This is a genomic window from Lentimicrobium sp. S6 (assembly GCF_013166635.1).
GTDB lineage: Bacteria > Bacteroidota > Bacteroidia > Bacteroidales > UBA12170 > UBA12170.
The window spans coordinates 1-42,467 of sequence record NZ_JABKBZ010000047.1 but is presented as its reverse complement, the minus strand read 5'-3'; the positions used below and the strand labels follow the sequence as shown (position 1 = coordinate 42,467).

Here is a 42,467-nt window from a genome sequence, read left to right as displayed (position 1 = left end):
ATTTATTATGACCTCAAACAAAAGGTCATTTCATCATTGGTATAAATCATCAATTACAACAGATTTCTCAGTCGCAGCCAATGCTTCTCCTTCGAAATGACCTCATTTTCGGTGATACAAAAAAGGCGCACAAACCCATTAAATACTATATTTACGTTTGTGCGCCTTTTCTCTCCACCCGGGTTTGCAGGGTCATTTCGACAGAGTGTAGCGATGGAGAAATCTCCATTAAAGTGAAATCCCAAACAAGGAACAATAAATCCCCTCCGAAAAGAGGTCATTGCGATCTTGACATAGGAAAGCACGGCAAGCTCACCAAATAAGAGTAACCATTTATTATTACCTCAAACAAAAGGTCATTTCATCATTGGTATAAATCATCAATTACAACAGATTTCTCAGTCGCAGCCAATGCTTCTCCTTCGAAATGACCTCATTTTCGGTGATACAAAAAAGGCGCACAAACCCATTAAATACTATATTTACGTTTGTGCGCCTTTTCTCTCCACCCGGGTTTGCAGGGTCATTTCGACAGAGTGTAGCGATGGAGAAATCTCCATTAAAGTGAAATCCCAAACAAGGAACAATAAATCCCCTCCGAAAAGAGGTCATTGCGATCTTGACATAGGAAAGCACGGCAAGCTCACCAAATAAGAGTAACCATTTATTATTACCTCAAACAAAATCACTCCAATAGGCCAGTAGTAAAAGTAATTTCTCAGACCAATCCTCTGGCCGGCCCAAATTGCAAATCATCAATCTAGGAAAATCTCGATACCGAAAGGACCGACCTCAGCTGGAGAACCAAAAAACAAGCTATATTTTCGTTATGAAATGCTTCTGTCTGAGGTTTTTATTGCTAAATAAAAAGCGAGTTTGAAGTATTTTAGAAAATCTAGTGTAGCTTTTTTGAGAGAAGCAGGTGTAGTCTTGATTTTTTGTTTCGTTTTGTATCAAGACAAAATGAAAATTGGTCAATAGAAAGGATGATAGATTAATAAAAGAAGTAGAACTAAGAATTATGATTATTCTTAGCTCTACTTCTTAGGCCATAGGATTTCAGGAGAAAGCAGAATTTACTGTTTCACAAATTTTCTCGTCAACTCCATTTTACCATTCTTACCCATCAACTGAAGGAAATAAAATCCCGGAGGAAGGTGCTGAATAGAGATCTCAATATTATAATTGGACTCCTCTAATAATTGCCCATGGAGGCTATAAATTCTATAGGTTTCAAAATCCTTGTTCTCTGTTTGGATATACAGCGTTGTACGAGCAGGGTTAGGATATATCGAAACCTCTGCTGCAGTTTTCTCCATTTGCTCATTAATTCCTGTAAAACTTCCTCCACCTGGAACAGAATCATTTTGGTAGCATTCTAATAAATCTGCCACACTATTTAATGCCCCATCAATGGATTCTCCATAGCCACTTTCTGGATGATAATAAAACTGAATGGCATATTCAAATGTCATACTTTCTCCACTAGATAAAATATGAGAACCACTAACTCCAAGCATTTGCGCATCAGAATCTGAATAACAAATATTCTGATTACTTAAGGAATTATCAGCTCCAAAATCCAATGGATGATCTGGATATACATAATCTATAGGCGCATTAAGCGACCAACATGGATAAGGATGATTTAAATTCTCATCCCAAGTCCCATTTAAATAATGATATCTTTTATTAGCACTATAGTTATCAGGCCACATCGAATGACCTGTGACCACCTCAGTAAACTTATCCAAATTTTGATTTAGTATAGAAAACAATGTGATTGGGGGCTTATTTGGCCAGTATGATTCACTTGGAGCAATATTTAATCCAGGATAAGAGTAAAAGGTATTTAGCTGTGTATCACAGGCAATAAATAGTTTATTACGTTCACTAGAGCCAATATTTCCATACTTATTCTTTGCATATAGACCTAGTTTAAAATCCTCATAATTAATGCTTGATTTATTAACTACTTTGTACTTAATAAAAAATGTATTATTAAAATATTCAGAATCTGGACGATTAAAGGCATATACTAAAGTATAAATATCAACACATAATGAATCCAAAGGAGGTCCATATTCACCATTTCTATATCTTCCATCATTAACAATATATAAAACAGCCTCATCTCCTCTTATTTTTGGATAATCTCCATTTTCGGGATCATAAAACCCATTTTCATTTACATCAATATATTCAGCTCCTTCATAGGAAACTCCATTATAAATCGTTTGTTGCGATGGCCAACTTAAAATACTTTCAGGGATTTGATAAACAGAATTACTCCAATTACTCATATGATATTGAATTTCTTCTTTTGACACTTTCCAAGTTCGATAATATTTCTCCTGATATTCAGCTGAATAGTCATCAGCCAAAGGACCAGAAACAAAATCAGCACCATCATAAACTGAAGCATTTCCTGACACCCTTTTGATCTCTTGATTGGTATAATCTGCCATCCATGGTTCTAGAATATATATTGGTTGCGTATAGGATTGATTTGGATACTTTATATTTCCATAATGGAATCCATTTGGGCTGATTGTTAAGTCAACATTATTTATTCCAAGTGTTGAATAAAAAGAAGGAGACACATAGTTTACATAAATATACTTCATTACCTTAATAGATTGATTACCATCAATAACATTAAAAATGATTTCAATCCTATCAGATAATTCATAATCATAATTATGATTCCACTCATTATTTATTAAGCCATCAAATTTATTTACATCAAATGAATAGGTGTTATTATACCAAACATATTTCCCAATTTCAGTATCGATTGTATAATGTATAGAATCTGGAAGATTAGTCCCTTCATAGGGGTTTATTTCTATCACATCACCCATTGTATAGTCGATATATTCATCTTGCACTTGAATACTATCAGGAGGCAATACATGAATATATATTTTGCTAAGCTTACTTATTAGGCCTGATACAGTATCTTTAGCTTGATAAGATTTATCAAACCAGCCTGTTTTATTAGAAAAATTAACGAATAAACTTTCCGTTCCAGTTTCATGTATGACTAAACCATTTCCTGAAGGATTAATATCATTTCCTAAAGGAAATACTTCAACATCATCAATAGTATAAACATACTCCACCGTGTCTATAACAGCAACAGGGATATCTACCATGGGCTGAATATCAACTATTACTTTCCCAGGCATTGATTGAAGTCCATTCTCTGTGTTTACTATATCATATCTAAAAGAAATTCTGCTGGGATAATTCTCAGGAAGATCAATTTTAATTTTTGAGTTTTCAATACTCAGAAACTCATTACCTGTTATGGAATGAATATCAATATTTTCTTGTGGGGTATCGTTTGAAAGAACGTCAAGGAAACTCACCTGTCCTGCTTGAACTTCAAAAGTATCTGCTCTAACAATAGGAGCATCCTCATTCTTACTTACAAATATAAAACCGCTACCAAAAGAAACATAATGATGCCCTCCCGCTTCTTCTACAACATAGGAAAATGAACTTGGTCCATTATAGGGATTAGAAACATATCTTACCGATTGGGAATCAGGTAAAATTTCAATATTTCCACCATAAAATGTGGATACAGAAGTTAGTTTCAAATTCTCATTCCCTAAATAAATATCATTTTCAATCAGATTCAATTCAATTGGCACTTGGTTTTCAACAAATATGGTGTCAGCTATGGGATGTACAGCATCTGCATGCTCTTCATAACTCACACTTATATAGGCTTTATCAGTTTTTCCATGGATATCTTTTATACGATATTTTATTCTCTGAGCATACAGATAATGACTAGTTACCGTAATAAACACCTGACTGCTGGAAAAAGATATTTCAAAACCTTCTTCATCATACACTTCATCAATATAAATAGAGTCCCCATCAGGATCATAATCATTATCGAGTACATTTACAGTATAAGTGCCCCAACTGTGAACAATCAAATCATCATCAACTGCCACTGGGTTCTCATTTTGGGCAAAAGAAACACTAATTTGAAAAAATAAAGAGCTTATCAGGAATAAGAAATAGTATGGTGTTTTCATCATGCGATATTTTTATGCTACCAAAACTAATCATTTTTTATTATACATAGCAAATGATAATGCAACAATTTATTATAAAGCTAGATATAAATTTTATCTAATGCAAAGAAACCATATTATTTCACAAAAGACTAATAGCTTACTGCTTCACAAACTTCCTCGTCAACTCCACTTTACCATTCTTACCCATCAACTGAAGGAAATAAAATCCCGGAGGAAGGTGCTGAATAGAGATTTCACTTTCAAATTTAGACTCCTCTAATAATTGTCCATGTAGGCTATAAATTCTATAAGTTTCAAAATCCTTGTTCTCTGTTTGAATATACAGAGTTGTACGAGCGGGGTTAGGATAAATTAAAACATCTGCCACAGTATTGTTCATTTGCTCATGAATACCTGTAAAGCTACCTCCACCTGGGATGGAATCATTTTGGTAGCATTCAACAAGCTGAGAAACTCGATCTAGGCCTTTATCCACTAATTCAAATAATCCATCCTGCTGGTTACAATAAACAGAATATGCAACTTCATAGTATTGTGTTTCTCCAGCATTTAACTGTAAAGCCTCAGCACTACCTATTCCATCTCCTGTTCCATTATCAATACTCCAACCCTTTTCATCAAATGCAAAAGCACTTGAGCCATAGGGGTCATCAATTTCAGATGGAAACACATAATTTAATGGGGACCAATTCATCCAAAGTGGTGGATTCTGAATAGGAAACTCACTATTATAAATCCCCATCATATTTGCATATTTATATCTCGGATCACTATCCACATCTCCATAAGTTAAAAATTTCCCCATTTCATGATTTAGAAATGTAGTCATTCCAACATATTGGTTTTCATTTCCAGCAACAGGATAAGAATAAAATGTATTTAGGATAGTATCGCATCCCATATGATTATACATATTATAATCATCGTGAAGCACCAATTGGGCAAACCTGAAATTTGGATAATCAATATCTGACTTATTGACAATTTTGTATTTCATAAAAAAGGTATTCTGAAATAAATCAGATTCAGGTCTATCAAAGGCATAAATTAAAGCATAAATATCAATATTTAAGGAATCGATGGCCCTATAATCTCCTAACCTACCATCATTAATTAAGTATAAAATAGCTTTATCCCCTGAAATTTTCGGAAAATCTCCATTCTCTGGGTTATAAACTCCATTTTGATCAAAATCAACATAGTCAGCTTGTTCATAATTCAAGCCATTAAAAGAAATGATATCTGCTGGCCAATTACTAATGATCTCTGGTATTTGATAATCTTCATCATTAAAATGGGCCATATGATAATCAATTTGTGACTTAGTGACCATCCAAGTTCTAAAATACTTAGAATCATACTCTGCATGATAAGCATCCTTAATCGGACCGTTTATGAAGTCAGTATTATTTGAACACCAAATATCCCCAGAAAATTGCACATCACCTATTCCATTATGATCATTTGCAATCCATGGCCTTATTTGCTCTAAAAAATTATTAGCCTTAATATACTTATGCGTAGGTTTAAATGTTTTATTAAAATGCAAACCAAATGGTGTTACGGGAATGGAGAAATTATTGATATCCAAATAAGAAACATTTTGATGAATATCGATTTTAATGGTAAAATATTGACTAATATATTGTGGTATCCCATTAAATTCAAAACCATAATCGCATCTTATTGTTTCGACTAATTCACCTATAAAATCAGATATATAGTAAGATGGTAAAACCTCTGGATCAATAGTAAATGAAACAATATCTCCATTAGCAGTTACTTCACCTAATTCCTCTATTGACACAGCCCATAGGCTTAAAGAATCAGGTAAATTTGTATATGATCGAGGATTGAAGTCCAAAGATTCTCCTAATCGTATATAAAAAATATCTTCTTCAACTTGGATACTATCGGGTGGTTTAATTCTATAATTGCAAATAACTTGTTCACTCAATAAATCAGAACCCTCATTTTTACATCTATATTCTCTGCTTGTCCATCGATTAAAATGCTGCATAGATGGTTCTGTGTAATAATATGTAAAAATGGTATCATTATTGTCATTCAATACCAAAGGAGTATTGGCATAATTATAATCATTATCCAAGGGACGAATAAAAACGGTATCAGCAAAATCATATTCCAAACTATCTACTATGGCCAATGGTCGACGATACTTATCAACTACTTGAATCATAACCCTAGTCTGCCAGGTGTAATATCCATTCTGCCCATCATAAGCCTGGTAATCAAAATTCAGATCATATGAAACTGCATCAGGGCATGTGATTTTCAATTTGTTATTTTCAATCTGAGCATAGGCTGGCAAACCAATAGTATCCAACACCAATGGATTTAGAGATTCATCATTGCCAAGCACATCAAAAGTCTTAGTCTCACCCATACTTATATTAAAGGTGTCTTTTATGCCGTATGGAGCTTCAGGATTTCCTCTGACATATGCAAAATTGTTCATCTTTTTTGAAACATATCCGTTACCACCCTGTTCTTTAACACGATAGCTGAATCCAGTTTTTCCACTTTTCAAACCTGCTGTATATTTAACACTTTGTGAGTCAGCTAATATTTCAACATTAGATGATGTGATATCCGTAATAATAAGATTCTCTGAACCTGTATATTCATCATTCTCAACTAAATTAATTATTTGGCTTTTTTGACATTCTAAGTCAAAAATATCTCGTACAGGAACCGGCACACTAGGATTATCCTCAAAATAAATATCAATATCTGCTCTATCGGTTTCTCCCGATTCATTTCTTATTCTATAATCTATACTCAAATATTCCCAATCATAGTAGATTAGTGCTTTGATAGTCACAATACTATCCTGAAAACTGATTTCAAAACCCTCCTCTTCGTCCAAATCATCAATATGAATAGCTTCCCCATTGGGATCGTAATCATTAGCCAATACATTTATATGTATGGTTCCATAATGCATCATTATTACTGAATCATCAACAGCCACTGGATCGTCAGCTCTTTGAGCATAAACTGTTGAAAAGCTAAAAATAAATAAGAAAATAATAAAGTAGAAATGTGTTTTCATAATCATTGAATTTTGAGACCCCTAAAATTAATAAAAATTACCATACCTCATTAAGGATAAAGAAACAATTTTTTATTTATTATACTTAACCTAAAAATAAAACCTCAAACACACAAAAAAGACGAGGAAAAATCCTCGCCTTTAACTATATAAATATAATGGCTGTTGTGCGGCAGACACAACAATACAGTCTACTTTTATTTAGGACTTACAATAAACAAAACATCATTCTTTGCAACGGCATCACCCGATTCAAAACATGCTTCAGTAATGACTCCATCCATTTTAGCTTCAAAGTTGTTCATCATTTTCATGGCTTCCACCACAACAACAACTTCTCCAGCTTTCACTTCGTCGCCTTTTTTCTTTCTATATTCTACTACCATTCCAGGAATTGGAGCTCTCATGGCACCTTCAGATTGTGTATTTTCAACAGCAGCTTTACGTTCTTTTTTCTTTCTACGAACTGGTGCTTTACCTGTTGGAATAGCTACTGTGAATTTATCACCATCCACATATACTTCCATTTCTTGCATATCAGAATCTACCTTTTTATCAGTCAACTGACCAGAAAGTGCTTTTGCAACGATGTCTTCCTCACGTTTCACTTCTTCCATGGTTTTTGGCTTCACGTCGGCTGGAATCTCTTCCTTACCATATTTCCATTTCAAGAAACGTTTACCTGTAACAGGATAAAGGGCTACAATCAACTCGTCATCTATATCTTTAGCTAAATCCTTAATGCCTTCTTGTACAGCTGGCATCTCATCTTCTAAAACACTACCAGGACGACACTCGATATGTTGCTCTCCTCTAGGATAATCTTTTAATGCTTTTTTTCTCAATTCTTCGTTGATAGGCTTAGTGGTTTTACCGTATAAACCATAGCATAAATCTTTAACCTGTTCAGTAATCCTAGAATATTCTCCTTCGTAAGTATCGAATAATACATTATTTACAGTCTGAACCCCAACAATCTGACTTGTAGGCGTTACCAAAGGAATCATACCTAAATCTTTTCTTACTTTTGGTAATTGTCTGAAAACCTCATCCAATTTATCTAAAGCATCCATTTGCTTCAATTGATTCACCAAATTAGATAGCATTCCACCAGGAGTTTGGTGCATAATCACATCAGTATCAATAATAGAATACTTTGGATTATTTGCTAAGTGCTTATATTTAGGAATTACTTTTTCCATTTCATTACTAATGGCAGAAAGTTTCTTGATATCAAAACCAGTATCACGGTTGGTTCCTAATAAAGAAATCACCAATGGCTCAAGAGCAGCATGTGAAGTGCGGTAGGCATATGGAGACATACAAGTATCTACAATATCAATTCCTGCTTCAATAGCTTTAAAGATGGCTAAATCACCCATACCAGATGTAAAGTGTGTATGAAGATTGATGGGAATATCAGTCATCTTTTTCAATTCAACTACTAGATTATAAATATCATAAGGAGCAACCAAACCAGCCATATCTTTTAAGCAGATAGAATCTACTCCAAAATCCATTAATTCTTTGGCTTTGTTCAAATAATACTCAATATTATAAACATCACCACCTAAACGAGGTTCTGTTAAAGTATAACAGATGGTTCCTTGGAAATGTCTGTTGTTTCTCTTCACTACTTTAGCCGCAGTTTCAAAGTTTCTATAATCGTTAAGGGCATCGAAACAACGGAAAATATCCATACCATTATCACAAGCTCTTTGCACAAAACTATCCACCACATCATCGGCATAGTTTCTATATCCTACCACATTCTGTCCACGAAGGAGCATAAAGAATGGAGTTTTAGGCATCACTTTTTTCAATGATCTTAAACGCTCCCATGGGTCTTCTCCCAAATAACGGTGCATGGTATCAAAAGTAGCTCCACCCCATGTTTCGATGGCATGAAAACCTACCTCATCCATCTCCTTTGCCATGGGAAGCATATCTTCTGTTCTTCCTCTAGTGGCAAATAAGGATTGGTGACCATCGCGGAAACTAAGGTCTTGAATTTTAATTGGATTACTAGCTTTTGGCCTGTCGGCATTATATTTTGTTTGGGTCATTTCTAAAACCCCGTGCTTATCAAATTTCATGATTGTATTTTTTAAAAAAAAGTTCTTTTATTTATTTCTGAGGGCCAGGATTTCTGCCTTTTCTTTGCATAAAATCTCTACCATCCATTATTCTTGCTTTACCCATTTGTCCCCATTGATTCTGAGGGTCAGTAGACTTATCACTCTCCTGTTGGAGGAAACATGCTACGGCAATGGCAGCGGCTTTTTTCTTTTTCTCTAATAAGGTCATAGTGCTGAATTATTGAGGAATATTACCGTGTTTTTTAGCAGGAACTAATTCTGTTTTTGAAGCCAGTGCATCAAGACCAGCAATCAAACGAGAACGAGTTTCGCTAGGAAGAATAACTTCATCGATATAACCACGCTGAGCAGCTAAATAAGGAATATTAAAAGCCTCTTCATATTCGCTGATTTTCTCTTGGGTTTTAGCCACCTTATCATCAGCTTCAGAAATTTCTTTTCTATATCCAGAAAGCACTTCAACAGCTCCTTTAGCTCCCATTACTGCAATTTCAGCAGTTGGCCATGCAAAAACCATATCAGCTCCTAAATGCTTAGAACTCATGGCTAAATAAGAACCACCATAATCTTTACGGCAAACTACAGTGAACTTTGGAACTGTAGCTTCAGAATAAGACCATAATAATTTAGCACCATGACGAATAATTCCATTCCACTCTTGGTTAACACCGGGTAAATAACCTGGTACATCCACAAAAGTAACCAATGGAATATTAAAAGCATCACAAGTTCTGATGAAACGACTGATTTTATCAGAAGCATCAATATCTAAACAACCTGCAGAAATCATGGGTTGGTTGGCAATGATTCCTATAGAACGATTATTCAATCGACCAAAACCAACAATGGCATTTTCGGCAAAGTGCTCATGAACTTCATAAAAATCATTATCATCAAGAACCTCTTCTATCACTTCCTTCATATTATAAGGTGTTTTAGGATCATCAGGTATGATGGTATCTAAAAGTTCACATTCTCTTTTTGGATCATCACCCATTTCTACAATTGGGGTATTCTCCATATTATTATTGGGAAGGTAATCTATCAAATCTCTAATTTGCTCGATAGTATCCTCATCGTTCTCGCAAGCAAAGTGAGCGTTTCCACTTTTCGCATTATGAACCATGGCTCCACCTAATTCCTCAAAACTAGTTTCTTCGCCTGTTACAGTTTTAATCACATAAGGACTAGTGATAAACATATGACTTGTTTTCTTCACCATAAATACAAAGTCTGTCATGGCAGGAGAATAAACAGCCCCACCGGCACAAGGGCCCATGATGGCAGAAATCTGAGGTATCACACCAGAAGCGCGTGAGTTTCTAAAAAAGATATCACCATATCCCTTTAGCGCATCCACTCCTTCTTCTACTCTTGCTCCACCTGAATCATTTAGTCCAACAATTGGAGCTCCAGCTTTCATGGCCAAATCCATTACTTTACAGATTTTAGCAGCATGCATTTCTCCGAGGGAACCTCCACGTGAAGTGAAATCCTGAGAAAAAGCAAAAACGGTTCTTCCATTGACTAATCCATGACCAACAATAACTCCATCTGACTCAATTTCAACTTTTTCCATTCCGAAATTGGTGGAGCGATGTCCGACAAAAGAATCTATTTCTTGAAAACTATCCTCATCGAATAATAAATCCAGACGCTCTCTGGCGGATAGTTTACCTTTGGCATGTTGCTTTTCTATACGGGCTTTGCCACCCATTTCAGCAACTTGTTCTCTTTTCTTTTTTAACAAAGAAATCTTATCAGCAACTTTCATATGCTTCGTATTAAATTTTTAGCGTAATAACAATCCAATATACTTATACATATACATATTTTGTTCACATAAGTATAATATCATAGAATTTCAAAAGGTATCTTTAAAACTCCTGTGTTATTACATTTTTTGGTTCTTGGCGGCGAAATTATAATAATTTTCAATAGAAAAAAGCTATTGTTAATTATTTAACAATAATTATTTTACATATAATACAGCTATGCTGTTTCATCACGCTTAACACCCTAGCCATGTGTAATAAACACATAATTAACTGATATATAAACGCTTTAAGACTTTGTTCATGAAATGATAATATCAATAATTTCAGCATTTAGAAATATTTTAAATTAAATTTTCTTTTTTAGTCTCGAACTATTATCAATAATTGCGACTATTAAACATCGTGATTTTTAATTTTCAGGTTGCCACTCTAGAAAAATTAAAAATATATTTATAATGATCAACATTTACAAAAATCATCAAAATAAAAAGAACAGCTAAGACATTCTATTAAAAGGATTAAATTCTATTATTTTGTAACTTGCTAAAAAGAAGGCGTCAAATATAAAAACAGATAAAGTGAGCATTATACTAGAAACAAAAGATTTAACAAAGCATTATGGCAAACTGGTTGCTGTGAACGAGTTAAATGTGACCATCAGAAAAGGAGAAGTATTTGGGGTTTTAGGGCCTAATGGAAGTGGTAAAACTACTACTTTAGGTATGATCTTAGGGGTCACACATCCAAAATCAGGAAGTTTTGAATGGTTTCAAGGAAAGCATGGTAAAAACACCAGGAAAAAAGTTGGAGCTATTATAGAATCTCCTATTTTCTACCCTTATATGACTGCCTTGGATAACTTAAAAATAGTGGCCAAAATCAAGAAACAAGATTATTCTGATATCGAAAGGGTTTTGAAATTAGTAGAGCTTTGGGACAGGAGAAAAAGTGCTTTCAAAACTTTTTCACTCGGAATGAAACAGCGATTAGCTATTGCTGCTGCTTTAGTTGGAAATCCAGATGCCTTAATTTTGGATGAACCAACCAATGGTCTGGATCCTCAAGGAATTGCTGAGATTAGAAACCTAATCAAGAAAATTTCTGGGGAGGGTGTTACTATTATTTTAGCCAGTCACTTATTAGATGAAGTACAGAAAGTTTGTACCCACGTTATGATTATGCAAAAGGGTAACAAGTTGGCAGCCGGACGAGTAGATGAAATCCTTAGTGACAAACATCTTCTCGAAGTAAAAGCTGAAGATATGGGAGTCTTAATACAAGCTTTAGCTGATGTCTCCATGGTAGAAGCTATTAAAGAAGATAGAGACAAACTCATTATAGAAATCAAAGCAGAGTCCAATGCTGATGAATTAAATAAAATCCTTGCCCATAAAGGGGTTTTCCTTTCTCATTTGCTCGCCAAAGAGAAGTCATTAGAAAAGTTTTTCCTAGAAATTACAAATAAGAATCATGTATAGACTATTACAAATTGAAATAAAAAAGGCATTGGGATTCCGTGCCATTTGGTGGTTAGGCTTATTGTATTTCGCTGTAATCGCTACCATGCTATTTGGTGTTGAGGCTTTTATTAACGAAGTAGTGACTGATGCTGGGAAAAACCTACCCATTTCCATTCCTGGCGTTTCCCTCTATTCTTTCCCTGGAGTTTGGCATAACCTCACTTACTTGGCCAGTTTCCTTAAAATTTTCATGGCCATCATTAGTATCATCCTTATCACCAATGAATTCTCCTATAAAACCATCAAACAACAGGTTCTTCATGGACTCAGTCGTTATGAATTGTTTTGGTCAAAAGTCATTCTCAATCTTACCATATCACTATTCGCAACCGCTGTGATTGCTATTATCATTCTGATATTAGGTTTTAGAAATACAGAAGAAATTACATGGGCCATGTTTACTGGTAAGTTTAGCTTCCTCATTGCTTACTTCTATGAAGTATTTGCCTATTTGAGCTTTGCTTTTATGATAGCCACCTTGGTACATCGTTCTGGTTTTGCCATAGGAATTTTAATGCTTTATGCTTTTATTATCGATCCTATTTTAGATTATAAAATCCCAAATGATTGGGGCGATTTCTTACCTATCACCGCAATAGGTCACATCATTCAGCTACCTAATAGCCAACTCATGAAGCTATTCGGAATCGAATTTCAAACCTTTGTTAACATCAGAGATGTCCTTATTTCTGGAGGATGGGTGGTGATATTCAACTCAGTAGTTTTCTGGTATTTGAAGAAAAGGGACTTGTAAACACTTCTCTTCTTTCATTTTTTTCTAACTTGCCAACAAATTGAAAAAAATGAGCACAAACAGACGATCTTTTATAAAAAAGGTGGGTGTTGCTGCGGCTGGAATTGGTCTAGCACCTCATCTCGTTTTTGGACAAGAAACCAAAGGCCAAAAACTTAAACTCGGTTTTATTGGAGTAGGACTCAGAGGAATGAACCATGTTTCTAATGCCCTATTCAGAAAAGATGTGGAAATCACAGCCATCTGCGATACCGACCCAGACATGCTAAAATTATGTTTAGCCATGTTCGATGAACAAGGTGTTAAACACCCTAAGTTATATACCTCCGGCCCTTATGATTATCGAAATCTTTTGGATGACAAAGAGGTAGAAGCTATCATTATTAGCACACCATGGCTATTACATACCCCAATGGCTGTGGATGCCATGAAAGCTGGCAAATATTGTGGTGTAGAAGTATCTGCAGCTACTACGCTCCCAGAATGTTGGGACTTGGTGAACACACACGAAGAAACAGGAACTCATTTAATGATTCTTGAAAATGTAAATTACCGCCGCGATGTTTTGGCTGTTATGAATATGCTCAGAGAAGGATTATTTGGAGAAATGCTCCATTATAGAGGAGGCTATCAACATGATTTACGTGAAGTAAAATTCAATGATGGTAAGCATTTTTATGGTCACGGAGTGGAGTTTGGTGAGAAAGCCATTAGCGAAGCACAGTGGAGAACCCAACACAGTTTAAAGCGTGATGCCGACCTCTATCCTACTCATGGCCTAGGACCACTAGCTGCTTATGCAGATATCAACAGAGGAAATAGATTTGAATCCTTGACTTCCCATTCCACCAAATCGCGAGGATTGCATAAATATATTGTTGACAAAGCTGGTGAAGACCACCCCAATGCCAAATTGAAATGGAAGCTAGGAGATATTGTCACCACAACTATTAGTACTGCTATGGGTGAAACTATGATTATTACTCATGATACCAATGTGGTTCGCCCTTATTCTCTTGGCTTTAGAGTTCAAGGAGTAAATGGCTTAACGGAGTTTGATTATTATGATAGCCGAGTTCATATTGATGGTATTTCTGAACCACATAGATGGGACGAAGCCAAAACATGGTTTGATAAATACGACCATCCTCTTTGGAAAAAATATGGAGAAGAAGCAGAAGGAAGCGGCCATGGAGGTATGGACTTCTTTGTTTTAAATGCTTTTGTGGAGTCTGCTAAACAAGATATTGCTCCTCCACTAGACGCTTACGATGCAGCAGCTTGGAGTGCAGTAACTCCTCTTTCTGAATTATCTATTGCCAATAATGGAGAGCCTCAAGACTTCCCTGATTTTACTCGTGGGAAATGGATCGCCCGTAAGCCTTATAACTGGATTAAGGACGATTTTTAGAGTAAAAAAAATTATAAAGGGATGTCATCGCTTGGAGCTATGACATCCCTTTCTTTTTTTTCTCATTTTTAGTTTACAATACCTATCTCAATTCCATTGAAGAAATAATTCCTTCAATACGAGCATCTAAGTTCTGATGAACAGCATCAAAGTTCTCTACTTTATCAAGAGGAGCTTTTACCCCAAAATAGTACTTAATCTTGGGCTCAGTTCCACTTGGACGAACGGATACTTTACTACCATCCTCTGTGAAGAATTGGAGCACATTCGATTTTGGTAAATCAATATCTCTTTCCGTTCCATTTATTACATCTTTACAAACAGACGATTGATAATCCTTAATCATAGAAACTTTACTTCCGTTGATTTCAACAGGAGGAGTAGTTCTATAATCTGCCATCATTTGTTGGATTTCCTCAGCACCAGCTTTTCCTTTCTTTACTACAGAAATTAAACGCTCCCAATAGAAATCGTATTCTACATATATTTCTTTAAGCAATTGGTAAAGATTCATGCCTTGTTCAGCAGCCCAAGCTGCAGTTTCAGCAACCATCACACAGGCACTTACGGCATCTTTATCACGAACAAAATCACCAATCAAGAAACCATAACTTTCTTCACCACCTCCAATAAAGGTTTTCTGACCTTCTAGTTGTCTGATGATATCAGCAATGAATTTGAAACCTGTAAGTACATCATGGCTTTCAATTTTATATTTATCGGCCATATCTATCAATAACTCACTGGTTACAATAGTTTTCACCATAAACTGTTTACCATCTAACTTACCGTTCTCGTCCCACTTCTTAAAAAGATAATAAGTGAGGAGGGCTGCCGTTTGATTACCATTGAGAATCACAAACTCGTTTTGCTCGTTTCTTACCGCTATTCCCACTCTATCGGCATCTGGGTCTGTTGCCATTACCAGATCGGCTCCTACTTCCATAGCTTTATCCATAGCCATTTTTAATGCAGCAGACTCCTCAGGATTTGGGGAATGTACCGTAGGGAAATCTCCACTAACCACATCTTGCTCTGGTACATTAAATACATTGGCGAAACCAAACTCTTTTAAAGCTCTCGGTACTAGTTCAACGCCTGTTCCATGAATTGGAGTATATACAATTTTAATGTCAGAATGCTTGGCAATAAGCTCTGGAGATAAGGTTAATCCTTTAATTCCATCCACATATTTCTTATCTAATTCCTCCCCTACAATCTCTTGTAATTCAGGATTTCCTTTAAAATTGACATCATCAATATTGACAATCTTTCTGGCTTCTGCTACCACATTTACATCATGAGGATTGATCAGCTGTCCGCCATCTTCCCAATATACTTTATAGCCATTATATTCCTTTGGATTGTGAGAAGCCGTAATAACAATACCTGCCTGACATCCTAATTCTCTAATAGCAAAAGATAATTCTGGAGTTGGTCTTAAAGCATCAAATTGATACACTTTAATGCCATTGGCAGAAAGTACATCAGCTGAAATTTGAGAGAATAAAGTATTGTTATTTCTACAATCGTAGGCAATCACAGCACTTAAATCTTTCCGATCAGGAAACATCATCTTCATGTAGTTGGCTAAACCTTGAGTAGCCATTCCAACAGTGTATTTATTCATTCTATTGGTTCCCACTCCCATAATGCCTCGCAAACCTCCTGTTCCAAATTCTAAATCTCTATAAAAAGATTCTGTTAATTCTTGCGGATTGTTCTCCATCATGTCTTTGATGGCAGCTTTGGTTTCTTCGTCGTAATTTCCATCAAGCCACACCTGTGCTTTCTCCATTACTTCTGTGCTAATTGTTTCTTTCATAATATCTTAATTATTTCATTTTTTGCATGATTCGTTCTTTCAAATTTCGTTAATTTCTATGAAAACTCAAAATTTTTCACTAAGTTTGTTTGAGAACAAATATTATGAAACCATCTGACCATCATACAGCATCACGATTCTGGTCAAAACTGACAAAAAGCTTGAGTCTAATCCCTAGATTAGATCATTTTAATATATTTGTCTATCTTTTCGATAATGAAGAGCTTATCCCTGTTTTCTCAAAACAAAAAAACCTCATCCAAGTTTTAATTTCTAATGATGAATTTCTCTATTGGTTAAATATTAAAACCCAAGAAAGTAATGAATTTCACAAACCAATATTTAATGATAAATATGCTGGTAGCATCTATACATTTGAGAATTCGATAAAAGCTAAAATTGTATTTTCAGAAGAAGATGACAGATACCATGTTTTAAAAGACTCGAGAAAATCTGAAAAAGCTATTGCAATAGAGATGATTAATCTATTTCTAAATGAGCAATTTGAAAAAGAAAAAAATCAAAAAATAAAATATAATAACCAATTAAATAATTACTATAAAACAGCTTTTGAACAAACCAATAACCCAATTGCATTAATAACTTCTGAGGGAGAATTATTTAGTTTTAATCATGCTTGGGCAGAAATGCATGGTTTCGAAAACAATGATTTAAAAACAGGAAATGACATAAAGATATTCCACAGTGAGGCACAAATGAAAAGAAGTGTATTGCCAAGCTTAGAACAAGCCCAATTGAGTGGTTCCTATTATGGAGAAGTAGAACACATTGATAAAAATGAAAATGAAATTAGGAGTTTGATGTCCATAGTAAATATCAAAAACTCGCAAGAAGAATCTATTGGTTTTTTAAAAGTGGTATTGAATTATAATAAATCCGAATCCTATGACAACCGATTGGTAACTATTTTGGAATCTGTTGATTTTGGAATTGTTATCATTGACCCAGAAACCTTCAAGATACTGGAACTAAACACTGGAGCGATAAGACATATTGGAAGTACGAAGGAAGAAATTGTAGGAAAAGAATGTCATCAATTTATTTGTCCAGCCGAAGAAGGTAGTTGCCCTATTATGGATTTAAAACAATCTGTAAACAATTCCGAAAGAATACTCATCAACGCGAGAGGAGAATCTATTCCCATCTTAAAAACAGCAAGACAGGTTATACTTGGTGATAAAAAAGTAATTATTGAAAGTTTCATAGATATTAGGGAGCTTAAAAAAGCACAAGCTGCAGCAGAAGAAAGTGCTAGGTTAAAAACTGCATTCCTTTCTAATATTAGTCATGAAATTAGGACTCCGTTAAATCACATCTTAGGATTTACGAGTTTGGTCCTTGAGGATGCTGATATTCCAGAAACCTATCTAGGATATCTGAAAATAGTGAAACGTAGCGGCAACCATCTCCTCAAGATAATTGAAGACATAGTCACCATTTCCAAAATTGAAGCTGGCCATCACGCTATTTCTGAGAGTGAATTCCAACTGAGTCATTTACTCTATGGTGTATTTTCAAAATACCAATCAGAATTAGTGAGGACTAAAAAACAAATCAGAATATTATTTGAAAATGCCTTAGAATCAGAAAAATGTTTCATTAAGGCCGATGAGATGAAGGTAAAACAAGTAGTTGAAAATTTGGTTAGTAATGCGGTAAAATACACAGCACATGGATACGTAAGTATGGCATGTGAAATTAAAGAAAAGCAGGTTCATATCACTATAGAAGACTCGGGAAAAGGAATCCCAGAAAACCAATTGCCACATATATTTGAAAGCTTCAGACAAGTTGCAGACAATGATAGAAAAATTTCTGAAGGAACAGGTGTTGGATTAACCATATGTAAATCCTTGAGCAATATGATGGGAGGAAATATTCTTGTAGAATCAGAAGAGGGAAAAGGTAGTAAATTTATCTTTTCATTCCCACATAAACTGGCACTTGGAAAAGATAAACCAAGCATGGATGAGGTCACTACACCTGACCTTACAGGAAAGACCATACTAATTGTAGAAGATGAAAAAATAAATTATCTCTACCTTAAAACCTTGTTACAAGCCACCCATGCTCACGTTATTTGGAAACAAAATGGAAAGGAAGCCGTGGATTATATGAACCAAGGTTATAAGATTGATTTGATAATGATGGATATGCAAATGCCTGAAATGGATGGCTATGAAGCGACTTTAAGAATCAGAAGAATGAATCCCAATGTCATTATTATTGCACTTACCGCCAATGTAATGGCCGACGATAAAGAAAAATGCCTGAACCTAGGCTGTAATGAATATACCACCAAGCCTATACAGCAAGATGTATTATATTGGCATATTGGTCATTTCTTGAAATAATTTGAACTCTCAAAAATCTTATTAACAATTGAATAAGTTTTGGCTCCCACGGAGACTTAGCTGCTCAATAATTCCCTACTTTTGCAGGCCAAACATTTAATATGGATTTACAAGCATTTATTCAAAAAGCCCCTAAAGCAGAGTTACACAGTCATATAGACGGAGGATTAAGAGTCCAAACCGTTCTAGAATTGGCTCAAAAACATCAGGTTGAGCTCCCAAGCTATCAATACGACGAATTGTTGAAAACCCTAACCATTGACAATTCTTGTACCAGTCTTTTGGATTATTTCAAACCATTTGAATATACTTTAAATGTACTTCAAACTGAGGATGCCTTAGAACGAGCCATGTATGAATATTTGGAAGACTCCTCTAAAGATCATATCAAATATATAGAAGCTAGATTTTCTCCTGCTCTACATCTTCAAAAACATCTTTCTCTTAAAAAAGTGATGGAAGCTATATTATCAGGAAAAAAACAAGCAGAGAAAGACTTCGATATCAAAAGTAATTTGATCATTTGTGGGTTGAGACAAAATAAGGTTCAAAAGAATATGGAACTTGCTCAATTGGCTGTTGATTATAAGAACAAAGGTGTGGTAGCTTTTGATTTAGCAGGAGAAGAATATGGACACCCTGCAAAAAACCATATGAAAGCATTTGAGATAGCCATCAAAAACAACCTTTGCCGCACTGTTCATGCAGGAGAAGCTGATGGCGCGCATTCTATTGCTGACTCTATTCACTATTTAGGTGCACAAAGGATTGGCCATGGAACCCATCTATTTGAGGATACAGGGCTATTGAATTATGTGGTAGACCGACAAATTGGCTTAGAGGTATGTTTAACTAGTAATATGCAAACAAAAAGCGTAAAAGACATAACCAAACACCCTATTCAAGATTATTTTAAGAAAAAGGTAGCGGTAACTATAAATACCGACAGTACTTTAATATCAGGAACTACTCTTTCTAAAGAATATGAATTGGCAGCTAAATTATTCCATTTCACCCAGGAAGATGTCAGCAAAATAATGTTCAATGGATTTCAGCAAGCTTTTCTTCCTTTTGATGAAAAACAGGATTTATTACAGAAAATGAAGCAGGAAATCTCGATATTATCCTAAATATCAACTAATTTGTAAATAATTATTCAAAATAAGCTGAAAATAAAAACTTTGTTATTGTTTATTTTCTCAGGCTGATTATTTTTGCATAAAAGCATATAAATATGGCAGATTCAACTATCCTTGAACTTATTTACGAATTAAAGAAGAAATGTATCCAAGGAGATGAAGCATTTTTTCATTCCCTCGATATTTCTCAAGCAGAATATAATATGTTCCTCTGTCTAAGAGATTGCACTCATTTTAATAGCTATAGTGTAGCAGAAAAAATGCAACTCTCCTTATCTCGTGTGAGCAGAATTATTGACAAAATGGTCAATAAAGAATATCTCACTCGCTCGACAAATAAAACAGACAGAAGAGCCATCGACATTAAAATGACTCCATTGGGCAAGGAGATTATGAATAAAATATTAGAATATCGACTCGATAGAGAAACCACTCTATGCGAAAAGATTGCCACAAAAGATGTGGAAACCATAAAATCGAGTCTTAACAAACTAATCGAAGCAGTATAATGTCAATATTTCAGGAACTTACTCAGCATAAAAACTTTTTTTTACTCGCTGGCCCTTGTGCCGTGGAGAATACAGAAATGCCTTTAGAAATTGCCCGTGAGGTGAAAGCCATTTGCGATAGGTTGGATATTCCCTATGTATTTAAAGCCAGTTATAGAAAAGCTAATCGTTCTAGACTAGATTCCTTCACTGGAATTGGGGATATCAAAGCATTAGAAGCTATTAAACGAGTTTCTGAGGAGTTGAATATTCCTACAGTTACCGATATTCATAGTGCCGAAGAAGCTGCCATAGCGGCACAATATGTAGATGTGCTGCAAATTCCCGCCTTCCTTTGTCGCCAAACCGATTTATTGGTAGCTGCTGCCAAAACCGGAAAAATCATCAATATTAAAAAGGGTCAATTCCTAAGTGCAGGTTCCATGAAGTTTGCGGTTCAAAAAGTGAGAGAATCTGGAAACGAAAATATCATGCTTACTGATAGGGGAAATATGTTTGGCTATCAAGATATGGTCATCGATTATAGAGGAATCCCCGAAATGCAAAAGAATAATGTTCCTGTTATTCTAGATATTACTCATAGTTTACAGCAACCCAACCAAGAAGGTGGAGTTACTGGAGGAAAACCAGAATTAATAGAAACCGTTGCTAAAGCAGGAATTGCCGTAGGTGCAGATGGTATTTTTATTGAAACACATCCCAATCCCGCTATCGCTCTTTCCGATGGAGCCAATATGCTGAAATTAGAATATTTGGAAGCGCTATTGGTGAAGCTTTTGAAAATTAGAGCTGCCATTCATAGCATTAATTAAATTCATTTAAATGAATTTAATTAATGCTATAGGAAACTTGAATTATTCAAATCAATTCTTATTCTAAATCAATGGCTTCTTAATAAGATTTTAAATTACTGACTTCGAATGGGAATGATAGATATTATAATAACTCCGACTTCCTTACAATCAGGTCTAACATACTGTCTTTCTGAACCCAAGAAAAGCAGCCATATAGAATGGCAGGGCAAACGCGTACTGTTATTTTTCTAATTATTTTTAACAAAGTATGCGTTTGCCCTGTACAGAATGGTCCTTCATTTGGTTCTTTGCATTCCTTTATGCTATATCATTGTAACTTACATTAATGGCTTTAGGCATATTTCCACCTACATTTGGTATAACACAAAGGGGCAGATAAATACTCAAAGCTCCACTAAGGACTATTCAGAGAAATCCTTTTTTAGGATATCAAATGTTTATTAACCTATAGGATTATTCTTATTGAATTCTTCTAGTCTATATTTCAAATCAGCAAATTGCTCTTCTTTCACCAAAGAAACACAAGCTCTAACGCCTTCATGACGCTCACTACCTGTGATACTTAAAGAAATAGCACTAATGCCATAGTATACCAATTCATTAAGTAATTCCACTCCGCTAAAGCCTTCATAGGCAAAAGTAAAGTAGAAACCATCGGCAATGGGTTCGCCCTCATCCTTATCGTAAACTATAGTGAAACCATTCTCTAAGAAAAGCTTCTTCATTACTTTGGCTTTTTCTCCGTAAATCATCACCTCATCACGGAAATTATAATCACCATCATTAACCGCTTTCAATATGCCATGAAGGCCATACTGAGTAGAATGAGAAGTCCCAGAACTCAAAGGATACATGGTACCAAATATCATAGAGTAACCAAATCCAGCATTAGGATAAAAGCGCAGTAAATCTTCATACTTTCGTTGATAAAGCCCATCAGAAATCACCATCATTCCAATTCTTTCTCCAGCATAGCTAAAGCTCTTAGAACTGGATATGAACAACATATAATTATCAGTATACTTAGCTACAGAAGGCTGGAAAGGAGCTTCTCCCAACACACTATAATCTTTACGGAAATCCATAGCGAAGTAAGCTAAATCTTCCATAATCACCACATCATACTTAGTAGCTAATTCACCGATAATCTGTAATTCTGTTTCGGTAAAACATATCCAACTTGGATTATTAGGGTTACTGTAAATAACTGAATGGATATTTCCTTTTGAGAAATACTCTTCTAATTTTTCTCTTAGCTTTTCGCCTCTATAATTATAAACATCAAAAGTATCGAATTTCAAACCCAATACTTTATGCTGCATTTTGTGAACAGGAAAACCTGGATCGATAAACAAAGTGGTGTCTTTTTTCTTATGAATACGAGAAAGCATCATAAAAGCAGCGAATCCACCTTGCATACTTCCTACTGTAGGAATACAACCTTCTGGAGCCACATCCACATCTAAAAAGTTCTTTACAAAACGACTGATTTCATTCTTCAAAGGAGGTATTCCCTGAATATCAGGATATATTGCTGCTACACCATCCTCTAAGGCTTTTATTTGGGCTTTCACTCCATATTGAGAAGCTGGAATTCCAGGAATCCCCATCTCCATTCTGATGAATTTATCCCCAGTTGCCTTTTCAATATTGTCAACAAGCTTTTTGATTTCTCTGATGGAAGCACTTCCCACTTGTGCCACTCCACTTTCTTTAACCTTCTGGCTAACGATGTCGTAATTGATTGGTGTATTTTTCATAATTTTATTTTAGTTAAAAGTGAACAGTTAACAGTGAATAGTAAGCCAAACCATAGCCTTCATACCCATTATTTGATCATTTTTAATTGATTCATTATTAAAAGAACTATTTCTTATTGTAAATAAAAGCTTTCTACTTTCCTTAACTAACTCTGTTGCAAACACTGTTAACTATTAACTGTTAGTTATTAACTGTTAACTCTCTTATTTCTTCTTCATCCCAGCCACAGCCAAAATCATTCCTAAGGCAATTCCTAATAACGCTGCAAAGAGTACTTGAAAATCTGGAGGCAACATAAAAGTAATGGTATGCGCCGGAATCCAGAAAAAAGGAATGGTCTTTTTAAAGACAAAACCCCACTGAACTGTCCAGTCCAAATTTACAAAATGTTCTTTGAATTTTATAGGTTTAAATAATCCTGCTATGCTTCCTCCATTTTGAATAATATGCATATCTGTAATTTTATGCAAAGTCATCATCACTGGAGCATATATTAAATTCATGGCAGCACTAATACTAAAAGCCACTAAAAGTTTATCGAAGGAAAAGGCTTCTTTCATTAATATGGGTGCATCTTTCATGCCTAAATAAGCCAAGAAAGCAGGAGTTCCCACAGCAAAAATCACAAAAGCCATTTTTATGGTTAATCCTAAAAAGCCCCAAACAATAGCGCGAGGAATTAAACCAAAACCTTTTTGATAATAGCTTCCTGTTCTGATTCTTAAACCAATGACTTCGCCTAAAGTAGCCAATAATCCGAACTTAATAAAGCTCATGATCATGCCATGTTCTGCATTGAAGTTGATATAAGAATCAAATACAAACTGACAGGTGAAAAAGGGAAGAAAAAACAGCGCAACCGCTGCCAATAATATAAAATCGGCTTTTTTCATTAAATCTTAATTTAATGGCAAAGGTCTGAAAAGTTTATTGGATAGTGTTTACGAGGATTACCGAAAATTTGATTGTCACACAGACTTCCTTCGACTATGCTCAGAGTAGGCAAAGACTAAGAGAAGCATATCCATAATTGAATTTATAGGCTACTAAGAATCTCTGCATATCCAGAGTGGCAAAGTATTGAAATCACCAAACATTGAATAAGGAAACTTCTGACTTCAAACTTCAAAAAATTTCACGCAAAGAAAACGCAAAGAAAATTCGCCAAGAGCGCATAAGAATTAAAAGGTAATTGATTAATCTGAAGGCCAACAAGGAATCTTGAACCTAAGTGAACCGACAGTATGCTCTGCGGCATCTTTTATTCACAACATCCTCTGTGTCGCAGTGCCTCTGCCTCTGTGGTATTTTTTTTTAATTCACCATAATCTCATCCACCATAAAAGCATTTCCACTTTCCTTTTTAGTCGTTTCTTGCTTTTTAATACTCACTTTCACATATCGAGCTTTTCTATCGAATGATTCTGTGGAATAAGTGCAGACCTCAAGATTCTTATTGGCATCCTCTATCATTTCTCCATTTATCTTTTCCCATGATTCTCCGTCTTTACTTAAGAAAACGTCAACGGAGGAGGGTAAATAATAATGCCCTGATAGTTGTTTGAGGAAATTGAGTTGAACGCGTTCAATGAGTTTGATATTCTCCAAATCCAGGATAAATTCTGCATCCTGATCATAAAATCCCATCCAATGGTCGTCGCCATAATTTTGAGTTCCGATATAGCCATCTGTTAATGCTGGCCATCCTCCTGCTGAGAACCAACCTGAATAACTAGCTTCACTAGTAACGGCTTTACCTTTTGCTTGATGTTCTACCTTTATCTTTTCTAGAAATGACTCATCACTAGGCTTCTCACAAAACTGTGATTTTATCAATGGTCGAATTTTATAAGCAGCTCCCAAATCATCTTTCTCGCTCAATGGACAAATACGATAAGCATAACAATAATCACCAGGATATAAAGTATACTGAGGATGTGCCCTACTCCACCAGCTATCGTCACCGGCCATACCTGACTGTGCAAAATCCATATCAACACTGATGAAGTCTCTTGGGCTAATATCAGATATATGCTTGTTTACCTTCTTATCAGCTTGGTCAAAATCTTCTAAAATATAATTCTGGGCACTAAATTCTATACTCGGGAATCCCCCTATTAAGACTCCTCTATGTTCCTTATTTCTTAAAGCAGCCCAACGTACATCAGTAAGATTCGAATTCTCTTGTGGACGGATATAAGGAGTATATTGTTCCTCGGTGGTGGAATGATAAATGCCTAGTTTATAGCCTGACTTTCTATCCCAATAATTCTCCTGCGGGCCACGACCATACCAATCCATTTGATTATACTCTGGTTTTAAATACATGGTCATTCCTAAGCGTGGCAACTCAGCCAACTCTTTTTTCTCATCCAAATCTAGAGTTTGCTGAACATATAGTTCGCCATCTCCTAAAATCACATACTGCAATATTAATTGTCCAGCATTATCCACTAATTGATAAGTACAGGTCAGTTTGATTTCTCTTTTAGAAATCACCTCATGTTTCATGCTTTTCAAAGTCATTTTCTCATGAACATTCTTCCAGTAAGCAGCACGCTTCTGCATTCCATTTCCAAAATCATTATCTGTCATTCCTCTCCAAAAAGAAGCTTGTGGGCCTTTTTTATCGTAGAGCATTTCTTCTCCATTATAATTTAGAGCAGTTAAATATCCCGATTTCTTATTAAAAATCATCTGAAAATCTTCATTGTGAAATTTCAGATCTGATTTGGCATCATCAATCAGTACTTCAGGGAATTTCTTTAATTTAGAATAAGAAAATCCCCTCATGGAAGGCAAGTCAAACTGCGCCCAAGCGACTTCATGTCCTGCTGGAACTATATCTGTAGAATCTTTTTCATGAACCGATAAACCAAGAATATATTCCACATTCTGCTCGTTTAAACTCTCGCTTTGAGGAATCTTAAAAATCACAGAATCACCAGGAGCTCCAGCAAAATTATTCAGCTGCCCTCCCATTATCTTTTTACCGTCTTGTAATATCTCCCATTCAAAAACAAACTCATTCAGGTTTCTATAATTATAGTGATTGAAAATCTCTACAGAATTCCCTGTTTTTTTAAACTTCAAATATTGATAGGTCTTCTTCACTTGCCAAATTCCAGGATGCACTTCTCTATCAGAACCAATTAATCCATTGGCCAAGAAATTATTATCACTTTGAATGGTATCGGTTCCATAATCACCACCATAAGCCCAAAATTCATTTCCATTTTCATCTGTTTCCAATAATCCTTGATCTATCCAATCCCAAATAAAACCGCCTTGCAAATGTGCTTCGGCTTCAATCACATCCCAATATTCTTGAAAGTTACCCGTTGAATTTCCCATGGCATGTGCATATTCACACATAATTAATGGACGATAATGATCGCGACTCACATATTCTTGTAAATGATTGATGGAAGGATACATGGGACAAACAATATCAGTAGCAGAATCCTCTCCTGCTCTCTCATAATGCACAGGACGATAAGGGTCTATTTTATGCATCAAGTCAGACGCTTTTTTGAAATTCACTCCAAATCCCGCTTCATTTCCCATGGACCAAATAATGATAGATGGATGGTTCTTATCACGCTTCATCATTCTTTCAATTCTATCTAAATGTGCCAATTCCCATTCCGGATTATTTCCTAAAGTCCTATCCAAATTATATCCCATACCATGACTTTCGATATTGGCTTCATCAACTACATAAATACCATATTTATCGCAGAGTTCATACCAATATGGGTCATTGGGATAATGAGAGGTTCTTACTGCATTGATATTGAATTGTTTCATCAGTTGAATGTCTTTCAACATGGTTTCTTTACTCACTACATGTCCCGTAATTTGATCATGCTCATGTCGATTTACTCCTTTAAGTAAAACAGCTTTTCCATTGACTAGCAATTGACTATCCTTTATCTCTACTTCTCTAAACCCAATATGTGTGCTCACCACCTCTTGGGTTTTACTTCCATATCTGAGCTCTAAAACCACCTCATACAAATTAGGTTTTTCTGCCGACCATAAATCAGGATAAGGAATTTTAAACTCTTTGTCCAACTGCTTTTTCTCTCCAGCAGCAAATCTCTTAGCACCCATAAATGATTTCTTTACTTGTTTGCCATTTCTGATCAGCCTTAATACTACTGTGGATTCATTGAAATTAAGCTCACTCCTATTTTCTAAATCAATTTTTACATGTAGAGTTCCTTCGGTAAAATCATCATTTAAACTGGGGCGAATCTCAAAATCTCTAAAATATAACTGCGTACGTGCCATCAAATACACATCACGCTCAATACCACTGATTCTCCAAAAATCTTGACATTCTAAATAGGACCCATCCGACCAACGATAGACTTCAGCTGCAATACTATTCTTTCCAGGTTTTAAATATTTGGTGATATCAAATTCAGCAGGCAATTTACTACCTTGGCTATAGCCTACTTTTTGCCCATTCACATAAAGATAGAATGCAGATTTTACTGCGCCAAAATGGACAAACACATTTTTCTGAGCCCAATTTTCTGGCAAATCAAACTCCCGATAATAAGAGCCTACTGGATTGTATTTTTTGGGCACTATGGGTGGAACTGGATTTCTCGTCCACTCGTAATTATGATTTACATAGATAGGAATATCATAGCCTTGAAGCTCCCAATTAGAAGGAACAGGAATGGTTTTCCACTCCCTTTTATCATAAGCCTCCTCAAAAAAGTTCTTTGGCCTTTCACTTGGATTTTCGCTCCAATTGAACTTCCAATCTCCATTTAGTGACAAATAGTTAGGAGAAGCTTCATCACTGAACTCTAATGCTTGAACTTTAGTTTCATAACTAAAAAAGCTAGCTCTTGAATCTTCTTTATTTTCAGAAATAAAATTTGGATTTTCCCAATTGTAGCTCTTATCTTGAGCCATCAATTGAAAAGCAATGAAAGTGACCAATATTAGAAAGAATCTTTTTCTCATGAGATGCTATTTTTTTTTGACATAAAAAACCCACTACAAGACAAAGCAATCGCCTTTCTTGTAATGGGCAATATTACAAATTTATCGCCTAAATGACCTCATATAATCATCTAATTCATCAATAGAAGATTCATATTCAAAAGCATCATTTACTTGATAATAATTACCATAATCTAATGTATAACCGAAAGCATATTTCGCTAATGTTAACTTATCGTCCTCAAAGTCAAAAAGCTCCATCATCTGTCTTACTTGTGAACTCAATAAACAATTGCTATCAATAATTTGCTGAGCTAGCTTTAACTTGCTATCGCTAAAATCTTTTGACGAAATACTTCTCTTGGCATTTTCAAAATCGTGTTGAGACATGGGATAAGGACATCCATAAGGGCCACTATAACCCGGCAATACATAATTACTTGTTGGCTCACTATGCATTCCACCATTTGTAGTGGTGGTGGTGGTAGAAGTCGTATAAGTTTCGGTAAAGGTAGAAGAACCGGTTTCCGTTGCATTCACGTTCACATTCATACTCACTCCGCCCATGTTCACATTCATATTAACGTTTTCGCCTGTTGGATGGCCATCACCATGAACTGAAGTAGTTGTAGTGGTATGTGTAACAGAAGTTGCTACAGCTGGAGTTGTGGTAAACATCACCACTTGTTGTTGAGGAGGACGAGGAGGGGCTTGAGCTAAAGGAACCGTATTGAACATTCTCAATACATAATTTCCTTTTTTATTGGTCTTCAATTTTAAAGTGACCTGAACATTAGGCTCATTCAAATAAATGGTTTTTGTTAACTCTGGAATTTGAGCATTCTCAAAAATGATTTTCGCTTGATAAGTGGGTGCGATTAATCCCTGAACCATCACATTGGTTTCTGGCTGTCCATTCTGTAAAATCCCATTCAATACCACTGAAAACCTTTCTCCATTTTCTGAGAAGATGATCAAATTGGAGCTTTGAGCAAATGAGAGAAGACTCACAAATAAAATACTAAAGAGTAGAATTGTTTTTTTCATATTGTTTTTGAATTGATGTAATAAAAAACTGTGCCAATTTAGAAATATGGAATAATGGGATGCCAAAAATAGAAAATATTTTAATAATAACAGATGTCCGAATACGGACAAAAACTAACTCTTTAGAAAAAGACAAAATAACAAAGAGATTTGAAGCTAAGCTATCATTGGAATGACAAAATTTTTACCTTTGACGCTTAAAATCAAACATAATAAATCATGAAGAACATCCTTCAAATATGTCTCGCCTTATTATTATCAGGCAGCTTAAGTGCACAAACACTGGTTAGAACAGAGGCTCCAAAAGCCAAAGAACTTAGCTTAGAAAAGATTTTTAAAGAATATCAATTCTATCCTCGCTCTGTTAGAGGAATACAAGCTATGAACGATGGGGAACATTATTGTAAAATCAGTAAAGAAGGAATTGAAGAGTATAGCTATGCTACCGGTGAGAAAACCAGAATGATCATTGAGAATAAAACACTAATCATCAATGATAGTGTAACGCTGAAATATGATAGTTATGAATTTAGCCCCAAGGAAGATTTAGTTTTACTTTCAACGGAAACAGAAGCCATTTATCGTCATTCTAGCAAATCCAATTTCTATATCTATTCCATAGAAGACAAGAGTTTGACCTTATTAAGCGACAATGGGAAACAAAGATTGGCTAGCTTCTCTCCTGACGCTACAAAAATAGCCTTTGTTCGTGAAAACAATCTTTTCATTGTGAATCTTGCCGATATGAGCGAGAAACAAATCACCACCGATGGTAAATTTGAATCTATTATTAATGGTACTACCGATTGGGTTTATGAAGAAGAATTTGCTTTTACCAAAGCTTTTTTCTGGTCGCCAAATGGAGATTATATCGCCTATTATAAATTTGATGAGTCCAAAGTAAAAGAATTTTGGATGACTTATTATGGAGAATTATACCCAAAACATGAAAAGTATAAATATCCTAAAGCTGGCGAGGACAATAGTGTGGTGAGTATTCATACTTATCAATTATCGACTGGTGAAACCAAAACCATGAATATTGGTGAAGAAACCGATATTTATATTCCTCGTATGAAGTGGACCCATGAAAGTGATAAATTGGTTATCTTTTGGATGAACCGTCTTCAGAATAACTTGAAGTTCCTATTAACAAATCCTACTACAGGTGAACATACTGAAATCTATAATGAAACCAATGAATACTATATTGAAATCACTGATAACTTTCACATTTTAGCCAATAAAAAAGGTGAAAATGCAGGTTTTATTTTAACATCTGAATTAGATGGTTTCAACCATGTTTATTATTATAACATGGAAGGTAAACTTCAAAAACAATTGACATCTGGAAATTGGGATGTAGACCATATTATTGGATACGACAGTAAAGAAAAAGTAGTTTATTATCAAGCTGCAAAATCTGCGCCCTATAATCGTGAAGTATTTGGCGTGAACTTAAAAGGAAAAGAAAATCCAATTGAAGTAAAAGAAGGATGGAACAGTGTAACCTTCTCTGCCAACTATAAATATTATAATGCTACATGGAGCGATGCCAACACTCCTCCAGTTTATTCTTTAAAGTCTATCAAAGGAGAAACCATTAAAGTATTGCAGGACAATCAAGCATTAAAAGACAGAATTGCAGAATATAATTATCAAAAAAAGACTTTTTATGATATCACCACTAGCGAAGATGTAAAATTAAGCACTTGGCAAATCCTTCCTCCTAATTTTGATGAATCAAAACAATATCCTGTTTTATTCACTATTTATGGTGGTCCTGGTTCTCAAACGGTGAAAAACTCTTGGGGATATCGCGATGCTTGGTATCAATATTTTGCGCAACAAGGCATTATAGTAGTAAGTGTAGACAATAGAGGAACTGGATTTAAAGGGGAGGCTTTTAAAAAGGTAACTTATCAAGAATTAGGGAAATACGAAACTATAGATCAGATAGAAGCAGCTCAGTATTTCGAGTCACTTCCTTACGTGGCCAAAGACAAAATCGGGATTTTTGGTTGGAGTTATGGTGGTTATATGAGTACCTTATGTATGACCAAAGGAGCTGAGCATTTCAATACAGGAATTGCAGTAGCACCAGTTACCAACTGGAGATATTATGATAATATTTACACCGAGCGTTATATGAGAACTCCTCAAACCAATGCAGCTGGTTACGACGACAACTCTCCTATCAATCACGTAGAAAAACTAAAAGGAAACTATATGCTGATTCACGGTATGGCCGATGATAATGTTCATCCTCATAATGCTTACGATTTAATTACGGCTTTGGTAGCTGCCGATAAAGAATTCGAATTGATGTTGTATCCAAACAGCAACCATGGAATATATACAGGAAAAAATACCACAATACATCTTTACAAGAAAATGACCAAGTTCTATTTGGAACATTTGAAATAAGGAGATTTAAAATATATTTATTTGAAACGCCAGCTGTTTAGTTGGCGTTTTTTATAGTCTTATTCTTCATTAAGGTTTTTATTATCCCGCCTAATTATCATAAAAAAACCTCACCTAAGTATATAGATGAGGTCATATTATCGTTTAAGAAATTCTATTTCTCTATTCTAATTCTAGCATCCACAGCAATGATTTTCTTTCCTGTAGCTAAAAGTGGATTTAGATCCAATTCTTTGATTTCTGGAGCCACTTCTAATAATGCAGAAAGACGTACCAAGATATCCGCAAAGATTTTTTCATCAATTCCTTTTTGTCCTCTAACACCCTCAATAATCTTATAGCTCTTCAGCCCCCTAATCATTCCTAAGGCTTCATTAGGGCAAATAGGACATAAGCCTTGTTTCACATCTTTTAAAACCTCAATGAAGATTCCTCCAAGGCCACATAAAATCATGTGACCAAATTTATCTTCATAATTGGCACCCACAAATAATTCTGTACCGCTTAACATGGGCTGTAATAGGATTCCTTTTGTTTCTGGAATCTTCATCATGCGGTTAAACTCCTTAACCAATTGCTCATCAGACTTCACATTTAAAACTACTCCACCTACATCTGATTTATGAACAGGACCAACTACCTTCATCACCATAGGATAACCTATTTTGGCGGCAGATTCTACCGCACCCTCCTTAGAATAAACGGTGGCTTCTTTAGCACGAGGAATACCTGCTCCATCTAATAAAGAACGGACAGCACTAGGTAATAAATATCCATTTTCATTACTATCGATAATCGCTCTAATATAGGCTTTGTCAATTTCAAAATTGCTTTTCTTGCGCTTGGCGATAGGCTTTTCTGTTGCAAAAACCTTAGTTAAGGCATTTCCGAATAAAACTTCATCAGGGAAATTAATTCTTCCTTTTGCTACGAAACTTTTCACTTCCTCATGAGCAGTATAGGTTGATGGTAAAACAGGAAAAATAGGCTTTTTAGCTGTTTTCATCTTTTCATCCAAAAGCTCATAAACATCGAATATCGGAGCCAAACCTGGAGTACCAAAAATGACCACCATACCATCGATATCATCAAATTTCTGATCGACATAATCGATAATATGGCCCAATTGCTCTGCGGTTCCAGTGGCTAAGAAATCGATAGGGTTGGCAACAGAGGAGCCTGGATATAAAAGACCTTTCAATTCTTCAGCAGCTTCGCCTTCGATATGAGGAACTTCCAATCCACCTTTTGACAAAGCATCTGTCAACATCACTGCTGGACCACCAGCATGGGTAATGATAGCGATATTCTTTCCTTGCAATTCTGGATGCATAAACACAGAAGCAACAGTAATCAATTCTTCTCTACCGTAGCAACGAACAATTCCAGCTTTCTTAAATAAAGCATCAACAGCAAAATCAGGACTAGCTAAAGCGCCGGTATGAGAAGAAGCCGCACGGCTACCTGCATCACTAGAACCCGCTTTTACAGCCGCAATCTTACATCCTTTTTCGATTAATGACTTGGCATGCTTTAATAACTTATCTGGCTTGTCGACATTCTCAATATAAAGAAGCTTTACCTTGCTACTGGTTTCCGAATCAAAGGTCTCATCTAAATATTCCAAGACCTCCTCTACTCCTATTTGAGCAGAGTTTCCAACAGCATAAACCGAAGAAAAGCTTAATCCTTTATCTATACCAGCTTCCATAATAAAACAAGCAGTAGCACCAGAACCAGAAATAAAATCACATCCTTGAGGATCTAATTTAGGAATAGGCTCTGTAAAAATGCTGTGGTGTTGAGTGGTTAAAATACCCGTACAATTAGGTCCAATTAAAGAACCACCATGCTTATTGATTTGATCAACAATTTTCTGCTCTAGAATAGCCCCTTCTTCGCTTTCCTCACTAAAACCTGCAGATATGATAATAAATGCTTTGGTGTTTTTATTCTCAGTAAGGAACTCAATAGTAGGTAAACTATATTTTGCTGCAATGGCAATAATAGCCAAATCTACATTAGGCAATTCTTTTAAATCACGATAAGATTTTATACCTTGTATTTCATCTTCTTTGGGATTTGAAACATATAAATTGCCCTGGTAATTACCATCTACCAAATTTTTAAGGATTTTTCCACCTGGCTTATGGATATCATTAGAACCTCCAATGACCACAATACTAGAGGGATTCACTAATTGCTGAACTATCATTTTATGCTGTTTTAAGTATTATTTTCTGTGAGCTAAATTAGAAAGAATCCGCTAAATTTCAATACGAGAGATGCCTATTTTAGTTAATAGTTAACAACTTACAGTGAACTATAATTAATTATAACAGACCTACTTTTTGAGACAAGGCTAAATAACGGTCAAGAATTAATCGCTAATAGAAAAATAAATAACAATGAGCAGGTTTGCATTTAACACATATTCTCTACCATGAACTGAACATAACTATCTCATCCAATATGTAAATTTATTATTGTCAAGGTATCGATTTGATCATTTAAAAAATAGTATTTCACACCACCAGAAAAACTTGTCTCATAATCTTCAATAAGAACTTTGTCAACAAACTCACCTTTATACTCTGCATAAAAACTATTATTCTTTAGTAAGAAAAAAGGAACTAATACATTATCAAGCTCCATTGTATCTGAATTTGAATTTTCAGCTAATCTATGTAACACATCTTTTAAGCCAACCTGTTTAGGGGGGATTGTATCTTCTATATTTGTCAAATCTAAAACCTTCATATTTTTTACTAGTGGCTCACCGCTAGAAACCTTTTCTTCTATAGTTCTCTTTAACTCATTCCTGTTGAAAGTCAAGATTAAACTATTGTATTTTACAAAAAACAAAGGTTGCTGAACCGAAATAGAATCAGAAAACAATTCTGTCCAAACTCTTCCATCCTCTACCTTACTCTCCTTCGGACTATTTTGTTTCACTTGAGCAATCAGAGGACCAACGACAAACAGTAGATATAGTAAAAAATTGAGTTTCATTTTGAATAAATTTAAAATAGCACATTTTTTTTGACAGTACTTCTTAATAGAAATTAACTTTCCAAGAGAACACATAATTACAAAGTTCAAGCTAAACTATTACACTATTTAGTGACAATGCGCTTCACCTCATAAGACCCACACTGTGGACACATTTCAATTTGATCAGTTCCGAAGCAGGTCTCAGTTTCATCGTACTCAAGTTCTGACTCTTTGCCTTCCCAATTACAATCTGAGCATTTGTACTTCTCGTCCATGGATTTTTTTTACAAAGATGAGGGAATTTCAGAAAATGACAATCTAAATATCTGAAAGAATCAAGCATACTATTATTCCATAAGACTCTTGTGAAACACTTTGAAACCACCTGTGAAAAAGCTATTCCACCAAACTTCACTAAGAAAACAAAAAGGTTATCAAATAAGGAAAAGCATATTATGAGAAAATACTCACCTATTTACATTTCACTACAAACCAATTGATTAAACGAATCAAATAGTCATTCCGCTTGTCCTTTATAGAGTATCGCCTATCAACCTACAAACTCCCTTCCATAGATTTCTCTAAACTTCTAGCTTTGGTGAGGAAGGTTTTCACATCCATCTCTTTATAATAGAGCATTCCATGACATCCTCTTAAGCGTGGATGCTCGTTTTCGTAAAAGTAATTTTTACCTAAAACCAATTGTATTTGTTTGAGTTGCTCTATCCAAATTTGCTGGGCCAGCTGACTAAATTTCCCGTCTAACATATAACTCGGAAAACTCGCTTCCACCTGACTCAAATAGCAATGACTAAAAGCATTCTCAACTGAAGAGAGTGAGTTTAACGAAACCGGGACCAAAACTTCTGATTCTGAAGGATGGAAACGATACCATACATTTCTATATCCCACAATTTTCAATTCGGAAACATCCTCTTCTTTTGACCAAAGACGAACCGCCTCGGCTACCGCTTGCAATACCTTATAATGGGTATCTGGCCCTGAGCCTTCTGGATCTAAAGCCAAACTGATTACCGTTGGTTTTGTTCTTTTGAATTCCTCTAAAATAGGCAATACATCGCGTTTGGACTCTGGTTGCTCTGTAAAAATATCTCCAGTATAAAAGCCCAATCGTAAATGTTTTACATTTTTGACCTGAACCCCAAAATGAGCCCAAACTAATTCCTCCTCAAACTCTCTAATTCTTCCTTTTAGCTTTTGGATATCGCTGGGATTTTTTTCACCATCGTAGCTATTACTCAATAATTCTATGATGAATTTAATTCGCAAGGTCAATTCCTTCACGCTGCTAAGCTGATAAATTTCAACCATATCACGTATCAAACGATGACAAAGCCCCCTCCTTCTTTGAATCAACTCCCCTGAAGCCACCTGATTCAAATAATGGTAAATATCTTTATCCCTCTTTAGCTTATATCCTGACTGGAAAAAATCAGGATATTTCAACATCTGAATCAATCCTTGCTCCATAAAAGAAAGCGCATCTTGGAGGATGTTAATGATAAAACTATTGGTAACCGCCGTAAATCCAGAAGTTAGAATAGAAAAAGTAAAGTTATTGCTAGCCTCTCGAAGCTCATGACTAATATGGGGAAAAATCCCAAGCATTATATCATCGTGATGAGGGCCGGTATGATAGTAATTTTGGTTTTGACTAGTTTCCATTCCCTTCTTAATCTTAGACTGAATGGATAAAATAACTTCATGCACTGTATTCAACGATAAATTAGGAATCAAAGTACACCATTCATCAGCTTGTAAGTCTTCCAAAGTAATATGATGCGCATAAATATCATTTTTCACACAAAGGTCGATAATAGCTTTCTCGGTTTTCTCGAAAGTCCATTCCCCTTCTTTATAGTATTTCTCTATGCTATCCTGCAATTTACTGGCTGCACTATTAGTGATATAAAATCTGGCATTCTTCATTTTATGCAAAGCACTGGCCGGAAACTCATTGGATGCTTTACATTCCAAGGAATTCTTCACCACTTGGGCTTTTGCTTCCCCAGCAGCAATAATAATAGTCACCGCATTGGGCTGATACGAAATAGTTTGCAAACCAATAGTGATGACCAATCTATTTTTTGAAATTTCTATTCCACCTAAATCTCCAGCCGCCACAGCTTGAGTTTCGAAGTTGGTTTCTGTTAATCGAGTAGTTGAGAAATGGTCGGAACCACGCGTATTAAAAGCAATATGACCATCGGGGCCGATGCCTCCAAGGAAAAAACCAATTCCTCCCAACTCCTGTATCTTTCTTTCATAGCCACTACACCAATCATCTATAAGCATGATGGATTCTTTTTGCAATCGCTCTATGTCGGATTTAGCTTCTCTGTATCGCAAAGTCAAATCGACCTTTAGCTCAGGAAATACCTTATCATACTTCAAACCTTCAGCCAAAGGAATCTCATTGGCATCAATAAGTAGCGCCAAATTGGGATTCAATCCAAAGCCTTTGATATAATACTCTTTCACATACCAAGAAAAACTATTATGTTGCTCTGGGTTGATGGGATAAAACTCGTCGATTTGAACAAAATGCAATTGGCTTAAATCAGGTTTTGTTTGTGTTGATAGTCCATATTCCTCACAAATGGCATTTACTTTATCATTGCCCCAGTTTTTGATGATATACTGTGTCCATTTAATAAAGTGTTCTGGAGTTTTTCCGGTAGGAAGACTAATAACACCTTTTGGGTTTTGCTGCACCCATTCTATAAATCTCAATGCCGTAAATTTTCCTAAATCAGGGAAATTATCAACGGTGATATAAGGCATTTGACTTTGCATTTGTGTTCTTTCAGATTTCTGAAGATATACTTTTTCAACTGGACTAAAATGAGACATGATTTTGTGTTTAATTATGGATTACAAATATAGGGAATGTTGTTGGAAAAAAGAGGACCGAGGACCGAGGACCGAGGACCGAGGACCGAGGACCGAGGACCGAGGACCGATGATAGATGACAGGTGACGGATGACCGATGATGGATGAAGAATGCATTATTAAGTTCATTTAGAAATTACTACCTCTTACTTCTCTCTTCTCTCTTCTCTCTTCTCTCTTCTCTCTTCTCTCTTCTCTCTTCTCTCTTCTCTCTTCTCTCTTCTCTCTTCTCTCTTCTCTCTTCTCTCTTCTCTCTTCTCTCTTCTCTCTTCTCTCTTCTACCCTATTTTCGCTGACAATTGTTGCATTTTAAAGGCGGCATCGTTATCCAAAACCAATTCTACATTCTGATGAGCTTGCAGAAAAGAAGCTGGAACATCGTGACTAAATGGCCTACAAAAAGACTCTTCCAAGATATCTGCTTTTTTAGCTCCCCAAGCCATTAAGAATATTTTCTTGGCGGAAAGAATGGTCTTCACTCCCATGGTTATGGCTTGTTTGGGCACAAACTCGGCTCCTCCAAAATCTTTGGCGGCATCGGAAATTGTAAGTTCATCCAAAACCACTCTTCTGGTGATGGAATCGAAACCAGAACCTGGCTCGTTAAACCCAATATGACCAGTTCTTCCAATTCCCAACACCTGAATATCTAACCCACCACAATTCTGAATTAAAGATTCATAGTCTTGACAAAACTGGTCAAGCTCCTCCTCTTTTAAAACCCCTGCTGGAATATGAATATTTTCCTTGGGGATGTTAATGTGATTAAAAAGATAGTGATTCATAAAATAATGATAACTGTTTTCATCATCTTTAACTAAATTGCAATATTCATCCAGATTGAAGGTAATGACATTATCAAAACTCAATCCTTCTTCTTTATGTAAACGAATGAGTTCTTTATAAACCAATATCGGACTAGAACCTGTTGCCAAGCCCAACACACAGTTTTGATTCAATAGCCGCTTCTCTCTAATTTCATCAGCAATTTTATGTGCCACATATTGAGAAGCCACAGACTTTTGTGGATGTTGAAAAGCAGCCATCTTTTGTTTGGTTATAATGGGGAAGCTTCTCAGGTTAAAATGGTTCTGTTTGGTTTGCATAATAATATTTGTTTTGTTTATAAAGACTCTTTTCTTAAAACATTATTCCGAGCATCAAAATATAAAGCTGCTGCACCTAATACCGCGATATGTTCATTTTCGCTGGCTTCTATCCTTAAATTCTGAACACTACGGGGATAAGTAAAAGTGTGGACCTTCTCCCACATGGCCTCTTTAAAATATTCGAAAGCTCTAGATATTGGGCCACCTAAAATAATTAATTCAGGGTCGATGGTATACATAATGGTTTTGATGGCATTCCCTAAATCAAAGCCATATTGCTCAAAAACCGCAAGGGCAATTTTATCTTTCTTGGCGGCTCTTTTGAGGAGGGTTTCCAGGTTTAATCCGTATTTTATTTCAAAATACGCCTCACTCAGGTAGTATTCTAAATCGTGGTGGCGGTATGGAACGTTTCCAAATTCACCAGCACCACAATTACTTCCAGAATACAAATGCTCGTTAAATACAATTCCAGCACCAACTCCAACTCCAAGAACCAAGGCCACCAAATTCTTACAAGATTGGCCTTTCCCAAAATATAGTTCTCCAGTAGCAAAGCAATTGGCATCATTATTTACATAAATTTGCAAGCCAAAGGCATCTTCTAAAATCTCTTTAATATGGACCTCTTTCCAAGATTTTATTTTCTGTACATTATAAACTATCCCTTGCTGAACATCAACTAAACTTGGTGCTCCAAAACCAATTCCAACAACCTCATCATCTATCAATTCCTTTACAGCCGAAACAATTTCCTTGATAATGCTATCCTCAGAATCTTTATTGTTTATCTTTTTTCTAAGGCCTTTAAGTACTTTTCCATTTTTTACTTTTCCTGCTAAAAGCACACCACCTCCTAAAGAAATCCCAATAACAGCTTTATCATTCATATTATTTATATCATTCATTATTTCTATTTCTAAAATGCATTATTTTTTTTCTGAACTCAATAACCCCTTCCAACTCATGGTTTTATTCGTCACCAATGGTTTGGCCCAAATTCCAATACTAAAAATATATCCCAAGCATAAAAACACTAACATCATTCCCATTTTCAGTGAAAATAAATCACTAAATACGCCTATTAATAATTGAATGATGGCACCACCTATAATTGCAGTCATTAAAATCCCTGCAAAGGAGCCATGGTTTTTCAAGAAAGAATTTAAAGCCAAAGAAATGATGATGGGATACATCACCGAGAGGAAGAATCCACAAGACTGAAAAGCTAAAACTGAAATATCTACTGATGCAAAAAGCGCTATTGCCAAACTTATGATAGATAGAAAAGTAAATCCTATTAAAATCTTTTTACTATCCAATAGTTTTAATAATACCAAGCCAATTAATCCACCAATGGTCATCAGTCCCCAAAAGTTAGCCACGGTAGAAGCACCGTCAAGCGCAGGATCTACACCATGATAAATTTGCAAAAACTTAGACATCCAATAAGAGATACCTTGCTCTGCTCCCACATAAGCGAATATGCCGAAGAAATAAAAAATCACAATCCGATTCTTAAACATTCCCAAATAAGAAGACATGCTTCCCACTTTTTCATCTTGCTTTAACTCTACTGAGGGGAAGTGAATGAAAGCTATAATAACAAACATCAATAACGCTAAAAAGACAAATACCCAGTACATAGAAACCCAAGACATAGCGAAGGGCACTATACCAGACATCAAATTAATAATTAGCGAAGTGCTTCCATTTGCCAAACCCAATACTAAATAAGAGTATACCCATGGACTCACGAAAGAAGCCAGTCCGAAAATCAATTGGGCCAATACAGAGAAAAAGGCATAATGCTCTTCACCACCACTCACTCGTAATAAAGGATTAATAACAACTTGAAGAATGGCCATTCCTACACCAATAGTAAATAAAGACAAAAGAAAAACAGGAAAACTCGGCAAAGCGGCAAACAAGAAAGAGCCAGCAAAAGCCATTATGAATGCAATCAGCATCATCTTTTTCTCACCAAGCTTTTCCACTAAAAAACCTGCAGGTATTGACATCACTCCATATGCGATAAAGAAAGAAAAAGGAAGAAAGCCAGCCATGGTCTCACTAAGTTTGAAACTCAATGAAACAGCTGGATTCAAAGCTCCAAGTATATTCGTTAAAAAGGAGATGACGAAAAAGCTCAGTAGAACTACAAAAACCAATATGAGATTTCTTTTTGCTTTCATTTTTAATTATTTAGCTGAATTATAAGGAAGAGCGATTAAATCTATGTTTTTCCCCTCTACCAAGCTCAATGGTATACGTGCTTCTAAAAACCTTTTCTCATGAGGTAGAAGAGAAACATAATTGTCTTCCCAATAAACGGGTAAAATAGTCTCCCCAGTTTCTTGATCCTTCATCATCATTTCTATAAAAAATGAAATATTGGAATTCAAATTCTTCAGCGTAATGTTATAAACCATTTCATTACCTTGAATTTCAGACACCATGCTTTGCTCCATTTTTGAGGAGGGTAAAGTATTGAGCAATAAGAAATCAGAATATTGCTTAGAGGGCGTATGATAATACCAATTGGGCACCTTGGCTTCATAGTCTAACAAGTCTTCTTGAGTGGAGAGCCAGTAGAAATTTTGAGCTATATCTTCATCTTCTCTTGAGACTCTCAGATCTACAAAATAGGTTCCTGTTTTTTCCTTTAAGCCACTCAGGTCATAAAGCTTCTGAGCGGAATTGGCATAAATATTAACTCCTAAAATTTCATGCAATATCAATTTAGATTCAATATTATAAACTCTGATATCCAAAACCATATTCGCTTCATCTTCCAGTTTATCATTCACCATATAAACACCTTCATCTTCATAATTATAGATGGCCTGAATGGGTTCTCCTGCTTTTTTTGTGGCAAAATAAGCTGCATTTGGTAATAAATAAGAATCGTATAACTGCCAATACATCTCTGGCCAAGCCGAATTGAGCATCCACTGAATCACACCAGTTGCTTCATAACGATTTACTGAAAAAGCTTCGAACATTGGGCGCATCAACTCATAATTAAGCAATTGGGCCTTTCGAGCATATTCTTCTACTGATTTTGCTTCGCCATATCTTTCATTTAAGGCTTTTGTATATCTACTTAAGGTGTTGAATTCATTTCTTCCACAATGGAAATCCCACATCTCGTTTATGGGCCATAAATCTTTTGCTGGAATCATCTTCCTGATACTTTCGATTGGAGGGACTTGAGCTCCAGGGCCTGTTTCGGTATTAAAGCCGAAAGCGCCACCATAAAGGGTATCTGCATACCAATAAACAGGAGGCACGTAGGCATATGGGCCACGCATTTTCACACCTGATTCCACTTCCCCACTCTTCCATTCCTTAGCAGATGATAAGTAAACTCTACTGGTATCGTATTCTTTAAAAGTCTCAAAATAAAGCTTTTCCAATTTCGGTAATGGAATACAATCACTTCCACTAAACCAGGACATAATAGAAGGGTGATTCCTCAACCATAAAATTTGATCTTTCCAAGCACCGGCCATCAAACTCACATCCTCGTCCGACAATATTCCACCATATTTCTCATCGCAAACTTTTCCAAGATAATTTTCCCATTCCCAATGACAACTCCAACCTACCATGATAAGAATCCCCAATTCATCGCATCGTTGATAGAGGTGCTCATCTTTACCCCAAAAACCTTCGAGGCGAATGGTATTCATATTCATATCTTTTACATATTGAAGCTGAACCTCATCATATTCATGGGTATTGTCCAAAGTCATATTATCAACCCAGCCTGCACCTCGAATACTAATCTTCTCCCCATTAATCATAAATCCTCTATGACCATCTTCATTATAATAATCCTTGACTTCTCTAATCCCGAATTTCATATCATGATTGGCTATGGTC

The 42,467-nt window shown here is 35.6% G+C and carries 26 protein-coding genes; 8 read left to right on the top strand and 18 right to left on the bottom strand.

All coding sequences use genetic code 11. The annotated features are described in order from the left end of the window. Nucleotides 1-1,076: 1,076 nt before the first annotated feature. The 5 genes from HNS40_RS14800 to HNS40_RS14780 form a co-directional block, all read right to left on the bottom strand. A complete protein-coding gene (locus HNS40_RS14800; protein ID WP_172282190.1) occupies nucleotides 1,077-4,061 on the bottom strand; it encodes an Ig-like domain-containing protein in 2,985 nt (994 codons plus the stop codon). A gap of 136 nt (nucleotides 4,062-4,197) precedes the next feature. Then, nucleotides 4,198-7,137, bottom strand: a complete 2,940-nt coding sequence (locus HNS40_RS14795) for an Ig-like domain-containing protein (RefSeq protein ID WP_172282188.1) — start codon at nucleotides 7,135-7,137, stop codon at nucleotides 4,198-4,200. Nucleotides 7,138-7,334: 197 nt separating this feature from the next. Beyond that, nucleotides 7,335-9,233, bottom strand: a complete 1,899-nt coding sequence (locus HNS40_RS14790; protein ID WP_172282186.1) for a pyruvate carboxylase subunit B — start codon at nucleotides 9,231-9,233, stop codon at nucleotides 7,335-7,337. Between the two features lie 31 nt (nucleotides 9,234-9,264). Further along, nucleotides 9,265-9,444: a hypothetical protein gene (locus HNS40_RS14785; protein WP_172282184.1), complete on the bottom strand. Its 180-nt coding sequence runs from the start codon at nucleotides 9,442-9,444 to the stop codon at nucleotides 9,265-9,267. 9 nt (nucleotides 9,445-9,453) lie between these two features. Then, entirely contained in the window at nucleotides 9,454-11,010 is a 1,557-nt protein-coding gene (locus tag HNS40_RS14780; RefSeq protein ID WP_172282182.1) for an acyl-CoA carboxylase subunit beta, read from the bottom strand. A gap of 582 nt (nucleotides 11,011-11,592) precedes the next feature. On the opposite strand from HNS40_RS14780, the gene HNS40_RS14775 reads away from it, so the two are divergent. The 3 genes from HNS40_RS14775 to HNS40_RS14765 are packed head-to-tail and all read left to right on the top strand — an operon-like array spanning nucleotide 11,593 to nucleotide 14,699. Then, a complete protein-coding gene (locus HNS40_RS14775) occupies nucleotides 11,593-12,492 on the top strand; it encodes an ATP-binding cassette domain-containing protein (RefSeq protein ID WP_172282180.1) in 900 nt (299 codons plus the stop codon). Beyond that, the gene (locus HNS40_RS14770; RefSeq protein ID WP_172282178.1) at nucleotides 12,485-13,288 is read left to right on the top strand and encodes an ABC transporter permease subunit; all 804 of its coding nucleotides are present in this window, start codon (nucleotides 12,485-12,487) and stop codon (nucleotides 13,286-13,288) included. The genes HNS40_RS14775 and HNS40_RS14770 overlap by 8 nt, the downstream gene beginning before the upstream one ends. 49 nt (nucleotides 13,289-13,337) lie before the next feature. Then, nucleotides 13,338-14,699 carry a Gfo/Idh/MocA family protein gene (locus HNS40_RS14765; RefSeq protein WP_172282176.1) on the top strand — a complete coding sequence of 454 codons (1,362 nt, stop codon included), beginning with the start codon at nucleotides 13,338-13,340 and terminating at the stop codon, nucleotides 14,697-14,699. An 82-nt stretch (nucleotides 14,700-14,781) separates the two neighbouring features. Here the strand turns inward: HNS40_RS14765 and HNS40_RS14760 are convergent, their stop codons facing one another. Continuing rightward, on the bottom strand, nucleotides 14,782-16,527 hold the full coding sequence (locus HNS40_RS14760; RefSeq protein ID WP_371742946.1) for a phospho-sugar mutase: 1,746 nt from the start codon (nucleotides 16,525-16,527) through the stop codon (nucleotides 14,782-14,784). A gap of 101 nt (nucleotides 16,528-16,628) precedes the next feature. Here HNS40_RS14760 and HNS40_RS14755 point away from each other — a divergent pair, with 101 nt between their 5' ends. The 4 genes from HNS40_RS14755 to kdsA all read left to right on the top strand — a co-directional run bounded on the left by HNS40_RS14755 (nucleotide 16,629) and on the right by kdsA (nucleotide 21,359). After that, nucleotides 16,629-18,899, top strand: coding sequence for an ATP-binding protein (locus HNS40_RS14755; protein ID WP_172282172.1), 2,271 nt, complete (start codon nucleotides 16,629-16,631; stop codon nucleotides 18,897-18,899). Nucleotides 18,900-19,000: 101 nt separating this feature from the next. Then, nucleotides 19,001-20,029 (top strand): adenosine deaminase, encoded by a 1,029-nt coding sequence (add, locus tag HNS40_RS14750; RefSeq protein WP_172282170.1) that lies wholly within the window; start codon nucleotides 19,001-19,003, stop codon nucleotides 20,027-20,029. Nucleotides 20,030-20,133: 104 nt separating this feature from the next. Continuing rightward, nucleotides 20,134-20,547: a MarR family winged helix-turn-helix transcriptional regulator gene (locus HNS40_RS14745; RefSeq protein ID WP_172282168.1), complete on the top strand. Its 414-nt coding sequence runs from the start codon at nucleotides 20,134-20,136 to the stop codon at nucleotides 20,545-20,547. Continuing rightward, complete coding sequence (gene kdsA / locus HNS40_RS14740) at nucleotides 20,547-21,359, top strand: 3-deoxy-8-phosphooctulonate synthase (RefSeq protein ID WP_172282166.1); 813 nt, start codon at nucleotides 20,547-20,549, stop codon at nucleotides 21,357-21,359. The genes HNS40_RS14745 and kdsA overlap by 1 nt, the downstream gene beginning before the upstream one ends. A 443-nt stretch (nucleotides 21,360-21,802) precedes the next feature. On the opposite strand, the gene HNS40_RS14735 is transcribed toward kdsA, so the two are convergent. From HNS40_RS14735 to HNS40_RS14720, 4 genes are all read right to left on the bottom strand, one after another. After that, the gene (locus HNS40_RS14735) at nucleotides 21,803-23,122 is read right to left on the bottom strand and encodes a pyridoxal phosphate-dependent aminotransferase (RefSeq protein ID WP_172282164.1); all 1,320 of its coding nucleotides are present in this window, start codon (nucleotides 23,120-23,122) and stop codon (nucleotides 21,803-21,805) included. Nucleotides 23,123-23,326: 204 nt separating this feature from the next. Next, nucleotides 23,327-24,016 (bottom strand): hypothetical protein, encoded by a 690-nt coding sequence (locus HNS40_RS14730; RefSeq protein ID WP_172282162.1) that lies wholly within the window; start codon nucleotides 24,014-24,016, stop codon nucleotides 23,327-23,329. Between the two features lie 421 nt (nucleotides 24,017-24,437). Then, entirely contained in the window at nucleotides 24,438-28,109 is a 3,672-nt protein-coding gene (locus HNS40_RS14725) for a glycoside hydrolase family 2 TIM barrel-domain containing protein (RefSeq protein ID WP_172282160.1), read from the bottom strand. Between the two features lie 81 nt (nucleotides 28,110-28,190). Continuing rightward, nucleotides 28,191-29,135 (bottom strand): DUF4476 domain-containing protein, encoded by a 945-nt coding sequence (locus tag HNS40_RS14720; protein WP_172282158.1) that lies wholly within the window; start codon nucleotides 29,133-29,135, stop codon nucleotides 28,191-28,193. Between the two features lie 219 nt (nucleotides 29,136-29,354). Between HNS40_RS14720 and HNS40_RS14715 the strand changes: the two genes are divergently transcribed. Beyond that, a complete protein-coding gene (locus tag HNS40_RS14715) occupies nucleotides 29,355-31,562 on the top strand; it encodes a S9 family peptidase (RefSeq protein ID WP_172282156.1) in 2,208 nt (735 codons plus the stop codon). A gap of 154 nt (nucleotides 31,563-31,716) precedes the next feature. Here the strand turns inward: HNS40_RS14715 and HNS40_RS14710 are convergent, their stop codons facing one another. The 8 genes from HNS40_RS14710 to HNS40_RS14675 form a co-directional block, all read right to left on the bottom strand. Then, nucleotides 31,717-33,777 (bottom strand): acetate--CoA ligase family protein, encoded by a 2,061-nt coding sequence (locus HNS40_RS14710; protein ID WP_172282154.1) that lies wholly within the window; start codon nucleotides 33,775-33,777, stop codon nucleotides 31,717-31,719. 248 nt (nucleotides 33,778-34,025) lie between these two features. Further along, on the bottom strand, nucleotides 34,026-34,574 hold the full coding sequence (locus HNS40_RS14705; RefSeq protein ID WP_172282152.1) for a hypothetical protein: 549 nt from the start codon (nucleotides 34,572-34,574) through the stop codon (nucleotides 34,026-34,028). Between the two features lie 104 nt (nucleotides 34,575-34,678). Further along, complete coding sequence (locus tag HNS40_RS14700) at nucleotides 34,679-34,831, bottom strand: hypothetical protein (RefSeq protein WP_172282150.1); 153 nt, start codon at nucleotides 34,829-34,831, stop codon at nucleotides 34,679-34,681. Between the two features lie 280 nt (nucleotides 34,832-35,111). Next, nucleotides 35,112-37,430, bottom strand: coding sequence for a hypothetical protein (locus tag HNS40_RS14695; RefSeq protein WP_216663766.1), 2,319 nt, complete (start codon nucleotides 37,428-37,430; stop codon nucleotides 35,112-35,114). Nucleotides 37,431-37,748: 318 nt separating this feature from the next. Continuing rightward, a complete protein-coding gene (gene nagB, locus HNS40_RS14690) occupies nucleotides 37,749-38,576 on the bottom strand; it encodes a glucosamine-6-phosphate deaminase (protein ID WP_216663767.1) in 828 nt (275 codons plus the stop codon). Nucleotides 38,577-38,593: 17 nt separating this feature from the next. Next, entirely contained in the window at nucleotides 38,594-39,487 is an 894-nt protein-coding gene (locus HNS40_RS14685) for an ROK family protein (protein WP_172282148.1), read from the bottom strand. 21 nt (nucleotides 39,488-39,508) lie between these two features. After that, nucleotides 39,509-40,774, bottom strand: a complete 1,266-nt coding sequence (locus tag HNS40_RS14680) for an MFS transporter (RefSeq protein WP_172282146.1) — start codon at nucleotides 40,772-40,774, stop codon at nucleotides 39,509-39,511. A 6-nt stretch (nucleotides 40,775-40,780) separates the two neighbouring features. Beyond that, nucleotides 40,781-42,467, bottom strand: a 1,687-nt coding sequence (locus HNS40_RS14675; RefSeq protein ID WP_305847161.1) for a glycoside hydrolase family 2 TIM barrel-domain containing protein, incomplete at its 5' end; no start/stop codon positions are given.

Bases quoted from the DNA above. Each gene is read 5' to 3' on its own strand.
- HNS40_RS14800 (WP_172282190.1), bottom strand. From the start codon at position 4,061: ATGATGAAAACACCATACTATTTCTTATTCCTGATAAGCTCTTTATTT.
- HNS40_RS14795 (WP_172282188.1), bottom strand. From the start codon at position 7,137: ATGAAAACACATTTCTACTTTATTATTTTCTTATTTATTTTTAGCTTT.
- HNS40_RS14790 (WP_172282186.1), bottom strand. From the start codon at position 9,233: ATGAAATTTGATAAGCACGGGGTTTTAGAAATGACCCAAACAAAATAT.
- HNS40_RS14785 (WP_172282184.1), bottom strand. From the start codon at position 9,444: ATGACCTTATTAGAGAAAAAGAAAAAAGCCGCTGCCATTGCCGTAGCA.
- HNS40_RS14780 (WP_172282182.1), bottom strand. From the start codon at position 11,010: ATGAAAGTTGCTGATAAGATTTCTTTGTTAAAAAAGAAAAGAGAACAA.
- HNS40_RS14770 (WP_172282178.1), top strand. From the start codon at position 12,485: ATGTATAGACTATTACAAATTGAAATAAAAAAGGCATTGGGATTCCGT.
- HNS40_RS14765 (WP_172282176.1), top strand. From the start codon at position 13,338: ATGAGCACAAACAGACGATCTTTTATAAAAAAGGTGGGTGTTGCTGCG.
- HNS40_RS14755 (WP_172282172.1), top strand. From the start codon at position 16,629: ATGAAACCATCTGACCATCATACAGCATCACGATTCTGGTCAAAACTG.
- add (WP_172282170.1), top strand. From the start codon at position 19,001: ATGGATTTACAAGCATTTATTCAAAAAGCCCCTAAAGCAGAGTTACAC.
- HNS40_RS14745 (WP_172282168.1), top strand. From the start codon at position 20,134: ATGGCAGATTCAACTATCCTTGAACTTATTTACGAATTAAAGAAGAAA.
- kdsA (WP_172282166.1), top strand. From the start codon at position 20,547: ATGTCAATATTTCAGGAACTTACTCAGCATAAAAACTTTTTTTTACTC.
- HNS40_RS14735 (WP_172282164.1), bottom strand. From the start codon at position 23,122: ATGAAAAATACACCAATCAATTACGACATCGTTAGCCAGAAGGTTAAA.
- HNS40_RS14730 (WP_172282162.1), bottom strand. From the start codon at position 24,016: ATGAAAAAAGCCGATTTTATATTATTGGCAGCGGTTGCGCTGTTTTTT.
- HNS40_RS14725 (WP_172282160.1), bottom strand. From the start codon at position 28,109: ATGAGAAAAAGATTCTTTCTAATATTGGTCACTTTCATTGCTTTTCAA.
- HNS40_RS14720 (WP_172282158.1), bottom strand. From the start codon at position 29,135: ATGAAAAAAACAATTCTACTCTTTAGTATTTTATTTGTGAGTCTTCTC.
- HNS40_RS14715 (WP_172282156.1), top strand. From the start codon at position 29,355: ATGAAGAACATCCTTCAAATATGTCTCGCCTTATTATTATCAGGCAGC.
- HNS40_RS14710 (WP_172282154.1), bottom strand. From the start codon at position 33,777: ATGATAGTTCAGCAATTAGTGAATCCCTCTAGTATTGTGGTCATTGGA.
- HNS40_RS14705 (WP_172282152.1), bottom strand. From the start codon at position 34,574: ATGAAACTCAATTTTTTACTATATCTACTGTTTGTCGTTGGTCCTCTG.
- HNS40_RS14700 (WP_172282150.1), bottom strand. From the start codon at position 34,831: ATGGACGAGAAGTACAAATGCTCAGATTGTAATTGGGAAGGCAAAGAG.
- HNS40_RS14695 (WP_216663766.1), bottom strand. From the start codon at position 37,430: ATGTCTCATTTTAGTCCAGTTGAAAAAGTATATCTTCAGAAATCTGAA.
- nagB (WP_216663767.1), bottom strand. From the start codon at position 38,576: ATGCAAACCAAACAGAACCATTTTAACCTGAGAAGCTTCCCCATTATA.
- HNS40_RS14685 (WP_172282148.1), bottom strand. From the start codon at position 39,487: ATGAATGATATAAATAATATGAATGATAAAGCTGTTATTGGGATTTCT.
- HNS40_RS14680 (WP_172282146.1), bottom strand. From the start codon at position 40,774: ATGAAAGCAAAAAGAAATCTCATATTGGTTTTTGTAGTTCTACTGAGC.